This window comes from Kitasatospora sp. NPDC056181, from assembly GCF_042266225.1.
In the GTDB taxonomy this organism is placed as follows: domain Bacteria; phylum Actinomycetota; class Actinomycetes; order Streptomycetales; family Streptomycetaceae; genus Kitasatospora.
The window spans coordinates 1-57,489 of sequence record NZ_JBHJUK010000046.1; the positions used below are offsets into that span (position 1 = coordinate 1).

Consider the following 57,489-nt stretch of genomic DNA (forward strand, 5'->3'; position numbering starts at 1 on the left):
GTCCCGGGGCCAGTGCCCCGGGACCCGGCGGTTCTTCAAAGGTGCTTCAGCAGTGCCTCAGCGGCACGGGATCAGTCGTCGCCGCGCAGGATCGCGATCAGCCGCAGCATCTCGATGTAGATCCAGACCAGCGAGAGGGTGAGCCCGAAGGCGGCCCGCCAGGCCTCCTTCTGCGGGGCGCCCTGCGCGATGGCCTCCTCGACCGCGGCGAAGTCCAGCGAGAGGAAGAACGCACCGAGGCCGATGCCGACCAGGCCGACCACGATGCCCAGCGGGCCCGCGCGCAGCCCCATGTCCGCGCCGAACATCGACGCGACCATGTTGACCATCAGCAGCAGCACGAAGCCCATGGCGATCGAGATGCCGATCCGGGTGTAGCGCGGGGTGACCCGGATCCGGCCGCTCTTGTAGCCGATCAGCATCGCCGCGAAGACCGCCGCCGTCCCCAGCACCGCCTGGATCGCGATGCCCTCCCAGATGGTGTCGAAGACGTGTGTCACCGCACCGAGGGCGAAGCCCTCCAGGCCCGCGTAGAGCAGGATCAGCGGCGGGCTGACGCTCCGCTTGAAGGAGATCACCATGCCGATGACGAAGGCCACCAGGCCCGCGCCCACGGCGACGCCGTAGTTCTCGGCCGGCAGCGCGAACCAGGCCAGCGCGCCGGCGGCGACCAGGGTGAGCAGCGTCATCGCGGTGCGCGCGACCACGTCGTCGAGCGTCATCCGCCCCGTCGCCAGCGGACCGGCGGACGGCGCCCGGTACATCTCCACCAGCTGCTCGTCCGTCAGCTGCTGCTGCCCCGGGGCCTGCTGCGCGTACGGGTTGTTGTCGTACGGGTTGTTCCCGTACGGGTTGCTCTGACCGTAGGGGTTACCGCCGGACGGGCTCCCGGCCTGCGTGGTGCCGAAACCCGCGTAGCCGGACTCGCGGGTGAACGACCCCTCCCGCGAGAAGACCGGGTTGCTGCTTCTCATTGCTCATTCCCTCCGTGGCGGTACTGCACCGCCCGAACCACAAGGGTAATGGCTTGGCAAAAAAATGGGGATACGCCGCGAGGAGGATCCGTCGAACGGCAACCGGCGGGGACGCCGGATCGGCGCCCCCGCCGGTGAGAGCGGTGCCCGGAGCCGGACTCGAACCGGCACGGCCTCTCGGCCAAGCAGTTTTAAGCTGCCCGTGTCTGCGTTCCACCATCCGGGCGTCCCGTGGACCGGCCCGGCGGTGACGGGGAGTGCTGTTCCGACTCCGTCCCGGGCCATGCCTGAGCCTAGTCGCCCACAACGCCCTTTCGCATGTTCCCAGCCAGGGAAGTTGTCATGTTTCCTTGCCATCTGACGAATAGTTCGTGATTTGGCCATGCGAGGCGCGCTATCCGGCCACGGAGCCCCAATCAGGGTCGGCGTCATACCGGAGGATGAGGGCTTTACCTGGGCGTACGCCCAGCGGTGGTCAGGCCAACCGTCCGGCGGAGCGACGAATAACCGTGATCACGTGGCTGAGCATTGAGGTACGGCCGGAAGCCCCCGGGGCCCGGCCGTCCAACGACCTCCCGCCGGCCCCGGCACCGTCCGCAGCCCGCGCCCCGCCCGCAGCCCGCGAACCCAAGGAGCACCCCCGTGACCACGTCGACCGCAACCGCCGTCCGCACCGGCCGGGCGGCCGCCCGCGCCACCGGCCTGAACAAGGTCTACGGGGAGGGGGAGACCCGCGTCGTCGCCCTCGACAACGTCAGCGTGACCTTCCCCCAGGGCGAGTTCACCGCCATCATGGGCCCCTCCGGCTCCGGCAAGTCCACCCTCATGCACTGCATGGCCGGCCTGGACACCGTCTCCTCCGGCTCCTCCACCATCGGCGACACCGAACTCGTCGGCCTCAGGGACAAGCAGCTCACCCAGCTGCGCCGCGACCACATCGGCTTCATCTTCCAGGCCTTCAACCTGCTCCCCACCCTGACCGCCCTGGAGAACATCACCCTCCCGATGGACATCGCCGGCCGCAAGGCCGACAAGGCCTGGCTGGACCGCGTGGTCGAGACCGTCGGCCTCTCCGGCCGCCTCTCCCACCGCCCCAGCCAGCTCTCCGGCGGCCAGCAGCAGCGCGTCGCCTGCGCCCGAGCCCTCGCCGGAAAGCCCGACATCATCTTCGCCGACGAACCGACCGGAAACCTCGACTCCCGCTCCGGCGCCGAAATCCTCTCCTTCCTGCGCAACTCCGTACGCGAACTCGGCCAGACCGTCGTCATGGTCACCCACGACCCGGTCGCCGCCGCCTACGCCGACCGCGTCGTCTTCCTCGCCGACGGCCGCATCGTCGACGAGCTCACCGGCCCCACCGCCGACACCGTCCTGGACCGCATGCGCCGCTTCGACGCCAAGGGCCGCACCAGCTGACGCCCCACCGGCAGCCGACCCGACCCTCCACAGCCCCAGGACACCCCATGTATCGCACCGCACTGCGCAACGTGCTGGCCCACAAGGGCCGACTGCTGATGACGGCTCTGGCCGTCATGCTGGGCACCGCCTTCGTGGCCGGCACCATGGTCTTCTCCGACACCTTCGGCAAGGCCATGCGGGACAGCAACTCCAAGAGCTACTCCGACGTGTCGGTCCAGATCGTCGACCGGGCCGCCGGCTCCGGCGCCTCCGCCCGCGAGAAGAGCGAGAAGAGCCCGGCCACCCTGACCGACGCCACCGTCCAGCAGCTCGCCGCCCTCCCCGGCGCCGCCCAGGCCCGCGGCGTGGTCAGCGGCTTCACCGGCGTGGCCGACAAGAGCGGCAACCTGATCGGCCAGGCCTGGTCCGCCAAGGGCGCCAACTTCGCCCCCGGCCCGGACGGCAAGGACACCCGTTACCCGATGGCCGAGGGCCAGGGTCCGAAGAACGCCAAGGAGATCGCGCTCGACCGCAAGACCGCCGAGAAGGGCGGCTACAAGGTCGGCGACACCGTCCGCGTCGGCTCCAACGGCCCGGTCACCGAGGCCAGGCTCACCGGCGTCTTCACCACCGACGACCCGGTGGTGAACACCGGCGGCACGCTCACCCTGTTCGACCGCGCCACCGCCCAGCAGCTGCTGCTGGAGCCCGGCCGCTACAGCGGCATCGTGCTCACCGCCAAGCCCGGCACCACCGAGGACGCGCTGCGCGCCGAGGCGAAGCAGAAGCTCCCGGCCGGTCAGCAGATGGACGTCGAGACCGGTCAGGAGCTCAAGGACGACCAGCAGAAGATGATCTCCCGGGGCACCGAGAACATGCGCACCATGCTCCTCGCCTTCGCCGGGATCTCACTCTTCGTCGGCATCTTCATCATCGCCAACACCTTCACCATGCTGGTCGCCCAGCGCACCAAGGAGCTCGCGCTGCTGCGGGCGATCGGCGCCAGCCGCAAGCAGGTCACCCGGTCGGTGCTGATCGAGGCCCTGGCGATCGGCACCGTCTCCGCGCTGGCCGGTCTGGTCGCCGGTGTCGGGATCGGCGCCGGGCTGCAGTCCCTGGTCCACTCGATGGACGACGGCATGCCGACCGCCTCGCTGGTGATCAAGCCGCTGACCGTGACGGTCACCCTGGTGGTCGGCGTCCTGGTGACGGTCCTCTCCGCCCTGCTGCCCGCCGTGCGCGCCTCCCGGATCGCCCCGGTGGCCGCGATGAGCAGCGGCGACCAGCCGAGCAGCCAGAAGAGCCTGGTCGTCCGCAACAGCATCGGCTCGGTGCTGACGGCCGGCGGCGGCGCGCTGATCGCCTACGGCGCCTCCACCGGCGACAGCGGCGGCCGGATGCCGGTCGCGATCGGCGCCCTGCTGGCCCTGGTCGGCATCTTCATCCTGCTGCCGCTGCTCTCCCGCCCGGTGATCGCCCTGGCCGGCCCGGTGCTCGGCAAGCTGGCCGGCACCCCCGGCAAGCTCGCCCGGCAGAACGCGGTGCGCAACCCGCGCCGCACCGCCTCCACCGCCGCCGCCCTCACCATCGGCCTGACCCTGGTCAGCGGCCTGACGGTGATCGGCGCCTCGGTCGGCAGTGCGGTCGACAAGGCCGTCACCAGCGCGATGAAGGCCGACTACCTGGTCTCCGCCGCCAACAACATGAGCCTGTCCGAGAAGCTCCCCGCCGAGATCGCCAAGGCTCCCGGGGTCGCCGCCTCGTCGCCGCTGACCACCGTCTACTGGGAGCTGAACGGCACCACCAAGGCGATCACCGGCCTGAACGCGGACACCTTCGACAAGCTCGTCTCGGTCAAGCTGACCAGCGGCTCCACCGCCTCGGTCGGCAAGGGCCAGCTGCTGGTGGACGAGGACGTCGCCAAGAAGTTCAACGTGACCACCGGCTCGACCATGAAGGTCACCTACCCGGACGAGACCGAGGGCCAGCTCACCGTCGGCGGCGTCTACGAGAAGGGCGGCATGCTCGGCCCGGTCATGCTGGCCAACAGCGAGATCGTCAAGCACGAGCCGCAGCCCTACCTCAACGACGTCCTGGTCAAGGGCGCCAACGGAGAGACCGGCGCGCTGAAGCAGGCGCTCAAGGACGCCACCGGCGCCAACCCGGTCATCGAGGTCAAGTCCAAGCAGGACGTCCGGCACGACTTCAGCCAGACCATCAGCTTCGCGCTGAACATGATGTACGGCCTGCTGGCGATGTCCGTGATCGTCGCGATCCTCGGTGTCGTCAACACGCTGGCCATGTCGGTCTTCGAGCGCAAGCGCGAGATCGGGATGCTGCGGGCGATCGGCCTGGACCGCGGCGGCATCAAGCGGATGGTCCGCCTGGAGTCCGTGGTGATCTCGGTCTTCGGCGCCGGCATCGGCCTGCTGCTCGGCTGCTTCATGGCCTGGGCGATCAACGGCACCCTGAAGTCCACCATGACGGGCCTGACCACCGTCCTGCCCTACGGCCAGCTGCTGCTCTTCCTCGGCCTGGCCGGCGTGGTCGGCCTGGTGGCCGCGATCTGGCCGGCCCGCCGGGCGTCCAAGCTGGACATCCTGGCGAGCATCAAGACCGACTGACGGACCGGCGGGCGGTCAGGCCGCCCGACCGACTCGCCACCCCCACCGGCCCCGGGCACCCCGCCCGGGGCCGGTGTTGCGTTCCACCGCCCGCGGCCACCGGGACGGCCGCCCCCGGCCCGGGCGGACAGGGCAGGGCGAACGGCGGCCGCGGCCACGGACGCGGCCACGGACGCGAACGCGGCAACGCGAAGGCCCCCGCCGGAGGGTTCGGCAGGGGCCTTCGCGTACTTCTGTACTCCGCCCGGTCGCACGGCCGGCTGAGCACCACGGAGGTCGTGGTCCGGCGACATTGCCGGGCGGAGGGCCTCCGACTCATGCCCCGGTGCTCCCACACCGGGGGCGCAGTCGCTTACTTGCTGGCGAGCTCCTTGTCGGCGGCCGGCTTGGCGGCCTCGACCGGCTTCGGCGCGGGCGCCGCAGCCTCCTGGAACGCCTCGAACGGCTTCTCCATCTGGGCCAGACCCACGGTCTCGCGCTTCAGGAACATCGCCAGCGTCCAGTCGGTGAAGACACGGACCTTGCGGTTCATGGTCGGGACCATGGCGCCGTGGTAGCCACGGTGGAACCACCAGGCGAGGCGGCCCTTGAGCTTGACCTTGCCGAAGAGGATCGCGACACCCTTGTGCAGGCCCAGACCGGCGACCGCACCGAGGTTCTTGTGCTTGTACTCCTTCTGCGGGAAGCCCCGCATGCCGGAGATCACGTTATCGCCGAGGACGACGGCCTGACGGCAGGCGTGCTGCGCGTTCGGCGGGCACCAGGCGCCCTCGCCGGAGGCGAGGTCGGGCACCTGGGCGTTGTCGCCGGCGGACCAGACGTAGTCGAAGCCCTGGACCTGGAGGGTCGCGGCGGTGTCGACGTGGCCGCGCGGGCCGAGCGGAAGGCCGAAGTTGGCCAGCACCGGGTTCGGCTTCACGCCCGCCGTCCACACGATGGTGGAGGCGTCGACCTCGACGCCGTTCTTCAGCACCACGTGCTGGTCGACGCAGGAGTCCATCGAGGTCTCGATGAAGACCTCGATGTTGCGCTCTTCGAGCTTCTCCTTGGTCCACAGACCGAGGTCCGGGCCCACCTCGGGGAGGATGCGGTTGGCCGCCTCCACCATGATGAAGCGCATGTCGTCGCGGCTGACAGTCTTGTAGATCTTGGCGGCGTCGCGCGCCATGTCCTCGATCTCGGCGATCGTCTCGACACCGGCGAAGCCACCGCCGATGACGACGAAGGTCAGCGCCTTGCGGCGGATCGCCTCGTCCGTGGTGGACTCGGCCTTGTCCAGCTGCGCCATGACGTGGTTGCGGAGGCTGATGGCCTCCTCCACGGTCTTCATGCCGATGCCGTGCTCCGCCAGACCCGGGATCGGGAAGGTGCGGGAGACCGAGCCGGTCGCGACGACCAGGTACTCGAAGGGCAGCTCGTACGAGTCGCCGGCCGCGGGCTGGATCGTGGCGACCTTGCGGGCGTGGTCCACGCCGGTGACCGCACCGGTGAGCACCTCCGCCTTCTTCAGGGCGCTGCGCAGCGGGGCGACGAGGTTTCGGGGCGCGACGTTGCCGCCGGCCGCCTCGGGAAGGAAGGGCAGGTACGTCATGTACGACCGCGGGTCGACGACCGTGACGGTCGCTTCGCCGTAACGCATCTTCTTGAGGATGCGCATCGCGGCATACAGGCCGACGTAACCACCGCCGACAATGAGGATGCGAGGACGCTCCGTGGTGCTCATATCCGAAAGTATCCAGCACCGTCCGGAGCAGCATTCGTGAGCCCGCTCACAAGCTCCTGGACACCCTGTGCTACACTTCGCGGCCCTTCTGGCGACCCCGGGGTGTCACCTCACGGCCCCCGGGACCCCTCCGTGAGCACGGGCGTTCGGACGGCCCGGCTGAGCTGCAACGATCCGTGCTGCGCCTGGGTTCCCGTGTGTGATTTCGATTTTCAAACCCGCACGGGGGCCGCGCCTGCGATCCAGCGGTCGCCACGCCGACCGCGCCTTCAGTCCCACATTTCGGACGTTGCGGGCATGCGGACACGACGAATGGACGGATCGTCATGTGAAGAAATTCACGAACTTTCTCGCCCGGCCCCGACTGCGCCCCGGCCCCGGGCCCCTCCAGGGGGCTCCGGGGCCGGACGGGTAAGGACCGCAGCCGATCAGGAGGCCATACTCCAGGCGATCCCGTCCAGGATGTCGTGCTCGCTGACGACCACCTCGGCGGCACCGGTCCGCGTCATGATCTCCAGCAGTTCGAGCGCTCCGGCCGCGATCACGTCCACCCGGCCGGGGTGCATCGACGGGATGGCCGCCCGCTGGTCGTGGGTGGCGGCGAGCAGCTCGTCGGCGATCCGGGCCACCTGCTCACGGCTGATCCGCGAGTGGTGGATCGCCTCGGAGTCGTACGCCGGCAGGTCCTGGGCGATCGCCGAGACCGTGGTGACCGTCCCGGCCAGGCCCACCAGGGTGGCCGCGCCGGTCAGCGGGACGACCTCCTCGGCCTTGTCCAGCTCGGCCCGCACGTGCGCCCGGGCCTCGGCGATCTGCTCCTGCGAGGGCAGCTCGGCACCGCCGAAGTGCCTCTCGGTCAGCCGGACGCAGCCGATGTCCACCGAGCGGGCCGCCTGGACGTCCGCCCCGCCCAGCACGAACTCGGTGGACCCGCCGCCGAGGTCGAAGACCAGGTACGGCGCGGGGAACTGACCGCCGGTGAGCTCCTTGGTGGCGCCGACGAAGGAGAGGTGCGCCTCCTCCTCGCCGCTGACCACCTCGGGCCCGACACCCAGGATGTCGCGCACGCCCTTGGCGTACTCGTCACTGTTCTCGGCGTCCCGGGAGGCGCTGGTGGCGACGAAGCGGATCCGGTCCGGGCCGACCCCGAAGCCGGAGATGACCTCCGCGTACTCGCGGCAGGCCGCGAAGGTGCGGGCCAGCGCGTCCGGGTGCAGCCGGCCGGTCCGGTCCACGCCCTGCCCCAGCCGGTTGATGATCATCCGACGGTCGAGGTCGGTGATCTCCCCGGTCTCCGGGTCGAGGTCGGCGACCAGCAGACGGATCGAGTTGGTGCCGCAGTCGATCGCGGCGACACGGGTCGTGGTCATTCGCCGGCCTCCTCGGTGCCCTCGGCCGCGGCCCGCTTCGCGGCGCGCTCGGCCGTCTTCTGCTCCTTGGCGGCGATCACCGCCGCGTGGTCCTGCTCCTTGGCCCGGTTGCGCGCGACCCGCTCACCGGCGGCCTCGACCTCGGCCGCGGAGACGCACGGGCCCTTGGCCCACCAGTCCTCCAGCATGCCGATCGCCTCGTCGCCGAGCGGGTTGACGCCCTCTCCGGCCGCCAGCGAGTGGCCGACCAGCACGTGCAGGCACTTCACCCGGTCCGGCATCCCGCCGGCGCTCGGGAAGCCCTCCAGCACCTCGATGGCGTCACGGCGGGCGATGTAGTCCTCGTGCGCCTTCTGGTAGGCGGCGGCCAGCTCCGGGTCCTCGGCGAGCCGGGCGGTCTGCTCCTTCATCACGCCGTCCGCCTCCAGGGTGCCGATCAGCGAGGCGGCCTTGGGGCAGGTCAGGTAGTAGAGGGTGGGGAACGGCGTGCCGTCCGCGAGGCGGGGAGCCGTCTCCACGACGTCCGGGTTCCCGCAGGGGCAGCGGTGCGCCACGCCGCGCAGACCGCGCGGGACCCGTCCGAGCTGGGCGGCGATGGCCGCGACGTCGGCGTCGGGAACGGAGGGGTGGTTCTCAGTGGTCATGGGGGGAGCTTGCTCCAGCGGGGGCGGGGGCGGGTGAAGAGGGAGGGGCGAGGGCTGCGGTGTCGGCGGCGTCCACCGAGTCCCAGACGCTGGCGTACCAGGGCTTGGCGGCCTTCGCCTGGGCGGCGGCCGCACCGTCGGACGGGGCGGGCGAGGACGCGGAGGACTTGGTGGCACCCTGGCCGGCCGGGTCCACCGCGATGTACGGGGTCTCCCCCGGCATCGCGTAGTGCAGCCGGGAGCGGGCCTGCGCCTTGACGTACTCCGGGTCCTGCCAGCGCGTCTTCTCCCGGCGCAGCTGCTCGACCTGCTGCCGGGCGTGCTCGGCCTTCGCCCGCTGGGCGGAGATCTCGGAGCGCTGGGAGATGAACTGCCGGGTCGGGTAGGCCAGGATCGCCACCAGTGAGCAGAGCACCAGGACGAGGACGGTCGCCCGGCTCGTGAAGCGAGGCCGGGCCGCCAAGCCCGGAATCCTCCAGCCTGCCATCTCCCGTATCCCCTCCTGGTCGCGACGGTGCCCCGCCGTCCACCCTACGGGGTGAACGGCGGGGCACCGGTCAGGCTTGCGCCGGCGGGCGCGGGTCAGCCCTCGGACGTACGGCGTTCACCGGTCCTCGGGGCGACCGTGCGCGTCACTCCGCAGCGCGGAAGCGCGGGAAGGCGCCGCGGCCGGCGTACTCGGCGGCGTCGTCGAGGATCTCCTCGATGCGCAGCAGCTGGTTGTACTTGGCGACGCGCTCGGAGCGGGCCGGGGCACCGGTCTTGATCTGGCCGCAGTTGGTGGCGACGGCCAGGTCGGCGATGGTGACGTCCTCGGTCTCGCCGGAGCGGTGCGACATCATGCAGCGGTAGCCGTTGCGCTGGGCCAGCTCGACGGCGTCCAGGGTCTCGGTCAGCGAACCGATCTGGTTCACCTTGACCAGCAGGGCGTTGGCGGTGCCGGTCTCGATGCCCTTGGCCAGGCGGGCCGGGTTGGTGACGAACAGGTCGTCGCCGACCAGCTGGACCTTGTCGCCCAGCTTGACGGTCATGGCCTTCCAGCCGTCCCAGTCCGACTCGTCCAGCGGGTCCTCGATGGAGACCAGCGGGTACGAGGCGACCAGGTCGGCGTAGTACTCGATGAGCTCGGCGGAGGTGAGCGCCTTGCCCTCGAACTGGTAGGCGCCGTCCTCGTAGAACTCGGAGGCGGCGACGTCCAGCGCCAGCGCGATGTCGCGGCCGGGCACGTAGCCGGCCTTCTGGATGGCCTCGGTGATGAGGTCCAGGGCCTCGCGGTTGCTGTCCAGGTTCGGCGCGAAGCCGCCCTCGTCGCCGAGGCCGGTGGAGAGGCCGCGCTCCTTCAGGACGCCCTTGAGGGTGTGGTAGACCTCGACGCCCCAGCGGACGGCCTCGGAGAAGGACTCCGCGCCGATCGGGGCGATCATGAACTCCTGGATGTCGACGTTGGAGTCCGCGTGCGAGCCACCGTTGAGGATGTTCATCATCGGGACCGGCAGGACGTGCGCGTTCGGGCCGCCCAGGTAGCGGAACAGCGGCAGGTCGCTGGCCTCGGAGGCGGCGTGCGCGACGGCCAGGGAGACGCCCAGGATGGCGTTGGCGCCGAGCGAGGACTTGTCCGGGGTGGCGTCCAGGTCGAGCATGGCCTGGTCGATCAGGCGCTGCTCGGTGGCGTCGTAGCCGACCAGCTCCGGGCCGATCTGCTCGATGACGGCCAGGACGGCCTTCTCGACGCCCTTGCCGAAGTAGCGGTTCTTGTCACCGTCGCGCAGCTCCAGGGCCTCGAAGGCACCGGTGGAGGCACCCGACGGGACAGCGGCACGACCGGTGCTGCCGTCGTCGAGGCCGACCTCGACCTCGACCGTGGGGTTGCCACGCGAGTCGAGAATCTCACGGGCTACGACGACATCGATGGACGGCACGAGGCATCTCCTAGCGGAAGCAGGTTCGACTGACGGTGGGTGCTGTCGGACGAACGATTGCGGAGTCGTTACGACCAGAGCCTAACCGCACGGGCTCTCGGGGCCACGCTGACCTCGGTCCCGTCTCAGCGTGTGGCCCTGCTACCCCCCGGTAGTTCACCTGGTTGCCCGACGGAAGCCGACCAGATGCGGACGAAGGGGGCCAAATCCGGCCCCCTTCGCCGAGTCACCGTGAGAGAGGGTGCGCTCAGCCGAGGTTGAGCACCTGTCCGGGCATGATCAGGTCCGGGTCGGCGCCGACGGTGCCGCGGTTGCCGTCGTACAGCGCCTGCCAGCCCCCGGAGAGCCCCTGGGTGGCGGCGATGCCGGCCAGCGTGTCGCCGGACTGGACGGTGTAGCCGTGGCCGGCGTGCTGCTGGGCCGCGGGGGCGCTCTGCGCGACCGGGGCGGCCTGCGCGGCGCGGTTGTCCTGACCCGCACCCTGGCCGGCGTACTGCTGGTAGACGCTCTGGTGGCTGGTCCAGTACCAGTCGCCGTTGCTCTGGTACCAGTACACCTTCGCGTCGGCGTCCCAGCCGCCGTGGCCGGAGAAGTCCGGGGTCGTGGCCTGCTGCTGCCCGTACTGCTGGGCCTGCTGCGCGTGCTGCTGGGCGGCGGGCTTCTGGGCCTGCTGCTGGGCCGGCTTCGGCTGGGCGGGCTTCTGGGCCGGCTTCGGCGCGGCGGGCTTGGCGTCCGAGGCGGTGTCGACCGAGGCCGGGGCACCGCCCTTGCTCAGGCCGGCCTTCTGCGAGCAGACCGGCCAGGCACCCGGGCCCTGCGAGGCGAGGACCTTCTCCGCGACCGAGATCTGCTGGCCCTTGCTGGCCTGGTTGGCCTGCGGCGCGTAGGACGTGCCGCCGTACGCCTTCCAGGTGCTGGAGGTGAACTGCAGGCCGCCGTAGAAGCCGTTGCCCGTGTTGATGCTCCAGTTGCCGCCGCTCTCGCACTGGGCGACCGCGTCCCAGGTCGAGACGGGGGCCGCCGAGGCGCCGGTGGCGGTGAGGATCGGCATCGCGAGTCCGACGCCGGCCACACCGGCGACTGCGATGGCCTTCTCGGCCTGGGTGCGACGACGGTGACGGCCAGTTCCAACGAACAGCATGAATGGGTCCCTCTCCGCACGCCTGCGAGGTGAGCTGTCGGGTTCGGACCGGGAGGTGGCCCGGCCGCGTCGCGCGGAAGGCTCTCTGCCCGCGCGGGCGGCTTCACCCCAAGCCGTGGGGGACGGCAACAAACCTGGTTCCCCCGCCCCTGCCCAGGGGTCTGGTCGGTTTCCCGTGGCACGGCGGGCAGGATTCGGCGTTCCGCGCACGAGGTCCGCAGCTGCGAACTTCAGGGAGGGTAGGCAGATCCTCTTACCAATCACAAGCTCATATCGCCGATATCACACAGAAATTACGGTGAGTGGCCGATCGCCTACCAACGAAGGCGGTATGTCCGCTTTGATGACGGTTCAACCCCCCTGTTTCGGCGTGTCGGAGACGTCCCGTCAGTGTGTCGAGGCATCAGTCCGTGATGTCGGAGGCCCCGGCGGAGGGCTCGTCAGCAGGGACGACGGGCTTCTTCTCGGGAGTGAATTCGACCGGAAGTTCACGAAGTCCACGCATGATCAGACCACCTCGCCAGCGCAGGTTGTCCGGGTTCTCGGCCAGCCGCAGATCCGGCAGCCGGGAGAGCAGGGTGGCCAGCGCCGCCCGCCCCTCGAGCCGGGCCAGCGGGGCGCCGATGCAGTAGTGGATGCCGTGCCCGAAGCCCAGGTGCGGGTTGTCCGCCCGGGCCAGGTCGAGGGTGTTCTCGTCGGCGAACCTCGCCGGGTCCCGGTCCGCCGCCGCGAGCACCACCAGCACCGGGTCGCCGACCGGGATCGCCACCCCGCCGATGGTCAGCGGGCTGGTCGCGAACCGCCAGGTGGCCAGCTCCACCGGCCCGTCGTAGCGCAGGAGTTCCTCGATCCCGGTCTCCAGCAGGGCGCTCTCCCCGCGGGCGATCGAATCCTGCAGCAGCGCCCGCTGGTCCGGGTTGCGCAGCAGGGCGTAGGTGCCGTTGCCGATCAGGTTGACGGTCGTCTCGAACCCGGCGAAGAGCAGGATGAAGGCCATCGCCGCGGCCTCGTTCTCGGTCAGGTGCTCGCCGTGGTCGCTGGCCCGGATCAGGCCGGAGATCAGGTCGTCGCCGAGGTCCGCCCGCTTGCGGTGGATCAGCTCCGCCAGGTAGGCGCGGATCCGCTTCACCGCCCGCCCCACACCACCGCGCTGGCCCCCGCCCTGGCCCGGCCTGGTGTGCCGCACCATCATGCCCGCCCAGTCCCGGAAGTCGTCCTGGTCCTCCGCGGGCACGCCGAGCAGGTCGCAGATCGCGTAGATGGGGAGGGGGAAGGCGAACTCGTGGATCAGGTCGGCGCTGCCGCGCTCCGCGAAGCCGTCGATCAGCCGGTCGGTGAGCTGCTGCACCCTCGGCTCGAACTCGGCCACCCGGCGGGGCGTGAACGCCTTCGAGACCAGCCGGCGCAGCCGGGTGTGGTCCGGCGGGTCGATGTTCAGCAGATGCGTCATCAGGTTGGCCTGGCGTTCGCCCGGGATGCCGACCCGGCCCGTGCTGTGGGCCTGCGTGCTGTGGTGGAGCGGGTTCTTGGAGAGCCGGCTGTCGGCGAGGGCCTGCCGGGCGTCCGCGTACCTGGTCACCAGCCAGGCCTCGACCCCGCTCGGCAGGGTGGTGCGGTGCACCGGCTCGTGCTCCCGCAGCCACGCGTAGGCCGGGTACGGGTCGGCGGCGAAGTCCCAGGTGAAGAGCGGCGGGCGGGCGGAATCGGGCTGAACTGGCATGTGTCGACGGTATCCGGTGGGATCCCCGGGGTCCGGGGGGCGGTTCCCGGAGGTGCGGGGCGTTGGCGGGGCGTCGGCGGGACGTCCGTCCGACGGGGCCGGGGGGCGGTTCCTCGGGGTGTCGCGGGGAGTCGGCGGCGTGTCGCGGGGCGTCGGCGGGGCGTCGGCGGGGCGCCTGTTCGAGGGGCCCTGCCGAAGGGTTCCCGGGCGTGGCAGGCGTGAGCCTGGTCACCTGAGGGGTAATCCCTGTTGCGGAGGGTCAGGACAAGCCTACGATCCTCCCGCAAAGCAACACGTGGGCGCCGGTGCGGAGCCGCCCACAGGGAGGAGCGCACCATGCGGGTCACCGGGGCAGTCGTGGTCATCGCCGTACTCGACGGCGGGTCGGGTGCCGATCTCGCACGCCGCTTCACCGCCGCCGGCGCCGTCGGGGTGCTCATCGCCGACCAGCGGGAGGGCATCGCCGAGGACCTCGCCACCGAGCTCGACCGGCCCGGCTGCCCGGTCGTCGGCGTCTGCGGCGACATCCGCCGCCCCAGCGACGTCGCCGCCCTCGTCGACACCGCCGAGAAGCACCTCGGACCGATCGACCTGTTCTGCGTGGCCGGCCCGGACGGCGAGCGCATCGTCTCCCTCGCCGAGCTGCCCGACCACCTGGACCTGGAGCGGCTCGCCGAGCTGCTCGCACTGGTCGGCGAGGCCATCGGCGAGGTCGTGGTGCCGCAGCAGCGCCGTCCGGTGGAGAACGCCGCCGCGGTCGTCTGACCCGTCCTGCCCGGACGCCGTCCCTGGGAGCCGGGAGCCGTCCGCGGGCGGGGACTCATCGGGGCCGTGAACCGTCCGGGGGCCGGGTGGTGCCCGGGGTTCAGTCCTTCGGCTTGAGCCCCTCCGCGGCGCGGACGGCGTCCCGGTACCCGCGCGCGGCCGCCCGCAACGCGGCGTCCACGTCCACACCCGCGTCGTGCGCCCGCTGCGCCACGGCCAGCATCAGCGTGCCCGCCGACTCCGCGGTGAGCTCGGCCGGCAGCTCGTACGGCGCGTCGGGCACTCCCGCCACCCCGGCCCGGCGCACCCGTGACACCAGCTTCGCCGCGTACGCCAGCGACGGCAGCCCGGCCGGCACGCCGTCCAGCACCGACTCACGGTCCGACTTCTCGGCCGCCTTCAGCGTCTCCCAGTTCGCCTCCACCTCGGCGGCGCCCTCGGCCTCGGCGTCCCCGAACACGTGCGGGTGGCGGTACATCAGCTTCTCGACGATGTCCCCCGCCACGTCGTCGATCGAGAACGCGTCGGTGGGGTGCTCCTCGGCGATCCGGGAGTGGAAGAAGACCTGGAGCAGGACGTCGCCCAGCTCCTCCCGGAGCGTCTCGCGGTCCCCCTCCTCGATCGCCTCGACCAGCTCGAAGGCCTCCTCCACCAGGTACTTCACCAGGCTGGCGTGGGTCTGCTCGGCGTCCCAGGGACAGCCGCCCGGCGAGCGCAGGCGGTCCATCACCGAGACCAGGTCCAGCAGGCGCGCACCCGGCAGGTCGTACGAGCCCGGCAGCACCTCGATCTCGGGCACCTCGCCCGCGTGCTCCACCGCGAGGCGCGCCAGCGCGTCGGTCAGCCCCGGGTCACCGTCCGGGCTGCCCAGCCAGACCGTCGGGCCCGCTCCGGCCGGCAGGTCCGTCGGCAGGTCGGTCAGCAGGCGGGCCAGGGCCGGCGCGGAGCCCGGAGGCACGACCTCCACCTCGACACCGGCCTGCCGCACCGCCGCCAGCTGCGGGTTCCCGGCGTCCCCCGCCAGCACCCGCCCCGCCGAACGCAGCGCCTCCCACGCCGGCCACGCCAGCAGGCCGGGGGCCACCCGGTGGGTGGTGGTGAGCAGGATCAACTTGGCGCCCGGAGAATTCGTCACACCCCGAACCTACCCGCCCCTGCCGACGCCCCGCCTCCGCGCTTCCCGGGGCCACACCCGCCCCACGCGCGCCCCGCCGACCCATGCGCCGGAAGTCGGCCCCACCGACTTTCCCGTGCGCGGCCCACCAACCCCGCGCACCAGAAGTCGGCCCCACCGACTTCCCTCCACCTCGCCCCACGCCCGCACCCCGCCCGGCGTGCACCGGAGGTCGGCCCCACCGACTTCCCGTGCGCGGCCCCGGTCGCTCCGGTCAGGGGGCCAGCCAGGGCGGGGCATCGGGGAGGAGGGCGACCTGGTCCGGGTTCCAGGTGCCGTAGCGGGGGTTGACGTGCACGCGGAGGGCGATGGCCGCGGCGGCCAGGGCGAGGCGGACGGTGGCGTCGCCCGCGGGGGTGTCGGCGTCCTGGCCGGCTTCGGCGGCGAGGCGGGTGATGCCCAGCCTGCGGCGGTAGTAGTCGTCGATGCCGCTGCCCGGGACGCCCCGGGCCGCCAGTGCCCGGGCGAGCGCTCCGGCCCCGCCGTACCGCTCCTCGTCCGCCGTGCGGGCCGCCGCCACCTCGGTGTTGCCGATGGCCGGCCCCCGCTCCGCCACCGCACGGGCGACCACCGCGTCGAGCACCAGGTCGGAGACGGCCCGCCGGGCCAGCCCGTCCGGCTCCTCCCGGGCGTCCGCCGAGGCGCCCCCTGCCGTGTGCCGCAGTTCCGCGACCCGCGCCTCGACCGTGCCCACCGCGATCCGCCGGCCGTCCAGCACCACCGCCGTGCCCGGCGTGAGCCCGCCGCCCCCGCACGCCGCCAGCGCCGAGGCGGCGAGCAGGACGCCTGCGACGGCGGTCCGACGGTGCATGGCTGGTCTCCGGAGTGACGGCGGCGCGCGACGGAGGTCCGGTGAGGGGCCCGGCGTTGTCCCGAGGGTAGGGCGGACGGGGCCGGGTCGCGCGGACCGTGACCCGAACGGGTCATCCGCGCGGAACGCAACGACTGTCAACCCTGACGATCGTCCAGGTCTCCCCCTGACTTTCGGGTCGGGCGGCCGCCCGACCGTCGCTCCTACCGTCCTGGTCATGAGGAACACGGGCAGGAGAGAGACGGTCGGGACCACGGGCCGCCGGGTGGCCGTCGCCGTGGCGCTGCTGGCGGCGGGCACCGGCGTGGTCGGGTGGCTGGCGCCGGCGCACGGTGGCACGGGCGCGCCGGTCAGGGTGGTGGACGGACCGTCCGCCACGCTCTACCGGCGGGTGGCGGACGCCGTCGCCGACGCCCCGCACTGGCTGTCCTCGCTGCTGGAGCCCGCGACCGAGGCCGGCCTGCTGGTACTGGGCCTGCTGCTGGCGCTCTGCTGGTGGAGGGCGCGCGGGCGGCAGACCGCCGGGCTGGTCGCAGGAGTCGCGCTCACCGGCCTCGGCACGGTGCTCGCGTACGCGGTGAGCGAGGTGCTGAAGGTGGTGATCGACGAGGAGCGCCCCTGCCGGGCGCTGCCCGGCGCGGCCACCGCACGGTGGGCGGTGGCCGAATGCCCGCCGCCGGGCGACTGGTCGTTCCCGAGCAACCACGCGACGCTGGCCGTCGCCCTGGCGACCGGCCTGGTGCTGCTGCGCCCGCGCCTGGCCATGCTGGTCGTCCCGGTCGGCGGTGCCACCGCCGCACTGCGGGTGGCGGCGGGCGTGCACTACCCGCACGACGTGGTCGCCGGCGCCGCCCTGGGCGGAGCGGTCACGGCCGCGGTGGTCGTGGCCCTGCTGCCGCTCGCCACGGCAGCGGTGACCGCACTGGCCGGCGTGCGCGTCCTGGGGCCCCTGCTGTTGGGGCACCCGCCGCTCATACCCTCCGGCTCAGGTGCGCGGGCCGCCCGCGCACGTTCCGCCGAGGGTCAGGCCGGCCTCGTGCGCGAGGACGGCGGCAGCCGCCCGGTTGGGCACGCCGAGCCGTACCAGGATGGAGCTCACATGGGCCTTCACCGTCCCCTCCACCACCCCGATCCGGCGGGCGATCTGGCCGTTGGAGAGCCCAGCGGCGACCAACGTCAGCACGTCCCGTTCCCGGGCGGTGAGGGCGGCCACCTGTTCCCTGGCGGAGGCGCGCCGGTCGGCCGGCCCGCCGGCACCGGCGGAGGCCAGGTGGGCGACCACCCGCGCGGCCACCTTGGGTGAGAGGTAGGCGGCACCGTCCGCCACCGCCCGGACACCGGCGATCAGCTCCTCCGGCTCGCCTGACTTGATCAGGAAGCCGTTGGCACCGCCGCCGAGGGCCCGCAGGATGTAGTCGTCCTCGCCGAAGGTCGTCAACATCAGGATCCCGGTGGCGGCGCCGGTCCGGCGGATCTCGGCAGCGGCACTGATGCCGTCCGCACCGGGCATCCGGATGTCCAGCACGGCGACGTCCGGCCGGTGGCGGCGGACCAGTTCGACGGCGTCCTGGCCGTCCCCGGTCTCGGCGACGATCTCGATGCCCGGGTCGGTGGCGAGCACCGCGCGGATACCGGCGCGCACCATCGGCTCGTCGTCGGCGATCAGCACACGGATCGGCGCGGCGGTCGCATCCCCCTCCCCGCCGCTCATCCGGCACTCACGCGATCAGGGCGTCCAAGGAGATCAGCACGTCGCCCTGGAAGCAGAGCCGGTACGCGTCTCCGGAGCGGTCGTCGTTGAACGGCTTGGCCGTGATGGCGTAGTACTCGCACGTCACACCTTCTCCCCGGGGTGGCGGGTTCCCTGCGGACGGATGGTACGGAAACTGACGCTCCGGCAGAAATCGCTGCACCGTCGCACGGTCCTGGCCGACCCGCAGCAACGCGTAGTCCGCCGGGTCCAGCACGGCGCGGCCGGCGGTGTAGACCGCCCATCCTCGCAGGACGGTGGTCAGCACCAGCACGGTGGCCAGCGGCACCAGGACGACCGCCACCATCATCCGGCCCACCCGGCGGCGGGCGTGGTGCAGTTCGCGGGCCGGCGAGACGGTGACGGGCACGGCGGCGGCGACGGGGGCACCGGAACGCGGAAGGTACGCGGAGACCTCGAAACCGCCACCGCCGGCGCGGGGCCCGTGGCTGAAGGTTCCACCCGCCAGCCTGACCCGCTCGGCCAGGCCGATCAGGCCCCGGCCGCCACCACCCGCGCCGGCCGCCGGACCCACCGCTGACGGGCCCCCTGTTGACGGGCTCCCTGTTGACAGGTCCACCGGCGACGGGCCGTTGACCACCTGGACGCGGGCGCCGTCCGATGTGTGGGCCACCCGTACGGTGACCGCCGCCCGCGGGGCGTGCTTGGCCGCGTTGGTCAGTGCCTCCTGGACCACCCGGAAGGCGGCGTGCTCGGCTGCGCGCGGCAGACCGTCCGCCTCGCCGGTGACGGTCAGCCCGACGTCCAGGCCGGCCGCGGCCGCCTCCTCGACCAACTGGGCGACGCCCGCGTCGGCCGGGCCCCGGGCGGACGACCCGTCCGCGTCGTCCCGCAGGATCCCGATCACCTCCGCCAGCCGCTCCACGGCCGCCCCCGCGCCGGCCCGGATCTCCTGGGCCGCCTCCCGGTGCGGCCCGGCCAGGTCGGGAGCCAGCTTCAGGGCGCCGGCCCGCAGGGCGATCAGGCTCAGGTCATGGCCGAGCGCATCGTGCATGTCCTGCGCGATCCGGGCCCGCTCGCGCAACCGGGCCTGCTCGGCCACCAGTTGCTGCTCCCGTTCCAGCCGCTCGGCCAGCTCCCACCCGGCCCGCACCAGCTCCTGCGACTGCCGCCAGAACCGGCCCACCATCCAGGGCCCCATGCCGGCACAGATCACCAGGGACAGGACCGACGTCCCCGGCACCATCCACCCCGGCACCATCAGCGCCGCCGGCACCCCGACGGCCACCAGGACGACCAGGAGCACCACCGCCGGCCGCGCCCGCTCCATCCGCCACCCGGCCAGGAACGCCGCACCGACCGCCGGCACGGCCCACCAGATGCTCGCCACACTCAGCCCGATCGCCGCCGAAGCCCCCACCAGCAGCCCGCCGTCGACCCGTCCGCCCCACCGCTGTCCGTTCGTCCGCACGGTGACGACCCTACGGAGGCCCAGTGCTGCACCGGATCTGCCGAAAGTCATACCCCGGCACAGGAACACCAGCAGGGACGGGCACGGCGAACCCGGGCGCCGGCGGCGAAGCGGGCGGAGTGGCCGGGGTGAGGACGCTACGCCCGGTACGGGACGTCAGGCCGACCCGGTTTCCTGCTCCTCGGGGCCCGGGGTGATCAGGACGGGCGCGGGGCCACCCGGGTGCCGCGCGGGCGGCGTGGTGTCAGCGCCAGGGGGTGGTGCGGGGGTCGGGGTTGTTGGTGGTGCGGTGGGCCTGCAGGGTGTCGAGGGTCTGGCGGAGGCGGCGGACGGCCGGGTGGTGCGGGCCGTCACGGCGTTCGCGGTCGAAGAGGAGTTGGAGCAGCCACTGCCAGGCCGCCTCGGCGTCGCCGCCCGCGGTGAGCAGGGTTCCGATCCGTTCGCGGATGTCGAAGACCCGGTCCGGCTCGGGGCCCGGGTCGGCGGCGAGCAGCGCGCGGTATTCGACGAGCGCCTCTGCGCCCCGGCCGAGCCGCTCCAGGCACTCGGCGGCCCGGTACCGGTGCTCCAGCCCCTGCGGGCCGTCCGGGCCGCCGTCCGCGGTGGCGGCGAGCGACCGGTACTCGGGGAGCGCGTGCTGGTAGCGCTGCTCCTGGTGGAGGGTGCGGGCGTAGATGGTCCGGATGGTGCGGACGAGCGGTGCGCCGTCCCCGAGTTCGGCCTCGGCGCGGGGCAGCAGCGTGGCGGCGAGGTCGAGCACCTCGGCGCGGCGGCCGGCGTCGACCAGGTCCGAGAGCCGGGCACAGGCGGCCGCCAGGTCCGACTCGCGCGCGGGCACCGCGGACATCAGGAACGGGTGCGGTTCCCCCCGCGGGGCCGGCGGCACGGCGACCGGCGGTACAGCGTTCGGCGGCACGGCGACCGGCGGTACAGCCGTCGACGGCACGACGGCCGACGGCACGGCGGCCGGCGCCGTTGCCGAGTCCCCCGGCCGGGGCTGCGGCTGGTGGGGGTGACGGTACGGGCGGGTGGGGTCGGGCAACGGCCCGTACCGGGGTTGCGGGGCCGGGACGGCCGTGGGGAGCAGCGGGAGCAGCCGCGCGTACACCTGCTGGGCGTGGGCCGGGCGGTCGGCGGGCTGCTTGGCGAGGAGGTCGAGGACCAGCCGTTCGAGCGGTTCCGGGACGTCGGGCCGGATCTCGCGCAGCGGTACCGGCGGTTCGTCGACGTGGCGGCGCAGCACGCCGAGCGCGGTGGGTGCGCGGAACGGCTCCTCGCCGGTGAGCATCGCGTGCAGGAGGCACCCGAGCGCGTACAGGTCGCTGCGCGGGTCGATGACCGCGGCGAGCGCCTGCTCGGGGGCCATGTACGAAGGACTCCCGATGGGGACGCCGGTGAGGGTGAGGCGGGTGGCCTCGGTGTCGAGCGCGGTGGCGATGCCGAGGTCGAGCAGGACGGTCCGGCCGTCGTCGCGGACCATCACGTTGCTGGGCTTGAGGTCGCGATGGACCACCGGCACGGCGTGGACGGCGGCCAGCGCCGCACAGAGCTGGGCGGCGACGGCGACCGCGCGCTCGACCGGGAACGGCGAGTCCTCGGCGATCAGGTCGGCCAGGCTGACGCCCGGAACGCGCTGCATCACGAGGTAGAGCTCGCCGTCGTCCTCGCCCGCGTCGAAGACGGTGACCAGGCCGGGGTGGTCGAGGGCCGCGGTGATCCGGCACTCGCGCAGGAAGCGGCGGTGGAGCTCGTCGCCGTGGCGCAGGCGATCGGTGGCGCCCCCGGCGTCCCCGGAAACCCCGGAGGCCCCGCCACCACCGGTGCGACCGCCGCCGTTGGCGGACGGGCCGGCGCCGAGGAGGTGGTCGGTGCGGAGCAGCTTGACGGCGACCGGGCGGTCCAGCCGCTCGTCGTAGCCGCCCCAGACCTGGCCCATACCGCCGTGGCCGATCTTCTCGGCCAGTCGGTACCGGCCGCCGATCACCCGGTCCGCGGTCACGGCCGGCCGCCCTCGCGGGCCTGACGGCGCAGCAGCTCACCCAGCTCGCGCAGCTCGTCACCCGTCGCGGGAGCAGGTCCGGCAGCGGGAGCGGGCCCGGCAGCGGGGGGCGCGTACCCGGGGGCGGGGGCGGGGGCGGGCGCCGGGGTCGCGTACCCGGCCGCCGGACCCTGCCCGTACGGTCCGTACGGCGCAGCGGGCATGGCCGGCGCCGCGGGCATGGTCGGTGCGGCGGGCATGGTCGGTGCGGCGTGCGGCGCGGCGGGCGGCGCGTAGTAGGCCGCGGGGGCGGGAGGCTTCGGTCGGCCCGCGTTCCACACCACCTGGAGGTCCATCACCAGGAAGTGCAGCGGCGCGCCGAACCACATCAGCACCATCGCCACCATGCCGATGGTGTCCGCGGTGGGCGCCTTGGTGCCGCCGGCGACGCCCGCGCAGACCAGGTACGTGAGGAACAGTGCGACGAAGACCACCGCACCGGCGATGTCGTACGCCCGCCGCCGGCGGATCGCCAGCAACAGTGAGGGGATCGCGCCGAGCAGACCGATGGTCACCAGCGGGACCAGGGCCCACAGCACACGCCCGAGCACGCCGAACGGGCCGGCGGCCATCGCGGGGCGCAACGCCGGGACGGGCTGGGTCGGCGGGACGGGGTAGGCCGGAGCGGGGTACGGCTGGGCGGAGTAGGGCTGGGCGGGGTACGGCTGGGCGCCGTACGGGGGCCCGCCCGGTATGCCCCCGGCGGGCGCGCCGCCCGGGAACGCGCCGCCGGACGGCGGTCCGAACTGCCCGGGGTACTGCCCTGACATGTGCGCTCCTGAGCGGGTGAGGACGGCGGTCGCCCGCGGTACGGACGAACCCCGGACACCGTACCGCCAGCCACCGCCCCGCCGAAGGGCCTCCCGCACCTCGGATCCCGGCGCAACCGCGCCCGGGCCTGCCCGGACCGGTGCCCGGTGCCGGTCTTCACCGGCTCGGGCCGCACTCCGGCCGACGGGAGGTCAGGAGCCCGTCGGTGGCTGGAGCGTGCCGGTCGCCAGCGCGTCGGTGAGGGCCTGGGTCAGGGTGCGGGCGAGCGCGGCGGCCTGCTGGAGGGTGGTGTCGAAGGTGGCGAGGCCGGCGAAGGCGGCACCGAGGGCGCGCTGCTCGGCGAGCGGGAGCCGCGGGAGTTCGACGCGGCGGATGTCGAGGCGGGCGGTGGTGGAGGCGTGGCTGGCGGCGCGGCGGGTGGAGGCCGTGGACCGCAACTGGCCGGCCAGGAAGTCGGGGTCGAGCGCGGCCGGGTCGGGGCGCAGCAGGTGGAGCTGGCGGCCGAGCGCGGCGCCCGTGAGCGGGCTGCCGGGTGGCACGACCCGGGCCACCCCACCGCCGAGCGCGGGGACGAGGACGTCGCCGGGCCGGATGCGGACGTCCCCGGCCGCGCCCGTCGCACCGGTCGTACCTGTCGTGCCGGTCGTACCTGTCGGGCGCGCCGTGTCGAGGACCGCGCTGGGCGGGTTGCCCGTGATGAGGTCCTGATCCGTCAGCACGGGGGTGCCGGCGGGGCCGGCGCCCGCCGGGCGGGCCGGTGCGCCGGAACCGGAGGAGTACACCTCCAACACCCCGCCGCGGACCAGCTCCCCCACGGAGACCACGGAGAGCCCGGAGAGCGCGGGAGCCGCCGCGCCCGCCGCACCCGCCCCGGCCGCACCCGCCCCGGCAGCGCCCGGCTCCGGCAGCAGTGCGGCCGGGTCCGCGAGCCCGCCCAGCAGCTCGCGCAGCCGGCCGGTCAGGTGGGCGAGTTCGGCAGCACCGCCGACCGGTGAGGCGGGCGGGACGTGCCGGGCGGGCGAGAGGTCGGTCTCGTCGTCGAGCAGGTCGATCGCGGCCATCGTCCGGTGGACGCCCGGCCGGTCCTCCGGCAGCGGCAGGCCTTCGCGGGCCGCGAGGTCGAAGGCGCGCCACGCGTCCAGGACCGTCCGGCGCAGCTCGGCCCAGCGGACCCTGTCGCGTCCGCCCTCCCCCGTCTCCGCGGCGGCCGGCGAGGCGGCGAGCGAGGCGGACGACGCGTCGAGCATCAGCACCTGCCGGAAGTCGTCGCCCGGCCGGGGCGCACGCAGCACCCAGAGGTGGAGCGGCACCCCGTACGGCGGGGCGGCGCCGGCCGGCAGGGCGACGACGGCGCGCAGGGCGCCCGAGCGCAGCAGCTCGGCGCGGACCCGGCGGCCGGCCCGGCGGCCGGCGACGGTCGGCGGCAGCAGCAGGGCGGCGAGGCCGCCGGGGCGGGTGTGGGCGAGACAGTGCAGCACCCAGGCGAGTTCGGACTCGCCGCGCGGCGGGACGAGGCCGCCCGGCCAGCGGGTGTCGAACTGCAACTCGTCGTGGCCCCAGTCCCGTTCGTTGTAGGGCGGCTGGCAGAGCACCGCCTCGAAGGTGTCGCCCGGGTAGCCGTCGGCACGCAGCGCGTCGCCGGCCCGGATCTCGGCCGGGAGCGGCCCGGGTTCGGCCGCGGGCGCGTGCAGGGCGAGCCGCAGGGCGGCGAGCGCGCCGGTGACCTGGTCGGCGTCCTGGCCGTAGCGGCCGGTGGTGGACGGCAGGGCGAGCAGCAGGGCGCCGAGGCCGGAGGCCGGGTCGAGCACGGTGGCGGGAACGCCGGCGACGGCGGCGAGCAGCTCGGCGGCCTCGGGCGGGGTGGGGCTGAGCTGGCGGCTGTTGGCCTCGGCGTACCGGGTGAGCAGTTGCTCGTACGCCCCGGGGGCACCGGCGGCGGAGGCGAGTTCGGCGAGCAGGCGGGCCAGGTCCAGCTGGGTGGAGCCGAGCAGGCCGGGGAGACGGAGGGCGGCGGCGCCGTCGCCCAGGGTCCGGCCGGCGACGTCGGCGAGCGCGCGCGGCAGGGCGGTGGCGAGCCGGGTGTCGGGTTCCGCGGCGAGGGCGGGCCAGCGTCCGGGCTCGCGGTGCAGCAGCAGGAGGACGGCCCCGGCCTGGAGGAGCGGCGCGGCGGGGTGGCCGGCGGGGTCGCGGAGGGTCTCCAGCAACTGCCAGACGCGTTCCAGCAGCGGCAGTTCGGCGATCTTGCCCTGGCCGCGGAGCCAGTCCGCCACCTCGTCGAGCGCGAAGGTCGGGCTGCTGTCGGTGCCGCCGACCGGGCGGGGGAAGTCGGCGTGGCGGCGGCGCCAGTTGCTGACGGCGGCCCGTCCGACCCCGGCCAGCCGGGCGATCTCGACGGCGGTCACCTCGGGACGGTCCGGCATGGGGGCTCCTTCGGCGGCACGCGGGCTGGGGTGTGACCACACAGCATAGCCAGCACACCCCATCCCGAAGTTCACACGTGAACAGAGGCGTTTTGCGAATAGCCGTTGACATCGTTCACAGCGAATGATGTGATCCTCCTGTCGACAGCGCAGCAGCGCCGACAACCCAGGACCGAGAACCAGGAGCACCTCATGGCCGTCGCCACCACCCCCCGCCGCAACGCCGCCCTGCTGCTGGGCGCCGCACTGGTCGCCCTCACCGCGACCGCCTGCAACTCCACCGGCTCCGGCGTCTCCACCGAGCCGAAGCAGACCGCCGCCGCCTCGGCCCCCGCGGCCGCGGCCGGCTCCACCGGTGCCGCCGCACCCTCCGAGAGCAAGCCGGCCGACGCCCCCAAGGGCGCGGCCAAGGTGGGGGACACCATCGCGCTCAAGGGCAACGACCCGGCCGACACCGCCGACGTGACCCTGGTGAAGGTCGTGGACAACACCGAGGGCGAGGACGAGTTCACCCACCCGGCCGACGGCAAGCGCTTCGTCTCGATCCAGTTCCGGATCAAGGCGAGCGGCAAGAAGGCCTACAGCGACGTCCCCGCCAACAGCGCCAAGGTGCTGGACGCCCAGGGCCAGGCCTTCGGTACGACGGTCGCCAACACCAAGGCGGGCCCGGGCTTCCAGATCCCCGCCAACATCGCCCCCGGCGAGAGCGCGCTCGGCTTCGTCACCTTCGAGGTGCCGAAGGACGCCAAGCTCGACAAGGCCCAGTTCGGCCTCGACAGCGGCTTCGCCCCGCAGACCGGCCAGTGGAAGCTCGGCTGACCCGGAGCAGCACCCGGCGGACGCACGACGGCGGCCTCAGGCACCTGGCCCGAGACCGCCGCAAGGCCCGACCGGCGGCGCCCCGCCCCGCCGCAGGCGAAACCACCGGCAGCAGCCGGCAGGCCCTCCCCGCCGCAGCCGACAGACCCGCCCCGCCCCGACGGGCAGGTCGCCCACCACAGCCGGCGGCACCACCGCGGCGGACAGGTCGCCCACCGCAGCAGGCGGCACCACCCCGCCCGCCCCGCCGAAGCGGCGCGCGAACCTCCCCGCCGCTACTCCTACTTCTTCGCCCCCGCCAGGTCGTCGAACATCGCCGACAGGAACTCCCGGCACCACCCCAGCAGTTCACGCCCGACCAGCGGCTTGCCGCCGATCCGGCCGGTGCTCGGCCGGGGCACCAGCAGCTGCTGGGCGGCCGCCTTCACCTGGCTGCGCGGGTAGAGCCGGTTCAGCCGCAACTGCTGCGACTCCCGCAGCTCGACCGGCCCGAACCGGACGTTGGAGCCCTGCAGCGTGATGTCCGCGATCCCGCAGCGCCGCGCGTACAGCCGCAGCGCTGCTACCAGGAGCAGGTTCTCCACCGGCTCCGGCAGCTTGCCGTACCGGTCGACGAGCTCGTCCCGGACCTGCTTGATGTCGTCCTCGGAGTTGACCGCCGCGATCGAGCGGTACGCCTGGAGCCGCAGCCGCTCGCCCGGGGCGTAGTCGTGCGGCACGTGGGCGTCGACCGGCAGCTCGATCTTGACCTCCAGCGGCTCCTCCTCCGGCTCGCCGCCGCCGGCCAGCGACTCCCGGAACTCGGCCACCGCCTCGCCGACCATCCGCATGTAGAGGTCGAAGCCGACGCCCGCGATGTGGCCGGACTGCTCGCCGCCGAGCAGGTTGCCGGCGCCGCGGATCTCCAGGTCCTTCATCGCCACGTACATGCCGGCGCCCATCTCGGTGTGCTGGGCGATGGTGGCCAGCCGCTCGTGGGCGGTCTCGGTCAGCGGCTTCTCCGGCGGGTACAGCATGTACGCGTAGCCGCGCTCGCGGCCACGGCCGACCCGGCCGCGCAGCTGGTGCAGCTGGGAGAGGCCGAAGGTGTCGCCGCGCTCGACGATCAGGGTGTTGGCGTTGGAGATGTCGATGCCCGACTCCACGATCGTGGTGGAGACCAGGACGTCGAACTCCTTCTCCCAGAAGTCGACGACGACCTTCTCCAGCGCCGTCTCCCCCATCTGCCCGTGGGCGGTGGCGACCCGCGCCTCGGGGACGAGGTCCTTCAGCCGGGCCGCCGCCTTGTCGATCGACTCGACCCGGTTGTGGATGTAGAACACCTGGCCCTCCCGCAGGAGTTCACGCCGGATGGCGGCCGAGATCTGCTTCTCGTCGTACGGGCCGACGAAGGTCAGCACCGGGTGCCGCTCCTCCGGCGGGGTGGTGATGGTGGACATCTCGCGGATGCCGGTGACCGCCATCTCCAGGGTGCGCGGGATCGGGGTGGCGGACATGGTCAGCACGTCCACGTTGGCGCGGAGCTTCTTCAGCTGCTCCTTGTGCTCGACGCCGAACCGCTGCTCCTCGTCGACGATCACCAGACCGAGGTCCTTGAACCGGGTCTCGGAGGAGAACAGCCGGTGGGTGCCGATGACGACGTCCACCGAGCCCTCGAAGAGCCCCTCCAGCACGGCCTTCGCCTCGCTGTCGGTCTGGAAGCGGGACAGCGCCTTCACCGTCACCGGGAAGTTGGCGTACCGCTCGGCGAAGGTGGAGAAGTGCTGCTGCACCAGCAGCGTGGTCGGTACCAGCACCGCCACCTGCTTGCCGTCCTGCACGGCCTTGAAGGCGGCCCGGACGGCGATCTCGGTCTTGCCGTAGCCGACGTCGCCGCAGATCAGCCGGTCCATCGGGACGGACTTCTCCATGTCGGACTTGACCTCGGCGATGGTGGTCAGCTGGTCGGGCGTCTCCGCGTAGGGGAAGGCGTCCTCCAGCTCGCGCTGCCACGGGGTGTCCGGGCCGAAGGTGTGGCCGGGGGCGGCCATCCGGGCGGAGTACAGCTTGATCAGGTCGGCGGCGATCTCCTTGACCGCCTTCTTGGCCCGCTGCTTGGTCTTCGCCCAGTCCGCGCCGCCCAGGCGGTGCAGCGTCGGGGCCTCGCCGCCGACGTACTTGGTGACCTGGTCCAGCTGGTCGGTCGGCACGAAGAGCCGGTCGCCGGGGTGTCCGCGCTTGGCCGGCGCGTACTCCAGCACCAGGTACTCGCGGGTGGCGCCCTGCACGGTGCGCTGGACCATCTCGACGTACCGGCCGACGCCGTGCGCCTCGTGGACGACGTAGTCACCGGCCACCAGCGCCAGCGGGTCGATCGCGTTGCGGCGCCGGGACGGCATCCGCCGCATGTCCTTGGTGGAGGACCTCTGGCCGGAGAGGTCGGTCTCGGTGATGACGGTCAGCTTGAGCGTCTCGTCGACGAAGCCGTGCTCGATCGAGCCGCAGGAGACGTACACGACGTCCCGGGTCGGCGCCTCGGCGAGGTCGGCGACCAGCCGGGCCGGGATGCCCTCGTTGCCGAGCACCTCGGCGAGCCGGGAGGCCGGGCCGTGGCCCTCCGTCACCATGACGACCCGCCAGTCGGCGGCCAGCCGCTCCTTGGCGTCGGCGATCGCGCGGGCGGTGTCGCCCCGGTAGGCCTCGACGGCGTGCATGCCGAGGGTGAGCGTGTCGGCGTCGAACTCCAGGATCCCGTCGACGGCCGACCCGCTCGTCGCGAACGGGCTGACCGACCACCAGGGCAGGCCGATCTCGGCGGCGTGCTCGCGCACCTCGGCGAGCGAGCGCAGCGAGGCCGCGGAGACGTCGATCGCCTCCAGGTCGATCGGCCGGTCGCCGCCGGCCGCGGCCGCCACCCAGGAGGCGTGCAGGAACTCCTGGCTGGTCGCCACCAGGTCGGCGGCCCGGGTGCGGACCCGTTCCGGGTCGCAGACCACGGTGACCGAGCCGAGCGGCAGCACGTCGAGCAGCAGCTCCATGTCGTCCACCAGGACGGGCGCCAGCGACTCCATGCCCTCGACCGCGATGCCCTCCGCGATCTTGTCGAGGATCTCGGCCAGCCCGGGGTGCTCGGCGGCGAGCTCGGCGGCCCGTGCCCGCACCTCGTCGGTCAGCAGCAGCTCACGGCAGGGGGGCGCCCAGAGGCCGTGCTCGGCGATCTCCAGCGAACGCTGGTCGGCGACCTTGAAGTAGCGGATCTCCTCGACGTCGTCGCCCCAGAACTCCACCCGCAGCGGGTGCTCCTCGGTCGGCGGGAAGACGTCCAGGATGCCGCCGCGCACGGCGAACTCGCCGCGCTTCTCGACCAGTTCGACCCGGGCGTAGGCGGCTGCGGCGAGCCTGCGGGCGACCTCCTCGAGGTCGTGCGACTCGCCCCTGCGGACGGCCACCGGCTCCAGCTCGGCCAGCCCCTTGACCTGCGGCTGGAGCACCGAGCGGACGGGCGCCACGATCACCTGCACCGGCCCGGCCGCCGGGTCGTCCGCCCGCGGGTGCACGATGCGGCGCAGCACGGCGAGGCGGCGGCCGACGGTGTCCGAACGCGGCGAGAGCCGCTCGTGCGGCAGCGTCTCCCAGGCCGGGTACTCGGCGACCGCGTCGGCCGGCAGCAGCGAGCGGAGCGAGGCGGCGAGGTCCTCGGCCTCCCGGCCGGTCGCCGTGACGGCGAGCACCGGTCGGCCGCGCTCCCCGGCCGCCTGCCCGGCCAGCGCGCGGGCCAGCGCGGCGATGGCGAACGGCCTGGCGGCGGGCGGGCCGACCAGGTCCAGGTGGTGGCGGCCGCCCGCCGCGGCACCGGCGGCGGTCGCGGCCTCGATCGCCTCGGCGAGCGCGGCGTCCCGTGCGACGACATCGAGCAGTCCGGTCAGGCTCATCTGGAGTCTCTTCTTCGTCCCGTGGCTGGTGCTGTCCCGGGGCGGCGAAGGCCCGCCGGGGCAACGCGAACGGCCCGGCACGCCGAACGGCCGGGGGTCTCCAGCCTACGCCGCGGCAACGACACGCACGTGGTGCACGGCCGGGGCACGCACCCGCGCACGTCCGCCGGGCACCCGGACGCGGACGAAGCACCGGCCGCAGGCTGCGGCCACGCCTTCGTGATCCGCCACGAACTGGACATACTCCTGTCACTGCCCGTCCATGGAGATCGCGCACCATGGTGAACGTGCCCGCCGCACCCAACCGTGGGGGATGGCTGCGGAAGGCACGGTCGCACACCCGATGGGGGTCGGGAGTGCGAGGCCGGGCGACCCTGGGTGGGGGCGCCCGCCCAAGCGCCGGGAACCGTGGCGCCCTTTCCTGGAGGGCGCCACGGGTCTCGGCCTCTTTCGTCCCCGGCACCGGCCCACGGTGCGTGCCCGACACCGGACCGCTTTCTCGTTCCCGGTACCGGCCCGCATTTTCGTTCCCGGTACCGGCCCGCGGCGCCCGTTCACGGCCCCCGCACATCCGCGCCGTCCCTTTTGCGCGAACGCGCTCCCGGGCCGGGCCGCCCTCCCTACCCTGTGGTGGAGACCGTGTGGAGACGCCCGGAGGGGCCAGGGGGCGTCGCGTTGGAGGGGGTGCCTCGTCATGCGCGTTGTCATCGCAGGCCAGGGTTACGTGGGGCTGCCGCTGGCGGTCCGGGCGGCCGAGGTCGGGTACCAGGTGGTCGGCTACGACGTGGACGAGCGCCGGATCAAACGGCTGGCGGTCGGCGAGTCCTACGTCGAGGACATCCCCGCCGAGCGGCTGCGGCCGTTGCTGGAGAACGGGACGTACCTGCCGTCGGCCGAGCCGTCCGACGTGGCGGGCTTCGACATCGCGGTGATCACCGTGCCGACGCCGCTGCGCGACGGCGTGCCCGACCTGTCGTACATCGAGGCCTCGGCCGCACTGCTCGCCCAGCACCTGCGGCCGGGGGCGACCGTCGTCCTGGAGTCCACCACCTACCCGGGCACCACCGAGGAACTGCTCGCGCCGCTGCTGGAGGAGGGGTCCGGACTGACCGCGGGCCGGGACTTCCACCTCGGCTACAGCCCCGAGCGGATCGACCCGGGCAACCCGACCTGGCGGCTGGAGAACACCCCGAAGGTGGTCTCCGGCATCGACCCGGCGGCGCTGGCGGCGGTCGAGGGCTTCTACGGCCGGCTGGTCGAGCGGACGGTGCCGGTCTCCTCCTGCAAGGAGGCCGAGCTGACCAAGCTGCTGGAGAACACCTTCCGGCACGTGAACATCGCGCTGGTCAACGAGCTGGCGATGTTCGCGCACGACCTCGGCATCGACGTCTGGGAGGCGATCGACGCCGCCTCCACCAAGCCGTTCGGCTACCTGCGCTTCACCCCCGGTCCCGGCGTCGGCGGGCACTGCCTGCCGATCGACCCGTCGTACCTCCCCTGGCGGGCGGAGCGGGCGCTCGGCCAGTCGTTCCGCTTCGTCGAGCTGGCCAACGACGTCAACGGCCACATGCCCGACTACGTGGTGCGCCGGCTCGGGGAGGCACTGAACGACCGGCAGCGCTCGGTGAAGGGCGCCCGGGTGCTGCTGCTCGGGCTCGCGTACAAGAGGAACACCGGTGACGCCCGGGAGACCCCGGCCGCCCGGGTCGCCGAGCTGCTGACCCGGATGGGCGCCGAGGTCCGGGCCGCGGACCCGCACGTGGTGGTCGGGGTGCACGTCCCGGAGCCGGTGATCCCCGGGCAGCGGGTGGCCGAGCAGGACCGGCACGGCGACCCGTTCGCCGCCGTCCGCCGGGTCGAGGCGACGCCGGAGGAGCTGGCCGCGGCGGACGCGGTGGTGCTGCTCGCCGACCACGACGACTTCGACTACGACGCGGTGACCGAGCACGCCCGGTACGTGCTGGACTGCCGACGCCGGCTCTCCGGCGCGGCCGTCGAGGTGCTCTGACCCGACCCGGCCGCGGCCTGCGGGAACGCGGCGGCCGGGCGTCCGCACCAGCCCGGCACCGCATGGGGGGACCCTGCTCCGGCTACCAGCGGGAGAGGTTGATGTCGTACATCATCACCTCATACCCCTGGTGGCCGTTGAAGTCGTACTGCTCCCAGTTGAAGACGGTCCAGGAGCCCAGGCCGCCCCCGAGATAGGTGATGACCCGGTTGTTGCCGGCGTCGATCCGGTCGACGTTGTAGACGCGGACCGCCATCCAGCCGTCGTTCGCGAAGCAGAGCTGTCCGCTGTAGCCGTAGTTGTACACCTTCGCGAAATCGGTGCGGTTCCCGCAATCGACCCGGTTCACCGCGTTCGCGCCGGTGACCGGCAGCAGTGCGGCCGCGGCTGCGGTGAGGACGGCGAGAGCACCGGCCCGGCGGGCCGTGCCATTTTCCGGGCGACGTACTCCGCGAGGATTTGCGGGATTTGTGCGGCGAATCATGAAACCCCTCCGTCGGCAGCGGTTGCGACTCCAGAGATTTACACGGGGCCCCGCCGGCGAACAGTTGATTTCAGGCCAAGCCGGACCTTGCGAGTGCCCGCCGAAAACGAGCCGAACCGGAATGCGCTAGGGTCCGAACCACCTTGCCACGCCTGAGGATCGGAGCAGGAGTTTGGCACGTCCACCACATTTCGGGCGATTCGCCGCCATCACCCTGGCGGCCTCTTTATCGGCCTTTTCTGCGGGTTGCACCAGCTCATCCGGAAACGACCCGGCGCAATCCCCGCCCACCCCGCCGCCGATCGGCACACCGAAAGCCCCCGAATCCGGGCGCGCCGGAATGACCGGACTTCCGCTCTCCGCTTATCAGGCCGATGACCAGGTGGCCGTGAAAGAGATTCAGGCGAGAAATGCGCTGATCGTCTCCTGCATGCGCAAGGCCGGGTACACCGGCTTCGGCGGCGACGGTCTGCAGGCCGCACAGGCCCCCGACAACGCGACGGCCCTGCCGGCCGGCGCCTGGGGGTACCTCGGGACGGCGGTCGCGGGTGTCCAGGGCTTCCACCCGCCGAAGCGGACCCTCCCCCGGCCGACCGGGCCGGCGGCCGGTTCCGGGGAGGCCTACGACAGCGCCCGGGTGGACTGCGACCGGCAGGCGGCGGAGCGGATCGGCTCGCCGTCCGGCCCGGGCACCGAGCTGGTCGGCCGGCTCTTCGACGAGTCGGTCGCGGCGACCGGCCGCGACACCCGGGTGACCGCCGCGACCGGGGAGTGGTCCGCCTGCATGACCGCCGCGGGCTTCACGGCCGACGCCCCGGCGGCGCTGCCGGAGCGCTTCCGGGCCGCCCCGGACGTCACCCCGGCCGAACTCGCGACGGCCCGCGCCGACGCGGACTGCACCGGCCGGAGCAACCTGGCCGGGATCTGGTTCGCCGTCCTGACCGGCTACCAGCAGCAGCTGATCGACCGCAACGCGCAGGCCCTGACCGCCCAGAAGGAGGCGGTCAGGGCCCAGGACGCGAAACTCGCGCGGCTGCTGGCGGGCGACGGCTCGTAACCGCCACCGGTCGGGCCGACGCCGGCCGGCCGACGGCGAGGCGTCGGGCCTCAGCCATCGGGCATCAGGCGTCGGCCGTCAGCCGTCAGGCGTCAGCAGTCAGCGCCGGTTGTAGCCGACGGTGTTCGGGGTGGCGTAGTCGGCGCCGTCGTCCACGATCACGATCTTCGGGATGATCCGGGTCTCCTCCTCCTGGCGCCCCGGCGCCACCACGGCAGCGGAGGGAGCAGCACCGGTCGCGGACGCCCCGCTCGGCGGCGAGGACGGCCGCGGCGGCATCCCGGCCGGAGCGGCCGGCGCAGCGGCGGGAGCCACCGGCCCGGGCGTGACCCTGCCCGGGGTGACCGGCAGCACCGTCGTGGCCGCCTCCGCCGGAGCGGCCGACCGGCCGGCACCCGCGGCGACGTCCTTGCGCAGGTCGGCGACCGCGATCTCGCCGGTGTCCGCCTCCGAGTCCACCTCCGGCGCAGCCACCTGCGACCCGACGACCCCCGCCCCGGCGGCCCCCGACCCGGCAGCCTCCGACGCCGGCGCAGCACCCGCCGCGGCCTGCGGCGGGACGGCCTGCGGCTCCGGGGCCTCCTCGGCGGGCTCGACCGCACCCACCGCCGCGCCGGTGAGCGAGGCGAGGGTGCCCTTGATGTGGTCCAGGTGCTGCTGCACCGTCTCGTACCGGACCGAGAACTCGCGCTGCTCGTTCTCGCTGGCCGCGTTGATCCGCTCGGCCTCGCGGCGGGCCTGCTCGATCAGCTCGTCCGCCCGGGCCTGCGCCTCGGCGTCCGACTGCTTGATCTGCCCGAGCACGGTCTCCCGGTGCTGCTCGGCCTCCTTGAGCCGGCGCTCGGCGGTCGCGGAGACCTCGGCGTCCTCGGCGTCGGCCCTGGCCTCGGCCGCGGCGAAGGTCTCGTCGGCCTTGCGGCGCAGCGTGGCCAGCTCGGCCTCGGCCTGCTCGGACGCCTCGGCGGCGGCGACCCGCACCTTGGCGGCGTGGGCGGTGGCGGAGTCGCGCAGGGTCCGGTTGTCCCGGTCGGTGTCGGCCCGGATCGTCTCGGCCTCGGCCCTGGTCCGCTCGTCGGTGCGCCGGGCGGCCAGGTCGGCCTCGGCGCGGGTGGTGACGGCGTACTCCTTGGCGGCCTGACCGAGGGCCTGGCCGGCCTCGTAGACCTCGTCGCGCAGGTCCTCGGCGAACCGCTCGGCGGCCTCCCGGACGGCGCGGGACTCGTTCTCGGCCATCCGGGCGAGGCCGGCGGCCTGCTCGCTGAGGACCAGGTAGTCGGGTTCCGGGGCGTCGGCCGCGGCCTGTTGGATGTCGGCCAGGCGGCGCTCCATCTCCCGGATTCCGGCGCCGAGCACGCTCAGCCGTTCCCACGCCTCGTCGCGCTGGACGGTGAGCGCGGCCAGCGCTCGGTCGACCTGCTCGGGCGCGTAACCACGCCGGGCAGCGGTGAAGCCGTACTGGGGGACGGCGTCGCTCATGGGCTCTTCCCCTCGGGTCGCGGGCTGCGGAGCCCATGATCGGACGGATCGGACGGATCGGGAACCGGATCGAGGACCCGGTCTCCAAATCGACGGGGTACTGATCGGAACGTGTCGAGGACCGGACGAGTAGACCGATCCTCTTGACCTATTTTGCGCAGATCAGGGCGAAACCCCAACGAGGCAGAGCCGCGGCGGCACGCCGAAGGGGTCGTTCCGGACACCGGAACGACCCCTCCACCTGCGCGGATCCGCGACGACCTGCTACAACAGGCCGTCCCAGAACTGCTCCAGCAGGACGGCCCACCACGTGTCCGCCGACTGCAGGGCCGCCGGGTCGATCGCGGCGAGCTGGGCCTGGAAGTCGGTCGTCCAGCGACCGGCCTGGTCCGGCGTCAGCCCGTACCGCAGCCGCCACATCCTGCCCAGCAGGGCCAGGGCGCGGACGAACTCCGGTACACCGCTGTTGACGAACCGGGGCGGCTCCCCGGTTCCGTCCATGTCCACCGCGACCACGTGCGCCGTGCCGTACTGCACACAGAGCTGGCGGCCGTAGTCGTTGCCGAGCACCAGGTAGCCGCCGAAGTCCGGGCCGCCCGCCAGGCCGCGCTCGGCGGCCAGCTCGGCGAGCGTCGGGATCGGCCGGCCCTCCTGGGCCTGGGCCCAGAAGAACGGGCCGAACTCGCGCGGCAGGCCGGCCCACATCAGGGTCTGCGCCACCGGCTCGGGGACGCCCTGGCGCGAGACGGCGCGCTGCTCGAAGTGGAACACGTTCTGGGCGAAGGCCTGGCCGAGCTCCTGGGCGAGCTGCTGCGGTGCGATCGGCGGCAGCGGCGGGACCGTCCCCGGGGCGGGCAGCGGCACCCGGAACGGGCGGACCCGCTGGGCGCCGGAGGCCAGCTGGTGCAGCTCGTCCAGGTGGTCGAGCAGCTGGGCCATCCCGGCCTGCCGGGAGTGGTGGTCACGGCCGTAGTCGGCGGTGTGGGTGAGCCTGACGTTCGGCCAGGACGCCGCGATCATCCGGTTGCAGTAGCCGCCCGGGAGGTCGCAGGACTCCAGCTCGGTGTAGAGCTCCAGCACCTGCTCCGGCGGGACGTTCAGCCGGCGCAGGTCCTGGAGGATCTTCCACTCCGGGTGCGGGGTGCCGGGCTCGCTGCGGTGCAGCAGCTTCTGCTCCGAGCCGTCCGGGCCCCGGTAGCTGAGCGCGGCGAAGTAGCCCGGGCCGACGGCGGGCACGCCCGGCGGCACCGGGGCACCCTGCGGCGGGCCGGGGACGGGCGCCGGGGGGACGGCGGCCGCCGGGGCCGGGGCGACGGGCGAGGCCGCTCCCGGGTAGCCGTAGCCGGCCACGGGCGCGCCGGGGCCGGGGCCACCGGGCGGCGGCGGTACGGCCGGGCCGCCGGACGGCGGGGTCCCGGGGTCGACGGGCGCGCCGAGCAGCGCCGGGTCGATCGCGCCGGCCAGCTGGGTGCGCTCGTACGCCACCCCTGCACCGGGCGTGGCACCGGCGGGCGGGGCGGGCGCGGCGGGCGGCCCGGCCGGCGCGTCCGTGCCGCGCAGTCCCGCCGGGGGCGGGGGCGGCGGGGCACCGCCCGCGCTGCGGCCGAGGGCGCCCTGCGACGCGTCACCGGCGGGCGGGGCGGCGGGCGAGCCGGGGCCGGGAGCGCCCGGCAGGCCGGCCAGACCCGGCAGACCGTCCGGCGAGGCCAGCATGGTCGCCGCGTACTCCACGGGCGCACCCGGACCAGCAGCACCAGGCGCACCCGGCCCGGCAGGAACACCCGGAACACCCGGGCCACCCGGCACACCCGGCGCACCCGGCGTACCCGGGCCACCCGGAGCACCCGGCAGACCGGCCAGACCCGGCAGACCGTCCGGCGAAGCCAGCATGGTCGCCGCGTACTCCACGGGCGCACCCGGACCAGCAGCACCAGGCGCACCCGGCCCAGCAGGAACACCCGGCGCACCCGGCGCACCCGGCGTACCCGGGCCACCCGGAGCACCCGGCAGGCCGGCCAGACCCGGCAGGCCCTCCGGCGGCGCCAGCAGGGTGCGCGCGGGCTCGGCGGCAGGCCCCTCGGCCGGGGCCGGGGGCCTGTCGTAGCCGCTCACGGGCAGCAGTTCGGTGGCCGCCTCGGCGCCGGGCCGGGGCTCGCCGGGCAGGCCGGCCCCGTTGGTGCGCAGCCCGTCGGGCAGCAGCACGGTCGCCGCCTCGACCCCCGGGGAGCCGGCCGGCGGCGCCGGCGGAGCGGCCGGGCCGGCCGGCGCGACGGGCGCGGGCGACGGGACCGGGAAGGCCGGCTCGTCGTGGCCGGGCGGCGGCGCGAGCATGGTCGGCGCGTCCCCGGCCGGGCGCTCGGAGACCGGCGGCGTGGTCAGCACGGCGGGCGCCGGCACGGGCTCGGAGGCCGCGGCCGTGGCGGGAACGGCGGGGGCGGGCGCGGCCGGCGCGGGGGCGGGAGCAGGCTCCGGCGTCCCCAGCCGCTCGGCCTCGGCCGCGATCGCCGCGGCGCCGGCCTCCTGGAGCCACTGCGGCGGGCTGAGCAGGAAGGACGTCGCCTCGACCGGCCCGGGCGCGGGCCTCGCCGCCCCGGCCGGGTTGGCCGCCACCGGTCGGCCGTAGACCTCCTCGTACTGGCGGACCACCTCGTTGACGGGCAGCGCGGGCCAGAGCGTGCTGGCGCCGGAGTCCCGGGCGATCACCAGCCGCACCTCACCGGCCGAACCCCCGGAAGCGGCCGACCCCCCGGAAGCGGCCGGACCGCCGACGCCGTCGGCACCCGCCTCGCCCTGGGTCTGGGCGCCGTCGCCGGGCTGGACCGCCCAGCAGACGAAGCCCAGGTCGAACTCCCGGACCCGCACCTCGCGCTGCTGTGAACGCGGCACCCCGCCGTTGATCCACTCGTCGGCGAGCTCCTGCGCCTGCGCATACGTCACCACGCCCGGTTCACTCCTGTCCCCTTCATCCCCGCCTGCTGCTTCGTCCCGGCTTCTCGGGCACCCTTGACCACCGCCGTCGGGGCCACGTCAGCCCACCGGAACGACGCGGGCGAACCCGCCGTCCACCATCAGTTCCGCCACCGTCTCCAACTCCGGCGGGCTGCCGGCCAGCCGGAGCAGGAAGGCGTCGAAGTCCTCCCCGCACGGCAGCAGCAGCCGGGCGACGCGGTCCTCGGGCGCCTCGGGCCCGCCGCCGTCACGGGCGTCGTCGTAGAGGCAGAACCAGACCGAGCCGGTCCGTTCGCCGCGCACCTTGAGCGCCACGATGCCGCCCTGGGCGTAGGCGATGCCCAGGAAGTCCTTGGTGAGGTGGTCGCGCAGGCACTTGTTGGCGTAGACGACGTCCTCGGTGCCGTACTCCTCGCTGAGGGTCAGGAACGGCTGGTCGAGCAGCAGCCCGAGCTCGGGGTCGAGCGCCACGCCGACGGGGGCGCGGCCGCCGCCGAGCTTGAGGAACGTCCGGTAGGCGCCGGGCAGCCGGTAGCCGAGGCGCTCCTCGGCGCGCTGCACGAGGTCCTCGGTGACGCCGATCGGGTCGCCGCCGTCCTTGGCGAGCGAGAAGTGCACGGGGCGGCGTTCCTGCAGCGGGCGGGTGCCGCGGCGGCCGTGGTCGGCGCTGGAGGTGGCCAGGCCGCCGTGGTGCCGCAGCAGCGCCTTGACCTCGACCGGGACCAGCTCCATCCGGCGCCAGCCGGGCGCGGCCCGGCCGACCGCGTGGTGCCAGGTCCAGCCGGGCGGCGTGGCGACGGCGGTCTCCAGGTCGGCCCAGAGCGGGTGGCCCTGGGTGAACTGCGCGGCGTTGGCCGAGACGTAGTCGGTCAGGCGCAGCTCGTCGACGCCGAAGCCCTCCGGCGGGTCCGCGACCTCGGCCGCCGCGGCGGCGTAGGGGCCGAAGTCCGGGAAGCCGTACTCGTCCACCCGGACCCCGGCCGGGTGCCGCTCCGCGCGGACCGGGTCCGGGAACTGCACCACCTGACCTGCGTACGCCGCGTTCGGTGCGGCGGCGACGCCGGGCCGACCTGTCGTCATCTGGGAGCCCCCACTGGCTGCTGCAAAATACTCCGGTGCGCTTGCTGGCTACCAGCGTAGGGGGTCGGCCCTGGCCACGGACCCCCGCCCGGGGGACGGGGCCGGATCGGGCCCGGGGGTCCGTCCTCGAACTCCCGGCACCGCCCGGCCGGCGGGGGTCCGCGGACGGGCCCTGGACGAGCGCCTTGGCGAGGGCCTCGGCGAGGGCCTCGGCGACGCGCTCCTGCTGGCCCTCGGTGATCTGCGGGTAGAGCGGCAGGGTGAGCAGCTCCCGGGCGGCCTGCTCGGTGACCGGGAACGTCCCCTCGCCGTGGCCGAGGTGACGGAACGCGGGCTGGAGGTGGACCGGCACGGGGTAGTGGACGCCCGCGCGTACTCCTGCTCGAAGCCGTCCGCCTCGGGGCCGCGGATGTAGCCGCCGGTGGGCAGCACCCGGTCGAACCCGGCCCGGACCTCGGCCTCCACCTCGGCGTGGGCGGCCTTCAGGTCGACGAGCGGGACGGGCGGCTGATCGGTGGTCTTCCTGGTCTCCCCCTGGGGCGTCTCGGCGGACGGGTCGGACGTACGGCCGTCCCGGGTCGGTCCGGTGGGCGCGCGGCCCGGCCGGGCGCGGGCGGGTCAGCCGAGCGCGGCGCGCAGGGCGGCGGCCACCCGGTCCTGCTGCTCCTCGGTGAGCGCGTGGTAGAGCGGCAGGATCAGCGAGCGCCGGGTGAGCAGTTCGGTGGCGGGCAGCGGCATCCGCGCCGTCCTCTTGTACGGGGCCTCCAGGCGGGCGGCCATGATGCCGCGCCGGGCGGAGACGCCGGCCGCGGCGAGCCGGGCGAGCAGCTCGGCCCGGTCGGGGGCTCCGTCGGGCGGCAGCACCCAGCAGGACTGGTAGTTGGTGGTGCCGTGGGCCGGGTCGGCGACCAGCCGGACGCCGGTGCCGGCGAGCAGCCCCCGGTACCGTTCGGCGAGTTCGCGCCGCCGGGCGACCATGGCGGGCAGCTTGCGCAGCTGCACCAGGCCGATGGCGGCCTGGATGTCGGTCATCCGGTGGTTGAAGCCGATCTCGTCGTAGGTCTCCAGCAGGCTCGCGCCGCCGGCCGCGGCGTGCCGGTCGGCCGCCGAGACGCTCGTCCCGTGCTCGCGCAGCCGCCGCAGCCGGGCGGCGAGTACGCCGTCCTGGCAGGTGACCATGCCGCCCTCGCCGGTGGTGAGCAGCTTGCGCGGGTGGAAGGAGTAGACGGCGATCCCGGCGGTGCTGCCGGCCGGCCGACCCCGGTACACCGTGCCGGCGCCACAGGCGGGTGCTTGCCGGGAGCCTCGTTGGCGGTTTCCGTCCCCGTCATCGCAAGACCCCCCTTGCCCGACCCCGGAGCCCCCTTGCCCCGGCAGCCTCAACGGCCAGAGCAGGCACAGGAGTTGTCATGCCACGCCGGAAACCCCCCATCCGGCCGGCCACCCCTCGGCCCACTGCTGGAACGCTACCGGCCACCACTCACGACCGGGGGCGGATCGGGGAAACCGGAGGACGGGTCGTGACGACGGCGTGCGGATCCGGCCAGCGTCCCGTGCGCGTCCGGCCTGCCGCCGGGACCGATCGTCCACCCTCGTACCCCGGTTGTGCGGATGTCGGTGACATTTGACAGTCTTGCCCCGGGCCAACCCTGCCGGCCGTGCCGTCGGCGGGAAGAGGAACGGGAAGAGGAAGAGGAGGAGGACGACGCATGACCACCGGGGAACCGGCCGGGCCGCCCCTGTTGCGCCACCACCGCGACAGCCTGCTGCCCGCCGTCGCCGCCGCCCTGTCGCTGAAGGGCGGGGAGGTGCACACGCTGGCCGGTGACAAGCCCGCCCGGCGTCCGCTGCTGCACCCGCTGGTCGCCGACTTCCTGGACGCGCTGCCGCTGGAGCACCGCGAGCGGTTCACCGGCCGCTGCCCGGAGGCCGTCCTGCTCTCCCAGTACCTGGCCACGGTCGACGCCCGGCGCTCCAAGCGCGCCTCCCGCAAGCCGATGAGCGTCCAGGACGCCCGCAAGGCGCTCAAGGGCTCCCGGCTGACCACCGTCCGGATCCGCGAGGAGCACGACCCGGCCCACGGCACCCACGCGCCGCCCTGCCGCTCCTGCGCGCCGCTGCTGGAGCACTTCACCGTGCAGAGCGTGGCCGTCGGCCCGCGCTGACCCGGCACCCCCGCACGCCCCCTGCCCCCGACCCACCGGAGCCCGTCCTGAACCCGCCCAGCCCGCCCCAGCCCCCGCCGACCACGCTCGGCGGGCCCGCCCTGCGGACCCGCCCGCGCTTCCCCGCCGACGTCGCCGCCGAGCTGAAGGCGGCCGGCTGGCACCCCGGCCGCTGGGAGATCCGGCAGGCCGAGGAGTGGGCCGACACCCTGGTGGGGTACGGCAGCCCGGCCGGCGTCCAGCACACGGTGTTCCCGGCGGCGGTGGAGGCCTGGGCCGAGTTCGGCGGCCTCGCCTTCGACCTCGCCGGCCCGGGGCGGCAGCAGGCCCGCACGCCGTTCCTGGTCGACCCGCTCCGCGGGCTCCACCAGCCGCGCACCCTGGCCGACCTCGGCCGCGCCCTGGACACCCGGCTGGCCCCGCTCGGCGAGGAGGCGTACGGGCAGGCGCTGCTCGCCGTCGACGAGGAGGGCCGGGTCTTCAGCCTCGACCACACCGGCGAGTGGTTCCTCGGCCACGGCATCGACCAGGCGATCACCGCGCTGGTCCTCGGCACCGCCCCCGAACGGCTGCGCACCGCCGACGAGACGTAGCCGCCGCACACCCCGGGCCGCCCGGGCCCCGGGCGGCCTGCGGTCCAGGCCGGCCACGGTCCCGGACGGGCGGTTCAGGCCAGCCGGTCGGTCCGGACCGCCAGCCGGGAGGGCAGCACGGCCTCCACCCGGAACCCGCCGTCGCGCTCGGACCCGGCCGAGAAGGTGCCGCCCAGCGCGACCACCCGCTCGCGCATCCCGACCAGCCCGTTGCCGCCGCTGGGCAGCGCCGCCGCGCCGCGCTCGCCGTCCGGGCAGGCGTTCACCACGCTCACCCGCACGCCGTTCGGCGCGTACGCCAGCAGCACGGACACCTCCGCGCCGCCGGCGTGCTTGTGCGCGTTGGTCAGGCCCTCCTGCACCACCCGGTACGCGGTCTGCTCGGCCTCGGTGGTGAACTCCTGGCGGCTGCCGCTGACGGTGAGGGTGACGGCCATCCCCGCCGCCCGGGACTGGTCGACCAGCCGGGGCAGCGCGGTCAGCGAGTCCGGCTCCGGCGCGGTCTCGTCCGACATCCGCAGCACCCCGAGGATCTCGCGCAGCTCGTTCAGCGCCTGCCGGCCGACCTCACCCATCAGCTTGGCGCTCTGCGCGGCCTTCTGCGGGTCCTTGGCCACGATCCGCTCCAGCGCCCCGGCGTGCACCACCATCAGCGACACCCGGTGCGCCACCACGTCGTGCATCTCCCGGGCGATCCGGGTCCGCTCCTCCAGGCGGGCCCGGCGGGCGCGCTCGCGGGCCTGCTCGGCCAGCAGGTCCAGCTCGGTCTCCAGGCCGTGCGCGCGGTCCTTGAGCGACTCGATCAGCCGTCGCCGCGCGCCCATGTAGAGGCCGGTCACCACCGGCGGCACGGTCAGGCCGACGGCCACCAGCACCGCCAGCAGCACCTGGCCCCAGAGCGGCGGCTGCTCGACCGACGTGTCGGAGGGCGTCAGCATCGACACCAGCATCACGGCGACCGCCTCCGCGAAGGCCAGCGCCGACAGCGCCACCACCCGCCGCCGCCGGGAGGGCCACTCCCAGGTCTCCGCCAGCGTGTACAGCGACACCACCAGCAGCACCACGCCGAGCATCCCGGGCATCGCCAGCAGGGCCACCAGCACCGGGACCGCCGGCCAACGCCGCCTCAGCACCAGGCTGGCCCCGGCCATCGCACCGAACAGCGCGACGCCGACGATCGCGAACGTCCCCATGTGAACCCGGGGTGCCAGGAAGGCGACCGCGCTGGCCGCGCACTCCAGGGCCGCCAGTGCGGCCAGCCCGATGTCCAGGAGAGCGCTGCGGCGCCGCTCCCACCACCAGAACGACCGGTCCTGCGCGCGCTCCCCAGGCGACTTGCTCATAGCCCCACAGCCTAAGCGTCAACCTCACCCCCTCCCCACCCGGTGTCGTCCCGACACCCTTTCGGGTGGCCAAGTGGTCCAGACCACTTATCGAGAACGTGATCTTGTCCGCCATCCGGCCACCTCGCGGACACCACCCCTCCCGACACCTATGCTGGTCGCGTCGGACAGCGCGGTCCGCACGCGTCACACGCGCCACACGCGCGCGGAACTGTGGCGATGAGCCGTTGCCGAACCCCACCACCACAGGGAGCCAGCCGTGACCGCTCCGGTCCCCAACCCGGCGGACAACCCCAGCCGTGTCAGCGCATCCGGCGCCGAGGCTGACAACACAGCCCTGCGCGCGGACATCCGCCGCCTCGGCGACCTCCTCGGCGAGACGCTCGTCCGCCAGGAGGGCCCCCAGCTGCTCGGCCTGGTCGAACAGGTCCGCCTGCTCAGCCGCACCGACGGCGAGGCCACCGCCGAGCTGCTCTCCGACATCGACCTGGAGACCGCCGCCAAGCTCGTCCGCGCCTTCTCGACCTACTTCCACCTCGCCAACGTCACCGAACAGGTGCACCGCGGACGCGAGTTCGCCACCCGCCGGGCCCGCGAGGGCTCCCTGCTCGCGCAGACCGCCGACCAGCTGGCCGACGCGGACCCCAAGCACCTCGCGGACACCCTCGCCCACCTGGCCGTCCGCCCGGTCTTCACGGCCCACCCCACCGAGGCCGCCCGCCGCAGCGTCCTCAACAAGCTCCGCCGCATCGGCGAGCTCCTCGACCGGATCCACCGCGAGCAGCTCGCCTCCGGCCTCGCCGCGGCCGACCCCGCCCGGACCACCTCCGCCAAGCGCCAGGCCGACCGCCGCCTCGCCGAGGTCATCGACCTGCTCTGGCAGACCGACGAACTGCGGATCGCCCGCCCGGAGCCCACCGACGAGGCCCGCAACGCCGTCTACTACCTGGACGAGCTGTACCGCGAGGCCGTCCCCGAGGCCCTGGAGGAGCTCCACGAGGAGCTCGCCCGCGTCGGCCTCACCCTGCCCGACGGCGTCCGCCCGCTCACCTTCGGCACCTGGATCGGCGGCGACCGCGACGGCAACCCGAACGTCACCCCGCAGGTCACCTGGGACGTCCTCAACCTCCAGCACGAGTACGGCATCAAGGACGCCCTCGCCGCCGTCGACGACCTGCGCAGCTCCCTCTCCACCTCCGAGCGGCTGGCCGGCGCCTCGGTCGAGCTGCTCGCCTCGCTCAACACCGACCTGCACCTGCTCCCCGAACTCAGCCCGCGCTACAAGCGGATGAACGCCGAGGAGCCCTACCGCCTCAAGGCCACCTGCGTCCGCCTCAAGCTGGAGAACACCCGCGAGCGGCTCGCCCACGGCACCCCGCACACCGCCGGCCGCGACTACCTCGGCACCCGCGAGCTGATCGCCGACCTGCGCCTCATCCAGGACTCCCTGCGCGCCCACCGCGGCGGCCTGATCGCCGACGGCCGGCTCGCCCGCGCCATCCGCACCATCGAGGCGTTCGGCCTCCAGCTCGCCACCATGGACGTCCGCGAGCACGCCGAGGCCCACCACCACGCGCTCGGCCAGCTCTTCGACCGGCTCGGCGAGGAGGCCTGGCGCTACGCCGACATGCCCCGCGAGTACCGGCAGAAGCTGCTCGCCAAGGAACTCCGCTCACGCCGGCCGCTCGCCCCCACCCCGGCCCCGCTGGACGCCGCCGGCACCAAGACCCTCGGCGTCTTCAACACCATCCGCGAGGGCTTCGAGCGCTTCGGCGACGAGATCGTCGAGAGCTACATCATCTCGATGTGCCAGGGCGCCGACGACGTCTTCGCCGCCACCGTCCTCGCCCGCGAGGCCGGCCTGATCGACCTGCACGCCGGGATCGCCAAGATCGGCATCGTGCCGCTGCTGGAGACCACCGACGAGCTCCAGGAGGCCGACCGGATCCTGGACGAGATGCTCTCCGACCCCTCCTACCGGCTGCTCGTGTCGCTGCGCGGGGACGTCCAGGAGGTCATGCTCGGCTACTCCGACTCCTCCAAGTTCGGCGGCATCACCACCTCCCAGTGGGAGATCCACCGCGCCCAGCGCCGACTGCGCGACGTCGCCCACCGCTACGGCATCCGGCTGCGCCTCTTCCACGGCCGCGGCGGCACCGTCGGCCGCGGCGGCGGCCCCTCCCACGAGGCCATCCTGGCCCAGCCCTGGGGCACCCTGGAGGGCGAGATCAAGGTCACCGAGCAGGGCGAGGTCATCTCCGACAAGTACCTGCTGCCCTCGCTGGCCCGGGAGAACCTCGAACTGACCCTCTCGGCCACCCTCTCCGCCTCCGCGCTGCACACCGCCCCGCGCCAGGCCCCCGAGGAGCTGGCCCGCTGGGACGCCGCCATGGACCAGGTCTCCGAGGCCGCCCACACCGCCTACCGGGCCCTCGTCGAGCAGGAGGACCTGCCGAAGTACTTCTTCGCCGCCACCCCGGTCGACCAGCTCGCCTCGCTGCACCTGGGCTCCCGCCCGTCCCGCCGCCCCGACTCCGGCGCCGGCCTGGACGGCCTGCGGGCCATCCCGTGGGTCTTCGGCTGGACCCAGTCCCGCCAGATCGTCCCCGGCTGGTACGGCGTCGGCTCCGGCCTCGCCGCCGCCCGCGAGGCCGGCCTCGGCGACGTGCTCGACGAGATGCACGGCTCCTGGCACTTCTTCCAGAACTTCCTGTCCAACGTCGCCATGACGCTGGCCAAGACCGACCTGCGGATCGCCCGCCACTACGTCGAGCAGCTGGTGCCGGCCGAACTGCGCCACGTCTTCGACCAGATCACCGCCGAGCACGACCGCACCCTGCGCGAGGTGCTCCGGCTCACCGGCGAGAGCGAGCTGCTGGAGCACAACCCGGTGCTCAAGCAGACCTTCACCGTCCGCGACGCCTATCTCGACCCGATCTCCTACCTCCAGGTGGCACTCCTGCGCCGCCAGCGCGAGGAGGCCGCCGCCGGCCGCCACGAGGACCCGCTGCGCGCCCGCGCGCTGCTGCTGACCGTCAACGGCATCGCGGCCGGCCTGCGCAACACCGGCTGACCCCGGCCGCCGCACAGGACCACCGCACAGGAAGGGCCCCGCACCGCGGGGCCCTTCCCCGTTCCCGGGCGCGGGACCCCCGTTCCCGGGCGGAGGACCGGCACCGGAGAACGCCGCAGGGGCCGGCGCCCGGTACCCCGGACCCGGCCCCTGCGGCCTCGTCACTCCCCCAGGTCGCCCGCGCGCCGGCGCTTCACCCACAGGGCCGCACCGCCCGCCGCCACGACCAGACCGCCGCCGACGGCCAGCAGGCCCGCGTCACCGCCGACCGAGCCGCCCAGCACCGGGCCGAACTGCGCCGACGCCGGATCCGAGGACACCACACCCGGATCGGGCTCCGCCACCGCGTCGGCGTGCGCCACGCCACCGGTGAGCAGCACCCCGGCCGCTCCCAGCGCACCGGCCGTACCCACCCGCCGTCCGAGCTGCCGCAGCCGGACCACCCGGACCCGACGAAGGCGCCGGACCGGCCGAAAACTCCGCATCGAGAACTCCCCAGAACCCGTTCGCGTACTCGCCCGACGCTATCGGATCCCGCACACGGTTCTCACACCTATTCAGGTTTGGACGGCCAAGCGTTGTACGACTGTTGCGTACACCCGCCCGGCACCTGACGGTCAGTCACCGACTCAGGAGTTGTACGTCCCCTGCGCCCGCTCCAGGCCCTCCGTCAGCAACGCCTCGACCGCGTCCGCCGACCGGTCCACGAACCAGTCCAGCTCCTTGCGCTCGGCGCCGGAGAAGTCCTTCAGGACGAAGTCCGCGACCTCCATCCGGCCCGGCGGGCGGCCGATCCCGCAGCGCACCCGGTGGTAGTCCGGGCCCAGCGACTTGGTGATCGACTTCAGCCCGTTGTGGCCGTTGTCCCCGCCGCCCAGCTTCAGCCGCAGCGCCGCGTAGTCGATGTCCAGCTCGTCGTGGACCGCCACCACCGCCGAGGCCGGCACCTTGTAGAAGTCCCGCAGCGCCGTCACCGGGCCGCCGGAGAGGTTCATGAACGACATCGGCTTGGCCAGCACCACCCTGCGCCCCGCCAGCCGGCCCTCGGCGGTCTGGGCCCGGCTCTTGTGCGCCTTGAACTTCACCCCCATCCGCTGGGCCAGCAGGTCCACCACCATGAACCCGATGTTGTGCCGGTTCCGGGCGTACTGCTCACCCGGGTTGCCCAGGCCCACCACCAGCCAGGGGCCCTCGTACACGTCCTCGCTCATGCTCCCGCCTCGCTCCGCTCACTCATCCCGCGCTCCTGGTACTCGACCCTCGTCGTCATCATCCCGGACATGCCGCTGCCCCGGCCGCTCCCAGTACGGGAGCGGCCGGGGCAGCGGTCAGGCTGTACGCGGGGCTCAGGCCTCGGCGCCGGCCTCGGCCTCGGCGGCCTCCTCCTCGGCCGGGGCGGCCTGGGCACCGATGACCTGCAGCACGACGGCGTCGGCGTCGACGGCCAGCGAGGTGCCCTTGGGCAGCTCGATGTCACCGGCGGTGATCGAGGCACCGGCCTCCAGGCCCTCGACCGAGACGGTCACGGACTCGGGCAGGTGGGTGGCCTCGGCCTCGATCGGCAGGGCGTTGAGCACGTGCTCCAGCAGGTTGCCGCCGGGGGCCAGCTCGCCCTCGGTGTGCACCGGGATCTCGACGGTGACCTTCTCGCCGCGCTTCACGAGGAGCAGGTCGACGTGCTCGATGGTGCGCTTGATGGCCTCACGCTGGACGGCCTTCGGCAGGACGTACTCGTCCTTGCCCTCGATCGGGACGACCAGCAGGGCGTTCGGGGTCTTGAGGGCCATCATCAGGTCGTGGCCGGGCAGGTTCAGGTGAACCGGGGCGTGGCCGTGGCCGTAGACGACACCGGGGACGAAGCCGGCACGGCGGGCGCGACGGGCGGCACCCTTGCCGAACTCGGTACGGCTCTCAGCGGCAAGGCGGATCTCGGACACGACTGCACTCCTCGTGAAGATGGCACGGGGGTGCAGGCAACGCGAAAAACCGCCGGGACCACACCCTCAGTACGTTCGGGGGTCACTCGGCGGCGTACGACCTCTGCCGACAGCCGGGGTTCCGGCAACGGCAGCGCGTCGATCACGGAGCGGGCACCCGTCGAGCAGGCACACGGCATCCCTCGCCGAGCAGTTTCACGAGTCTAACCGCACCGGCGGCCTCCCGCGAAATCGGCGGCGGCCCCGGCCCGCTCCGGACCGGGGCCGCCTGCGCGGGACTTCGTCAGTGCACGCCCTCGAAGAGGCTGGTGACCGAACCGTCCTCGAACACCTCGCGGATCGCGGCCGCGATCGACGGGGCGATCGACAGCGTCGTGATCTTGTCGAGCTGGAGCTCGGCCGGGGTCGGCAGCGTGTTGGTGAACACGAACTCGCTGACCCGGGAGTTCTTCAGACGGTCGGCTGCCGGACCCGACAGCACACCGTGGGTCGCGGCCACGATCACGTCCGCCGCACCGTTCTCGAACAGCGCGTCGGCCGCGGCGCAGATGGTGCCCGCGGTGTCGATCATGTCGTCGACCAGCACGCAGACCCGGTCCCTGACGTCACCGACCACCTCGGCGGAGAGGATGGTGTTGGCCTGCGTCATGTCGCGGCGCTTGTGGATGATCGCCAGCGGCGCACCCAGGCGGTCCGACCACTGGTCGGCGACCTTCACCCGGCCGGCGTCCGGGGAGACGATGGTCAGCCGGTCACGGTCGACCTTCTCGCCCAGGTAGTCCGCCAGCAACGGCAGCGCGAACAGGTGGTCGACCGGACCGTCGAAGAAGCCCTGGATCTGCGCGGTGTGCAGGTCCACCGCCATCAGGCGGTCGGCGCCCGCCTGACGCAGCAGGTCCGCGATCAGACGGGCGGAGATCGGCTCCCGGCCCAGGTGCTTCTTGTCCTGCCGCGCATAACCGTAGAACGGCAGGATCGCGGTGATGCTCCGGGCGGAAGCCCGCTTCAGAGCATCGATCATGATCAGCTGCTCCATGATCCACTGGTTGATGGGAGCCGTGTGGCTCTGCATCACGAAGCAGTCCGCGCCGCGCGCCGACTCCAGGAAGCGGACGTAGATCTCACCGTTGGCGAAGTCCAGGGCCTTGGTCGGGACCAGCTCGGTCCCCAGCGACGCAGCCACCTCCCTCGCCAGCTCAGGATGGGCACGGCCGGAGAAGAGCTTCAGTTTCTTCTCACCCGACGTCGTGATCCCGCTCACTGCACCGTCTCCTCGCGTTGCTGACGCTGAACCCGTCCGCACCGCAGGCAGGCACGAGCCCGCTGGCGATAGGGGTCGGGGGAATGTCGGTACGCCTGGACACGGGCGGTAAGCCCAATGGCGCACGTATGTCCCCAAGGTTACGCGCCCGCGCAGAAACCGTCCGCCCCGGTACCGTCCCTCGGACTCCCGCCCGGCCCCGTCAGGCCTCCATAGCCCCTTCCGACGCCGCGGCCGCAGCCTGCGCCGATGCGGTCCCGGAGCGCTTGCGCTCCACCCAGCCCTCGATGTTGCGCTGCTGCGCCCGGGCCACGCCCAGCGCGCCGGGCGGCACGTCGGTGGAGATCACCGAGCCGGCCGCGGTGTAAGCGCCGTCACCGACGGTGACCGGGGCGATGAACATGTTGTCGGACCCGGTACGGCAGTGCGCCCCGATCACCGTGCGGTGCTTGTTCACCCCGTCGTAGTTCACCGTGACGGACGCGGCACCGATGTTGGTGCCCTCACCGATGGTGGCGTCCCCGATGTAGGAGAGGTGCGGCACCTTGGCGCCCTCGCCCAGCTCCGAGTTCTTCACCTCGACGTACGTGCCGACCTTCGCCTTGCGGGCCAGCTTCGCCCCCGGCCGCAGGTACGCGTACGGGCCCGCGCTCGCGAAGTCGCCCACCTCGGCGCGGTCCGCCGTGGTGTTGCTCACACGGGCGCCGGCACCGATCCGGGTGTCCTTCAGCGTCGAGTTCGGGCCGACCTCGCAGCCCTCGCCGAGGTGGGTGAGGCCCTGCAGCTGGGTGCCCGGCAGCACCACCGCGTCGGGCTCGTACGACACCTGGACGTCGATCCAGGTGGTCGCCGGGTCCACCACGGTGACGCCCGCGCGCATCGCCCGCTCCAGCAGGCGGTCGTTCAGCAGCCGCCGGGCCTGCGCCAGCTGCACCCGGTCGTTGATGCCCAGGATGTCCCGGTAGTCCACGGCCACCACCGCGCCGACCCGGTGGCCGGCCGTCCGCAGGATCTCCAGGGTGTCGGTGAGGTACTCCTCGCCCTGCACGTTGTCGGTGGTCACCCGGGACAGCGCCTCGGCCAGCAGCTTGGCGTCGAAGGCGAAGACCCCGGAGTTGATCTCGGCGATCGCCCGCTGGGCGTCCGAGGCGTCCTTCTCCTCGACGATCGCCGCGACCGCGCCGTCCGCACCGTCCCGCAGGATCCGCCCGTAACCGAACGGGTCCGGCACCACGGCCGTCAGCACGGTGACACCGTTGCCCTGGTCGGCGTGGGCCCCGGCGAGCGCCGCCAGCGTCGACCCGGTCAGCAGCGGCGCGTCCCCGGTGGTGACGATCACCGTGCCGTCCAGCTCCACACCGTCCGCCGCCAGCGCCTCCAGCGCCGTCCGCACGGCGTGCCCGGTGCCCTTCTGCTCCTCCTGCACCACGGCGCGCGCCGCCGGGTGGTGCGCCGCCAAGTGCTCCTGCACCTTCTCGCGCATGTGCCCGATCACCACGACCAGCTGCTGCGGCGTCAACTCCTCGGCCGCCGCCACCGCGTGGCCCACCAGCGACCGTCCGCACACCTCGTGCAGCACCTTGGGCAGGCTGTTCGACTTCATCCTGGTCCCGCCACCGGCGGCAAGCACGACAACGGCGGCAGGCGAATTGGCACTCACTGGTGGAGGCTCCTCAGTCGGTTCACAGAGAGGGCAGTGCAGCCAGAGAGCGGATCCGCACGTCTACGCCCTGGCGCTTCGAGGATAGTGCGGGGCAAACGGGCGAAACGCCAGGCCCCCGATCCGCCGGGCACCAGGCCGGAGGCTACTCACAGTGCTCCCGGAGGAGGATTCGAACCCCCATAAGCTGGACCAAAACCAGCTGTCCTGCCCTTAGACGATCCGGGACGGTACCACTGCACTCCGGCTACCGCCGAGGAGCGCTCGCCCAAGACTACGGGGTGAAAGGCGCCACATCTACCTTCATTCCCGACCACCACCCTTCGATCCGCCGGTAGAGGTCAGCGCTGTCGAGGACGTTGACTGACAAGCAGCCGTGATAGCCGACACCCCGGTTCATCCTCGTGGTCTTCGGATTGTGGCGCTTGAGGGTCGCTCGTTGGAACAGCTCCACCGGCACCCCGGCGATATCAGCCCAGTGGCGCTCCGCCGCCTGGAGGTCGGCGGTCTCATGGATCGCCACCCGAAGCCGCCAGCGCTCGGGCGGGATGTCGAGGAGCCTCAGCCAGGCCAAATAGACCTGGATCACCTGGGGATCACTGTTGATGAACCGCACACGCTCGCGCCGGGCGTACTCCTTGTCCTTCGCCCCCTCCGCCCAGTACAGCGCCACCCCGACCAGGAACAGCTCCCGGTCGCTCATCGGCCCGACCTCTGCCCGCGCTGCCGCCTTCGTCCTCAGGCGCTCCTCTTCCCGCTGCCTGCGGACCGGCCCCCAGCGGGTCTCAGCGGCCCTCCGCGTCCGTTCCCGGCTCGGCCGCGGCCTCGGGAGATCCCTCACCCACAGGGATATCGAGCTCTTCGACACTCCCAGCTCGGCCTGGATCTCGTCGTACGTCCGCCCTGCGGCCCGGAGGCGGCGGGCGGCTTCGCGCTGTTCGGTCTTGGCTCGCATGCCGTGATTCTGCGAGCGACACATCCCGACACGGGACGAATCCAGACTTCATCCATCCAGTCGGGTGAATTCACTCAAGCGCCCAGCGACGGCGTATTCCCTTCCATGTCGGGCACAACCTACGATGCCGTAGGTTACGCCAACGTAGCCTCCGCCCCCTCCCCCCAAGGGACGCCCATGACCATCCAGGCCGGCGAGGCGCGCGCCGATACCGCGCACTCCATCGATCCCGCCCCCACGCGACTGTCCGCCACACGTGGCGGGGAGAAGCAGGGGCTCGCCGAGCGGGTCGCGCTCGGGTTGTTCATCGCCGTACCGTTCGTCGCGCTGCTGGCCGCCGTACCGGTGGCCTGGGGGTGGGGGCTGGGCTGGACGGACGTCGCGATCGCCGGCGCCATGTACTTCCTCACCTGCCACGGGATCACCGTCGGCTACCACCGCTACTTCACCCATGGCGCCTTCAAGGCCAACCGGACCCTGCGGGTCGCCCTCGCGATCGCCGGGTCGCTGGCGATCGAGGGCCCGCTGGTGCGCTGGGTGGCCGACCACCGCAAGCACCACCGGTACAGCGACAAGGACGGCGACCCGCACTCGCCCTGGCGCTACGGCGAGACGGTCCCGGCCCTGCTCAAGGGCCTCTGGTGGGCGCACATGGGCTGGCTCTTCGACGAGGAGCAGACCCCCCAGCTGAAGTACGCGCCAGACCTGGTGCGCGACCCGGCCATAAGGGCGGTCTCCCGGCTGTTCTGGCTCTGGACGACACTCTCGATGCTGGTGCCGCCGCTGGTCGGCGGGCTGGTCACGCTCTCCTGGCAGGGCGCGCTCTCCGCGTTCTTCTGGGGCTCGCTGGTCCGGGTGGCGCTGCTGCACCACGTCACCTGGTCGATCAACTCGATCTGCCACGCGGTGGGCGCGCACCCGTTCCGCTCCCGGGACCGCTCCGGCAACGTGTGGTGGCTGGCGGTGCTCTCCTGCGGCGAGTCCTGGCACAACCTGCACCACGCGGACCCGACCTCGGCCCGGCACGGCGTGCTGCGCGGGCAGGTGGACTCCTCGGCCCGGCTGATCCGCTGGTTCGAGCTGGCCGGCTGGGCCCGGGACGTCCGCTGGCCGGACGCACAGCGGATCGCCGCCCGCCGCGCCGCATGAGGGCGCGCCTGCAGCATGATGTAGGGGTGAACGGGAGCAGCGCAGACAGCACAGGCGGCCACGAGAGCACGCGGACGGAGGCCGCGTCCGGTGCGGCGCAGGCCCGTCCGCGTGCCGCTGCCCCGGTGGACGGGGCTGCGCCGGCGGGTCGCCGGCGGGGCGGCCGGGTGCGGATGACCGGGAAGCAGCGGCGGGAGCAGCTGCTGGAGATCGGCCGGTCGGTGTTCGCCGAGCGCGGCTACGACGGCACGTCGGTGGAGGAGATCGCCGAGCGGGCGGGCGTCTCCAAGCCGGTGGTGTACGAGCACTTCGGGGGCAAGGAGGGGCTGTACGCGGTGGTGGTGGACCGCGAGATGCAGCTGCTGCTGGACATGGTGACGGGGGCGCTGACCGGCGGGCACTCGCGGGAGCTGCTGGAGCAGGCGGCGTTCGCGTTGATGGACTACATCGACACGTCGACGGACGGTTTCAAGATCCTGGTCCGGGATTCGCCGGTCGCCCAGTCGACGGGCACCTTCGCCTCGCTGATCAGCGACATCGCGACGCAGGTCGAGGACATCCTGGGCCTGGAGTTCAAAGCGCGGGGCTTCGACGCGCGGCTGGCCCCGATGTACTCGCAGATGCTGGTCGGGATGGTGGCGCTCACCGGCCAGTGGTGGCTGGAGGTGCGCAAGCCGCAGAAGGCCGAGGTGGCCGCCCATCTGGTCAATCTGGCCTGGCACGGCCTGGAGGGGATGGAGCGGCACCCGAAGCTGGTCGGCGAGCGGAAGGCGTAGGGCCCCGGCCGGGGGCTCCCCTGCCCGGCCTACCCCTTCCTGACCGCGACGGCGAAGATCCGGCGGAACGGGAAGACGGTGCCGTGCGGTCCGGCCGGGTAGGCCTCGCGGAGCAGGGCGCCGTACTCGGCGAGGAAGGCGTCGCGGTCGGCGGGTTCGGTGAGCCGGGTGAGGACGGGCCGCAGTGCGGTTCCCTTGACCCATTCCAGGACGGGGTCGGGTCCGGTGAGCAGGGTGCTGTAGGTGGTCTCCCAGACGTCGGCGGTGCAGCCGGCGTCGGCGAGGGCCTGGAGGTACTCGCCGGGCTCGTGGACGCCGGCCCGGGCGGCGTCCTCGCCGATGGCCCTGCGCCAGCGGGGGCTGCGGCGCAGTTCGGCGAGCGCGGTGTGGCTGGGCGAGCCGAAGTTGCCGGGTACCTGGAAGGCGATCACGCCGCCGGGTTCCAGTGCGGCGGCCCAGCGCGGCAGCAGTCCGATGTGGCCGTCGATCCACTGCAGAGTGGCGTTCGAGACGATGAGGTCGGGCTTGGCGTCGGCCGGGTCGTACGTGCCCGCGTCGGCGAGCAGGTAGCCGGCGGTGGGCTCGCCGGTGGTGCGGGCGGTGGCGAGCATCTCGGCGGAGTTGTCGATGCCGGTGATCCGGGCGCCGGGCCAGCGCTCGCGCAGGACGGCGGTGGAGTTGCCGGGGCCGCAGCCGACGTCGAGGACGGTGGCGGCGGGTTCGTGCGGGACGGCGGGGACGCGGGCGAGCAGGTCGCGGAGCGGGCGGGTCCGTTCGTCGGCGAAGCGCAGGTACTGTTCCGGGTCCCAGACGGGGGTGGTCATGGTGGGCCTCACAAGTATCTCGACATCAAGATATCCAGACGCAGCTTCCACGTTACATTTCTCGACGTCAAGAGACTTCACATCGACACATCCCCCGATACACTGATCGTCATGGAGGACGAGGTCGACCGCCTGGTCGCAGCATGGCGCCGAGAGCGCCCCGACCTCGACGTGGAACCGCTTGAGGTGCTCAGCCGGGTCAGCCGGCTCGCCCGGCACCTCGACCGCGCCCGCCGGACGGCCTTCGCCGAGCACGGTCTGGAGCCCTGGGAGTTCGACGTGCTGACGGCTCTGCGACGGGCCGGCTCCCCGTACCAGCTCTCCCCCGGCCAGCTGCTGACCCAGACGCTGGTCACCTCCGGCACCATGACCAACCGGATCGACCGGCTCACCGGCAAGGGCCTGGTGAAGCGCCTGCCCGATCCGGACGACCGGCGCGGCGTACTGGTCCGGCTCACCGAGGACGGCCGCGACCGCGCCGACCAGGCACTCGCCGGACTGCTCGCGCACGAGCGCGAGCTGCTCGCCCAGCTCACCGGCGCGCAGCAGGGTGAGCTCGCCGGGCTGCTGCGGCAGCTGGTCGCCCCCTTCGACAACATCCCGGGCTGAACCACGCCCCGGGGCCGGGCACGGAGCCCTGTGGCCCTGCGGCGGCCGCGCGCTGGAAGCCGTCCGGGTAGGGGGCGCTGAGCGCGGGCACCGGGGCGGGCTCGGACTCCGCCGTCCACTCGTCGTGGTCCAGCATGTAGAGCGCGCCGGGGTTGAACGCGTGGACCTGGCGGCAGAGTTCGCTGCCGATCGAGCCGCCGGCGCCGGCCACCAGGACGCGCCGGCCCTCGATCACGTCCCGAACGTCGGCCGAGACCACGTGGACCTCGTGCCGGCCGATCAGCCGGTTGACGTCGAGGCTGCGCATGTCCGAGCCGACCACCTCGCGGCGCAGCGCGGCCAGGAACGACGGCAGGTAGCGGACGGCGGCGGCGGCGGTGGCCAGGCCGCGGACGCGCTGCGGGGCGAGGCCGGGGATGGCCAGTGCGACCACCTGGGCTCGGTGGCGGACGGCGAGTTCGGTGAGTTCGGCGAGGGTGCCGAGGACGGGGACGGCGTCGACGGGCCGGCCGGCCTTGGCCGGGTCGTCGTCGAGCAGGCCGACCGGTGCGAGGCCGAAGTCGGGTGTCCGGCCGAGGTCGCGGCCCAGGGCGGTGCCGGCCACGCCGGCGCCGACGACCAGGTGCGCAGGCCCGTCGGCGGTGCGCCCCGGCCCGTTCCCGGGCCGTTCTGGGCTGTGCGCGGGCGTGCGGAAGTGCTGTGCGGCGACATCTGTCCTCAGGATTTCCCTGACCTGACCGGCCTGAGCCGGCACCTGGGTGTTACGGGCGGATCAGCCGGCGCCGGGAGCTGTGGTGGTGGTGGCGGACGGCGCGGCTGTGGGCGCGGCCGGTTCGGACGGGCTGATGCCGGCCCGGCGCGCGACCGCGACGGCGGCCAGGGTGGAGTGCACCCCGAGTTTGCCGAGGACGTTCTGCATGTGGGTGCGCACGGTGTGCGGGGAGAGGTAGAGCCGTTCGGCGACGGCCTGCCGGCCGAGGCCGGCGACCATGCAGCGCAGGATCTGCTTCTCCCGGGGGGTGAGCGTGTCGACGAGGCGTTCGCTCTCGGTGCGGTCCCGCCGGGCGGTGGTGAGTTCCCGGATGACGCCGGTGAGCAGTGCGGGCGGCAGGTGTGTCTCGTCGCGCAGGACCCCGCGGATCACGGACAGCAGGCGGGCCAGCGAACTCTCCTTGGCCACCCAGCCGGTGGCGCCGGCGTGCAGCGCGCGGGCGGCGCGGTGCGGGTCGTCGGCGGTGGCCAGGACGACCGCCCGCAGCCCGGGGTGGTTGCGGCGGATGCGGGCGAGGAGGGTGATGCCGTCGGGGGCCGGGGCGGCGCCGTACTGCGGGGTCGCCGGGTGCGGCGGCGCGGCCGGGTGCACGGCTGCGGGCGGGGCCCCTGCGGGGGCGGGGGCCGGGCGGCGGGGTGCGGGCACGATGGCCGGGGGGCGGCGGCGGGCGGCGTCCAGCGGGTCCGCGGCGGGCCGTGCCGTTCTGCGGGCCCCGGCGGCGGACTCGGCGCCGAGGTCGGCGTCGATCAGGATGACGTCGAAGGCGCGGCCCTCGACGGCGGCGCGTTCCAGCGCGCGCTCGGCTGCGGCGGCGCTGCCGGCGGCGCCGACCTCCACGTCGGACTCGGCGGCGAGCGCCGCGGCCAGTGCCTCGGCGAAGATCCGGTGGTCGTCGACCACCAGGACGCGGATCCGCCCCATCGTCACTCCCCCCTGCTCAGACCGGGCCGGGCCCCGGGCGGAGTGCCCGGTTCCGCCGCCCTGGCCTGGGCACTCGTCCGCCGCCCACCCCCCGGATTGCCGGGAGGACCAAAGGCGCCGACCCCCACCGGTACCGAAATCAGCGTACGGGGGTGGGGGTCGGCCCGATGGGGGTTTGGTGAAGTTTCGTCAGGAGGTGCGTAGTTGGCGTTAGTTGCCGCCCGTGACGGCGGGGTCCGCCGGCGCGGCGCCCGGGTGTGGTTCAGACACCGTACGGGCGGGCGGTGCGGGCGTCCCGCAGCGCGTGCGCCCACCAGGTGAGCTGGTCGAGCATGCCCTTGGCGGCGCCGTTCTGGATGGTCGCGTCGACCGGCTCGCCGTCCTCGCCGAAGAGGCTCCAGACGCTGTGGAAGCTGACGGTGTCGCGGACGGTGGTGGCGTGCAGTTCGGCGAAGACCAGCCGGAGCTGCTCCACGGCGCGCAGGCCGCCGCCGAGACCGCCGTAGGAGACGAAGCCGACGGGCTTGGCCCGCCACTCGGCGCCGTGCAGGTCTATGGCGTTCTTGAGGGCGGCCGGGAAGCTGTGGTTGTACTCGGGGGTGATCACCACGAAGGCGTCGGCGGCGGCCAGCCGGGGCGAGAGCGCGGCGTGCCGCTCGGCCTGCTCGGCGGTGGGCTCCTCGCCCACGTGGGCCAGCGGGTGCTCGGCCAGGTCGATGACGTCGATGTCGAGGCCCGTGCGCTGCTCCGCGGTGCGGACGAACCAGTTGGCGACGGTGGGCGCGAAGCGGCCCTGCCGGGTGCTGGCGATGATGACGGCCAGGCGGAACGGGGTCTCGGACATGCGTGCCTCCAGGGATGCGCTGCTGTTCGTCACCGCCGGATCGGACGGCACGTCAGGTAAAGTACAACGTGTATGGCAACTAGTACAACGGTCGCTGTACCCCGCTTTCGAGGGAGGCCCCATGACCAGCCCGCAGGAAACCCCGGACC

Annotated in this window: 44 protein-coding genes, 2 tRNA genes, 3 pseudogenes and 1 riboswitch (1 of these 50 only partly in view); of the genes and pseudogenes, 14 read left to right on the top strand and 35 right to left on the bottom strand. The window is 73.5% G+C overall.

Annotated elements, in window-relative coordinates; translation table 11 throughout:
• Window positions 1–71: 71 nt before the first annotated feature.
• Entirely contained in the window at window positions 72–974 is a 903-nt protein-coding gene (locus ACFC1F_RS19015; protein WP_376159675.1) for a Bax inhibitor-1/YccA family protein, read from the bottom strand.
• A 144-nt stretch (window positions 975–1,118) separates the two neighbouring features.
• Window positions 1,119–1,200 (bottom strand) — tRNA-Leu (locus ACFC1F_RS19020).
• Between the two features lie 416 nt (window positions 1,201–1,616).
• On the opposite strand from ACFC1F_RS19020, the gene ACFC1F_RS19025 reads away from it, so the two are divergent.
• Entirely contained in the window at window positions 1,617–2,390 is a 774-nt protein-coding gene (locus tag ACFC1F_RS19025) for an ABC transporter ATP-binding protein (protein WP_209416881.1), read from the top strand.
• Window positions 2,391–2,437: 47 nt separating this feature from the next.
• A complete protein-coding gene (locus tag ACFC1F_RS19030; RefSeq protein WP_209416882.1) occupies window positions 2,438–4,996 on the top strand; it encodes an ABC transporter permease in 2,559 nt (852 codons plus the stop codon).
• A gap of 352 nt (window positions 4,997–5,348) precedes the next feature.
• On the opposite strand, the gene ACFC1F_RS19035 is transcribed toward ACFC1F_RS19030, so the two are convergent.
• From ACFC1F_RS19035 to ACFC1F_RS19065, 7 genes and pseudogenes are all read right to left on the bottom strand, one after another.
• On the bottom strand, window positions 5,349–6,719 hold the full coding sequence (locus tag ACFC1F_RS19035) for an NAD(P)/FAD-dependent oxidoreductase (RefSeq protein WP_209416883.1): 1,371 nt from the start codon (window positions 6,717–6,719) through the stop codon (window positions 5,349–5,351).
• Window positions 6,720–7,147: 428 nt separating this feature from the next.
• Window positions 7,148–8,089, bottom strand: coding sequence for an exopolyphosphatase (locus ACFC1F_RS19040; protein ID WP_376159678.1), 942 nt, complete (start codon window positions 8,087–8,089; stop codon window positions 7,148–7,150).
• Window positions 8,090–8,211: 122 nt separating this feature from the next.
• A pseudogene (locus tag ACFC1F_RS19045) lies at window positions 8,212–8,733 on the bottom strand (DUF501 domain-containing protein); the annotation flags it as partial.
• Complete coding sequence (locus ACFC1F_RS19050; RefSeq protein ID WP_376159680.1) at window positions 8,723–9,196, bottom strand: septum formation initiator family protein; 474 nt, start codon at window positions 9,194–9,196, stop codon at window positions 8,723–8,725. The pseudogene ACFC1F_RS19045 and the gene ACFC1F_RS19050, both read right to left, overlap by 11 nt.
• A 169-nt stretch (window positions 9,197–9,365) precedes the next feature.
• Complete coding sequence (eno, locus tag ACFC1F_RS19055; protein WP_209416887.1) at window positions 9,366–10,652, bottom strand: phosphopyruvate hydratase; 1,287 nt, start codon at window positions 10,650–10,652, stop codon at window positions 9,366–9,368.
• A 247-nt stretch (window positions 10,653–10,899) separates the two neighbouring features.
• Window positions 10,900–11,793: a transglycosylase family protein gene (locus ACFC1F_RS19060; protein WP_376159682.1), complete on the bottom strand. Its 894-nt coding sequence runs from the start codon at window positions 11,791–11,793 to the stop codon at window positions 10,900–10,902.
• 5 nt (window positions 11,794–11,798) lie between these two features.
• Window positions 11,799–11,970: riboswitch (cyclic di-AMP (ydaO/yuaA leader) on the bottom strand.
• Window positions 11,971–12,196: 226 nt separating this feature from the next.
• The gene (locus ACFC1F_RS19065; RefSeq protein WP_376159684.1) at window positions 12,197–13,513 is read right to left on the bottom strand and encodes a cytochrome P450; all 1,317 of its coding nucleotides are present in this window, start codon (window positions 13,511–13,513) and stop codon (window positions 12,197–12,199) included.
• Between the two features lie 336 nt (window positions 13,514–13,849).
• Between ACFC1F_RS19065 and ACFC1F_RS19070 the strand changes: the two genes are divergently transcribed.
• On the top strand, window positions 13,850–14,278 hold the full coding sequence (locus ACFC1F_RS19070) for an SDR family NAD(P)-dependent oxidoreductase (protein ID WP_376159686.1): 429 nt from the start codon (window positions 13,850–13,852) through the stop codon (window positions 14,276–14,278).
• 100 nt (window positions 14,279–14,378) lie between these two features.
• Here the strand turns inward: ACFC1F_RS19070 and ACFC1F_RS19075 are convergent, their stop codons facing one another.
• Both ACFC1F_RS19075 and ACFC1F_RS19080 read right to left on the bottom strand, forming a co-directional pair.
• Window positions 14,379–15,413, bottom strand: a complete 1,035-nt coding sequence (locus ACFC1F_RS19075; RefSeq protein WP_376159688.1) for a MazG family protein — start codon at window positions 15,411–15,413, stop codon at window positions 14,379–14,381.
• Window positions 15,414–15,666: 253 nt separating this feature from the next.
• A complete protein-coding gene (locus tag ACFC1F_RS19080; RefSeq protein WP_376159690.1) occupies window positions 15,667–16,263 on the bottom strand; it encodes a hypothetical protein in 597 nt (198 codons plus the stop codon).
• Between the two features lie 217 nt (window positions 16,264–16,480).
• Between ACFC1F_RS19080 and ACFC1F_RS19085 the strand changes: the two are divergent.
• Window positions 16,481–17,089: pseudogene (locus tag ACFC1F_RS19085) on the top strand (phosphatase PAP2 family protein); the annotation flags it as partial.
• Between the two features lie 159 nt (window positions 17,090–17,248).
• Here the strand turns inward: ACFC1F_RS19085 and ACFC1F_RS19090 are convergent.
• From ACFC1F_RS19090 to ACFC1F_RS19110, 5 genes are all read right to left on the bottom strand, one after another.
• Window positions 17,249–17,974 carry a response regulator gene (locus tag ACFC1F_RS19090; protein ID WP_376159692.1) on the bottom strand — a complete coding sequence of 242 codons (726 nt, stop codon included), beginning with the start codon at window positions 17,972–17,974 and terminating at the stop codon, window positions 17,249–17,251.
• 7 nt (window positions 17,975–17,981) lie between these two features.
• The gene (locus tag ACFC1F_RS19095; RefSeq protein WP_376159694.1) at window positions 17,982–19,445 is read right to left on the bottom strand and encodes a sensor histidine kinase; all 1,464 of its coding nucleotides are present in this window, start codon (window positions 19,443–19,445) and stop codon (window positions 17,982–17,984) included.
• 244 nt (window positions 19,446–19,689) lie between these two features.
• Complete coding sequence (locus ACFC1F_RS19100) at window positions 19,690–21,444, bottom strand: protein kinase (RefSeq protein ID WP_376159695.1); 1,755 nt, start codon at window positions 21,442–21,444, stop codon at window positions 19,690–19,692.
• On the bottom strand, window positions 21,441–22,253 hold the full coding sequence (locus ACFC1F_RS19105; RefSeq protein WP_376159697.1) for a hypothetical protein: 813 nt from the start codon (window positions 22,251–22,253) through the stop codon (window positions 21,441–21,443). The genes ACFC1F_RS19100 and ACFC1F_RS19105 overlap by 4 nt, the downstream gene beginning before the upstream one ends.
• Before the next feature lie 192 nt (window positions 22,254–22,445).
• The gene (locus ACFC1F_RS19110; RefSeq protein ID WP_376159699.1) at window positions 22,446–24,674 is read right to left on the bottom strand and encodes an N-6 DNA methylase; all 2,229 of its coding nucleotides are present in this window, start codon (window positions 24,672–24,674) and stop codon (window positions 22,446–22,448) included.
• Window positions 24,675–24,866: 192 nt separating this feature from the next.
• Between ACFC1F_RS19110 and ACFC1F_RS19115 the strand changes: the two genes are divergently transcribed.
• Window positions 24,867–25,493 (top strand): DUF4352 domain-containing protein, encoded by a 627-nt coding sequence (locus tag ACFC1F_RS19115; protein ID WP_376159701.1) that lies wholly within the window; start codon window positions 24,867–24,869, stop codon window positions 25,491–25,493.
• A gap of 281 nt (window positions 25,494–25,774) precedes the next feature.
• Here the strand turns inward: ACFC1F_RS19115 and mfd are convergent, their stop codons facing one another.
• Window positions 25,775–29,404, bottom strand: a complete 3,630-nt coding sequence (gene mfd / locus ACFC1F_RS19120; RefSeq protein WP_209416895.1) for a transcription-repair coupling factor — start codon at window positions 29,402–29,404, stop codon at window positions 25,775–25,777.
• A 694-nt stretch (window positions 29,405–30,098) separates the two neighbouring features.
• Between mfd and ACFC1F_RS19125 the strand changes: the two genes are divergently transcribed.
• On the top strand, window positions 30,099–31,412 hold the full coding sequence (locus ACFC1F_RS19125) for a nucleotide sugar dehydrogenase (RefSeq protein ID WP_376159704.1): 1,314 nt from the start codon (window positions 30,099–30,101) through the stop codon (window positions 31,410–31,412).
• Window positions 31,413–31,494: 82 nt separating this feature from the next.
• Here the strand turns inward: ACFC1F_RS19125 and ACFC1F_RS19130 are convergent, their stop codons facing one another.
• A complete protein-coding gene (locus tag ACFC1F_RS19130) occupies window positions 31,495–31,896 on the bottom strand; it encodes a beta/gamma crystallin domain-containing protein (protein ID WP_376159706.1) in 402 nt (133 codons plus the stop codon).
• A 388-nt stretch (window positions 31,897–32,284) separates the two neighbouring features.
• On the opposite strand from ACFC1F_RS19130, the gene ACFC1F_RS19135 reads away from it, so the two are divergent.
• Window positions 32,285–32,953 carry a hypothetical protein gene (locus tag ACFC1F_RS19135; protein ID WP_376159708.1) on the top strand — a complete coding sequence of 223 codons (669 nt, stop codon included), beginning with the start codon at window positions 32,285–32,287 and terminating at the stop codon, window positions 32,951–32,953.
• A 99-nt stretch (window positions 32,954–33,052) separates the two neighbouring features.
• Here ACFC1F_RS19135 and ACFC1F_RS19140 read toward each other — a convergent pair whose 3' ends face one another.
• From ACFC1F_RS19140 to ACFC1F_RS19160, 5 genes and pseudogenes are all read right to left on the bottom strand, one after another.
• Window positions 33,053–34,429 (bottom strand): hypothetical protein, encoded by a 1,377-nt coding sequence (locus ACFC1F_RS19140; RefSeq protein WP_376159711.1) that lies wholly within the window; start codon window positions 34,427–34,429, stop codon window positions 33,053–33,055.
• A gap of 264 nt (window positions 34,430–34,693) precedes the next feature.
• A complete protein-coding gene (locus tag ACFC1F_RS19145; RefSeq protein WP_376159713.1) occupies window positions 34,694–37,369 on the bottom strand; it encodes an SUKH-4 family immunity protein in 2,676 nt (891 codons plus the stop codon).
• 87 nt (window positions 37,370–37,456) lie between these two features.
• Complete coding sequence (locus tag ACFC1F_RS19150) at window positions 37,457–38,458, bottom strand: SMI1/KNR4 family protein (RefSeq protein ID WP_376159715.1); 1,002 nt, start codon at window positions 38,456–38,458, stop codon at window positions 37,457–37,459.
• 214 nt (window positions 38,459–38,672) lie between these two features.
• Window positions 38,673–39,080, bottom strand: a pseudogene (locus ACFC1F_RS19155) (DegT/DnrJ/EryC1/StrS family aminotransferase); the annotation flags it as partial.
• Window positions 39,077–39,841: a DegT/DnrJ/EryC1/StrS family aminotransferase gene (locus ACFC1F_RS19160; RefSeq protein ID WP_376159717.1), complete on the bottom strand. Its 765-nt coding sequence runs from the start codon at window positions 39,839–39,841 to the stop codon at window positions 39,077–39,079. The gene ACFC1F_RS19160 and the pseudogene ACFC1F_RS19155, both read right to left, overlap by 4 nt.
• A gap of 326 nt (window positions 39,842–40,167) precedes the next feature.
• Between ACFC1F_RS19160 and ACFC1F_RS19165 the strand changes: the two genes are divergently transcribed.
• Together ACFC1F_RS19165 and ACFC1F_RS19170 are read left to right on the top strand one after the other, a co-directional pair.
• Window positions 40,168–40,623, top strand: a complete 456-nt coding sequence (locus ACFC1F_RS19165; RefSeq protein ID WP_209417554.1) for a YwqJ-related putative deaminase — start codon at window positions 40,168–40,170, stop codon at window positions 40,621–40,623.
• A 101-nt stretch (window positions 40,624–40,724) separates the two neighbouring features.
• A complete protein-coding gene (locus tag ACFC1F_RS19170; protein ID WP_209417557.1) occupies window positions 40,725–41,216 on the top strand; it encodes an SUKH-3 domain-containing protein in 492 nt (163 codons plus the stop codon).
• 74 nt (window positions 41,217–41,290) lie between these two features.
• On the opposite strand, the gene ACFC1F_RS19175 is transcribed toward ACFC1F_RS19170, so the two are convergent.
• Window positions 41,291–42,559, bottom strand: a complete 1,269-nt coding sequence (locus ACFC1F_RS19175; protein ID WP_376159719.1) for a sensor histidine kinase — start codon at window positions 42,557–42,559, stop codon at window positions 41,291–41,293.
• Window positions 42,560–42,818: 259 nt separating this feature from the next.
• Here ACFC1F_RS19175 and ppc point away from each other — a divergent pair, with 259 nt between their 5' ends.
• Window positions 42,819–45,632, top strand: coding sequence for a phosphoenolpyruvate carboxylase (gene ppc / locus ACFC1F_RS19180; protein ID WP_376159721.1), 2,814 nt, complete (start codon window positions 42,819–42,821; stop codon window positions 45,630–45,632).
• 161 nt (window positions 45,633–45,793) lie between these two features.
• Here the strand turns inward: ppc and ACFC1F_RS19185 are convergent, their stop codons facing one another.
• From ACFC1F_RS19185 to ACFC1F_RS19215, 7 genes are all read right to left on the bottom strand, one after another.
• The gene (locus ACFC1F_RS19185; protein ID WP_148643178.1) at window positions 45,794–46,117 is read right to left on the bottom strand and encodes a hypothetical protein; all 324 of its coding nucleotides are present in this window, start codon (window positions 46,115–46,117) and stop codon (window positions 45,794–45,796) included.
• 144 nt (window positions 46,118–46,261) lie between these two features.
• Window positions 46,262–46,843: an aminoacyl-tRNA hydrolase gene (gene pth / locus ACFC1F_RS19190; RefSeq protein ID WP_209417551.1), complete on the bottom strand. Its 582-nt coding sequence runs from the start codon at window positions 46,841–46,843 to the stop codon at window positions 46,262–46,264.
• Window positions 46,844–46,978: 135 nt separating this feature from the next.
• The gene (locus tag ACFC1F_RS19195) at window positions 46,979–47,569 is read right to left on the bottom strand and encodes a 50S ribosomal protein L25/general stress protein Ctc (protein WP_209417550.1); all 591 of its coding nucleotides are present in this window, start codon (window positions 47,567–47,569) and stop codon (window positions 46,979–46,981) included.
• Window positions 47,570–47,852: 283 nt separating this feature from the next.
• The gene (locus tag ACFC1F_RS19200; protein WP_376159724.1) at window positions 47,853–48,830 is read right to left on the bottom strand and encodes a ribose-phosphate diphosphokinase; all 978 of its coding nucleotides are present in this window, start codon (window positions 48,828–48,830) and stop codon (window positions 47,853–47,855) included.
• Between the two features lie 202 nt (window positions 48,831–49,032).
• Window positions 49,033–50,490, bottom strand: a complete 1,458-nt coding sequence (glmU, locus tag ACFC1F_RS19205) for a bifunctional UDP-N-acetylglucosamine diphosphorylase/glucosamine-1-phosphate N-acetyltransferase GlmU (protein ID WP_376159726.1) — start codon at window positions 50,488–50,490, stop codon at window positions 49,033–49,035.
• A gap of 157 nt (window positions 50,491–50,647) precedes the next feature.
• Window positions 50,648–50,718, bottom strand: a tRNA-Gln gene (locus tag ACFC1F_RS19210).
• Between the two features lie 46 nt (window positions 50,719–50,764).
• Window positions 50,765–51,445: a hypothetical protein gene (locus tag ACFC1F_RS19215; protein WP_376159728.1), complete on the bottom strand. Its 681-nt coding sequence runs from the start codon at window positions 51,443–51,445 to the stop codon at window positions 50,765–50,767.
• Between the two features lie 177 nt (window positions 51,446–51,622).
• Here ACFC1F_RS19215 and ACFC1F_RS19220 point away from each other — a divergent pair, with 177 nt between their 5' ends.
• Both ACFC1F_RS19220 and ACFC1F_RS19225 read left to right on the top strand, forming a co-directional pair.
• Entirely contained in the window at window positions 51,623–52,594 is a 972-nt protein-coding gene (locus ACFC1F_RS19220) for an acyl-CoA desaturase (protein WP_376159730.1), read from the top strand.
• 173 nt (window positions 52,595–52,767) lie between these two features.
• Window positions 52,768–53,370 (top strand): TetR/AcrR family transcriptional regulator, encoded by a 603-nt coding sequence (locus tag ACFC1F_RS19225; RefSeq protein ID WP_148643184.1) that lies wholly within the window; start codon window positions 52,768–52,770, stop codon window positions 53,368–53,370.
• Between the two features lie 29 nt (window positions 53,371–53,399).
• On the opposite strand, the gene ACFC1F_RS19230 is transcribed toward ACFC1F_RS19225, so the two are convergent.
• Complete coding sequence (locus tag ACFC1F_RS19230) at window positions 53,400–54,194, bottom strand: methyltransferase domain-containing protein (protein ID WP_376159732.1); 795 nt, start codon at window positions 54,192–54,194, stop codon at window positions 53,400–53,402.
• A gap of 111 nt (window positions 54,195–54,305) precedes the next feature.
• Here ACFC1F_RS19230 and ACFC1F_RS19235 point away from each other — a divergent pair, with 111 nt between their 5' ends.
• Window positions 54,306–54,803: a MarR family winged helix-turn-helix transcriptional regulator gene (locus ACFC1F_RS19235; RefSeq protein ID WP_209417545.1), complete on the top strand. Its 498-nt coding sequence runs from the start codon at window positions 54,306–54,308 to the stop codon at window positions 54,801–54,803.
• On the opposite strand, the gene ACFC1F_RS19240 is transcribed toward ACFC1F_RS19235, so the two are convergent.
• The 3 genes from ACFC1F_RS19240 to ACFC1F_RS19250 form a co-directional block, all read right to left on the bottom strand.
• Window positions 54,727–55,407, bottom strand: coding sequence for a polysaccharide biosynthesis protein (locus ACFC1F_RS19240; RefSeq protein ID WP_376159734.1), 681 nt, complete (start codon window positions 55,405–55,407; stop codon window positions 54,727–54,729). The genes ACFC1F_RS19235 and ACFC1F_RS19240 overlap by 77 nt on opposite strands.
• A 168-nt stretch (window positions 55,408–55,575) precedes the next feature.
• The gene (locus ACFC1F_RS19245; protein ID WP_376159736.1) at window positions 55,576–56,496 is read right to left on the bottom strand and encodes a LuxR C-terminal-related transcriptional regulator; all 921 of its coding nucleotides are present in this window, start codon (window positions 56,494–56,496) and stop codon (window positions 55,576–55,578) included.
• 262 nt (window positions 56,497–56,758) lie between these two features.
• Entirely contained in the window at window positions 56,759–57,340 is a 582-nt protein-coding gene (locus ACFC1F_RS19250; protein ID WP_376159738.1) for an NADPH-dependent FMN reductase, read from the bottom strand.
• A 121-nt stretch (window positions 57,341–57,461) separates the two neighbouring features.
• Between ACFC1F_RS19250 and ACFC1F_RS19255 the strand changes: the two genes are divergently transcribed.
• Window positions 57,462–57,489: the beginning of a TetR/AcrR family transcriptional regulator gene (locus tag ACFC1F_RS19255; RefSeq protein ID WP_376159740.1), read on the top strand. 629 nt of this gene lie beyond the right edge of the window; the window shows 28 of its 657 coding nt (coding positions 1–28); the start codon lies at window positions 57,462–57,464; its stop codon lies beyond the right edge, outside the window.

Bases quoted from the DNA above. Each gene is read 5' to 3' on its own strand.
- ACFC1F_RS19105 (WP_376159697.1), bottom strand. From the start codon at position 22,253: ATGTCAGGGCAGTACCCCGGGCAGTTCGGACCGCCGTCCGGCGGCGCG.
- ACFC1F_RS19215 (WP_376159728.1), bottom strand. From the start codon at position 51,445: ATGCGAGCCAAGACCGAACAGCGCGAAGCCGCCCGCCGCCTCCGGGCC.
- ACFC1F_RS19165 (WP_209417554.1), top strand. From the start codon at position 40,168: ATGACCACCGGGGAACCGGCCGGGCCGCCCCTGTTGCGCCACCACCGC.
- ACFC1F_RS19040 (WP_376159678.1), bottom strand. From the start codon at position 8,089: ATGACCACGACCCGTGTCGCCGCGATCGACTGCGGCACCAACTCGATC.
- mfd (WP_209416895.1), bottom strand. From the start codon at position 29,404: ATGAGCCTGACCGGACTGCTCGATGTCGTCGCACGGGACGCCGCGCTC.
- ACFC1F_RS19115 (WP_376159701.1), top strand. From the start codon at position 24,867: ATGGCCGTCGCCACCACCCCCCGCCGCAACGCCGCCCTGCTGCTGGGC.
- pth (WP_209417551.1), bottom strand. From the start codon at position 46,843: ATGAGCGAGGACGTGTACGAGGGCCCCTGGCTGGTGGTGGGCCTGGGC.
- ACFC1F_RS19060 (WP_376159682.1), bottom strand. From the start codon at position 11,793: ATGCTGTTCGTTGGAACTGGCCGTCACCGTCGTCGCACCCAGGCCGAG.
- ACFC1F_RS19065 (WP_376159684.1), bottom strand. From the start codon at position 13,513: ATGCCAGTTCAGCCCGATTCCGCCCGCCCGCCGCTCTTCACCTGGGAC.
- ACFC1F_RS19225 (WP_148643184.1), top strand. From the start codon at position 52,768: ATGACCGGGAAGCAGCGGCGGGAGCAGCTGCTGGAGATCGGCCGGTCG.
- ACFC1F_RS19130 (WP_376159706.1), bottom strand. From the start codon at position 31,896: ATGATTCGCCGCACAAATCCCGCAAATCCTCGCGGAGTACGTCGCCCG.
- ACFC1F_RS19140 (WP_376159711.1), bottom strand. From the start codon at position 34,429: ATGAGCGACGCCGTCCCCCAGTACGGCTTCACCGCTGCCCGGCGTGGT.
- ACFC1F_RS19110 (WP_376159699.1), bottom strand. From the start codon at position 24,674: ATGCCGGACCGTCCCGAGGTGACCGCCGTCGAGATCGCCCGGCTGGCC.
- ACFC1F_RS19185 (WP_148643178.1), bottom strand. From the start codon at position 46,117: ATGCGGAGTTTTCGGCCGGTCCGGCGCCTTCGTCGGGTCCGGGTGGTC.
- ACFC1F_RS19015 (WP_376159675.1), bottom strand. From the start codon at position 974: ATGAGAAGCAGCAACCCGGTCTTCTCGCGGGAGGGGTCGTTCACCCGC.
- ACFC1F_RS19175 (WP_376159719.1), bottom strand. From the start codon at position 42,559: ATGAGCAAGTCGCCTGGGGAGCGCGCGCAGGACCGGTCGTTCTGGTGG.
- ACFC1F_RS19230 (WP_376159732.1), bottom strand. From the start codon at position 54,194: ATGACCACCCCCGTCTGGGACCCGGAACAGTACCTGCGCTTCGCCGAC.
- ACFC1F_RS19245 (WP_376159736.1), bottom strand. From the start codon at position 56,496: ATGGGGCGGATCCGCGTCCTGGTGGTCGACGACCACCGGATCTTCGCC.
- ACFC1F_RS19035 (WP_209416883.1), bottom strand. From the start codon at position 6,719: ATGAGCACCACGGAGCGTCCTCGCATCCTCATTGTCGGCGGTGGTTAC.
- ACFC1F_RS19070 (WP_376159686.1), top strand. From the start codon at position 13,850: ATGCGGGTCACCGGGGCAGTCGTGGTCATCGCCGTACTCGACGGCGGG.
- ACFC1F_RS19125 (WP_376159704.1), top strand. From the start codon at position 30,099: ATGCGCGTTGTCATCGCAGGCCAGGGTTACGTGGGGCTGCCGCTGGCG.
- ACFC1F_RS19030 (WP_209416882.1), top strand. From the start codon at position 2,438: ATGTATCGCACCGCACTGCGCAACGTGCTGGCCCACAAGGGCCGACTG.
- ACFC1F_RS19250 (WP_376159738.1), bottom strand. From the start codon at position 57,340: ATGTCCGAGACCCCGTTCCGCCTGGCCGTCATCATCGCCAGCACCCGG.
- ACFC1F_RS19090 (WP_376159692.1), bottom strand. From the start codon at position 17,974: ATGAGCGGCGGGGAGGGGGATGCGACCGCCGCGCCGATCCGTGTGCTG.
- ACFC1F_RS19080 (WP_376159690.1), bottom strand. From the start codon at position 16,263: ATGCACCGTCGGACCGCCGTCGCAGGCGTCCTGCTCGCCGCCTCGGCG.
- ACFC1F_RS19235 (WP_209417545.1), top strand. From the start codon at position 54,306: ATGGAGGACGAGGTCGACCGCCTGGTCGCAGCATGGCGCCGAGAGCGC.
- ACFC1F_RS19150 (WP_376159715.1), bottom strand. From the start codon at position 38,458: ATGACGACAGGTCGGCCCGGCGTCGCCGCCGCACCGAACGCGGCGTAC.
- ACFC1F_RS19220 (WP_376159730.1), top strand. From the start codon at position 51,623: ATGACCATCCAGGCCGGCGAGGCGCGCGCCGATACCGCGCACTCCATC.